This is a genomic window from Lacticaseibacillus mingshuiensis, from assembly GCF_016861785.1.
GTDB lineage: Bacteria > Bacillota > Bacilli > Lactobacillales > Lactobacillaceae > Lacticaseibacillus > Lacticaseibacillus mingshuiensis.
The window spans coordinates 1-55739 of record NZ_BOLS01000014.1; the positions used below are offsets into that span (position 1 = coordinate 1).

A 55739-nucleotide genomic window follows, 5' to 3' on the forward strand; every position below is an offset into this window, starting at 1 on the left:
CGCCACAACTTCTATTTGATAACGGCCTGTTCTGGGATTGCCCTCAACGACTGGCTAACTTGTTCTTGCAATTTACGATTTTATTTAAATGTCGAAAAAGCCTGATCGATCTGTTGATATTCCGCCGGGCTGAGCGTGATCTTGAGTGCCGCGACATTGGCGGTCACCTGTTGTGGCACCCGTGCGCCGGGAATGACGGTCATGATCGCCGGATTTTGCAAATACCACGCGAGAATCACTTGCGCAACGGTGGCGTCATGCGCCTTGGCCACATCCCGGACGTCCGCCAGCCCCGTCATGATCGCCGCGTATTGGCTCGCCGTGAAGCGGGGGAAACGCGCGCCATCCGCCGCACTGTACTTGCCGGTCAAAAGTCCAGACGCCAGCGGGAAGTATGGCACAAAACCGACGCCGGCCTTCTGTAGATACGGCAACAGCGTGCCCTCGGCCTCGCGGTGCACCAAGCTATAATTGTCCTCCACCACATCGACTAACCCATCACGATTGGCTTCCTTCAGTTACGCCAGGGAAAAATTCGAGACGCCGATCGCCCGAATCTTGCCAGCTTGCTTCAACTTGGCCAGCGCCGCGACCGCCTCATCCTTGGGCGTCGTCGCATCCGGAAAATGAATGTAAAACAGATCGATGGTGTCGGTCTTGAGGCGGCGCAACGCGTCATCCACCGCCTGGGTCAAGAACGCCGGCGAGTTATTGGGCCGCCAATCGTTTGCCGGATCTTGGGCAGCCTTGGTCGCGATCAGCACATGCGACCGTGCGCGGGTGCGCTGAAGCACCTCGCCGATGATCTCCTCGGAGCGCCCCTTGCCATATATGTACGCCGTGTCAAACAGCGTGACGCCATCCGCCAGCGCCTGCTCGATCACGGCAAACCCATCCTCATCGTTGAGGTCCTTGAACAAATTGTGTCCGCCGACCTTATTCGTGCCTAGGCCAAACGCAGGAAATTCAACAGTCGTATGCATCTGCCAACCTTCTTTCTGTATGGCCTTATTTTAAGCCATGGCTGGCGAAAATTCGAGGCAAACGCCCTTGATCAGCACAACCCTGAGACGCAAGAGTCACAAAAACTGTCTGAGGGCACAGCAAACAGGCCGAAGCGTGCTCCGGCCTGCCAAATTTTAGGTTGGATCCCTTTCCCTCTTCATTTTCGAGATTCCTCCCGTCGGTGTTAGGGGAACTTATTCAGTTAGAAATTGGGTGGTACATTTTTCCGGTACTTCCCAGTACCGGGTCCGTTTAAGCCCTTTGGGTCACCCAACATGTAACAGGTGACCGTCATTGCGTCGCTCGGGGTAGGTCGCGGGTTGGATCCCGCCGGACTGACCAACGCTGGGAGAAAACTCGTGGCCAGCTCCTCCACGCCTCTCAGTGTCGAAATTAGTATAACACAGGCAAACGCTGCCGTCAACTATTTTGTGAATCTTTTTTCGCCGGTCCAGTTAAATTATTATTCAGAACAAAAAGATGAGTTTCCTCTAGTTTTCCTAATATCATTGCATTCGCCTCATTCGACGGCCTGCGTTCTAGATACATATAAGATTTTTGATCTATAAAAATTTCACAAGCAAATTAAGTGACAAATAACGGAAACCAGTCTAAACTTTTTGGCAAACTTGGAAAGAAGTGACCAAAATGGCGACCCCAAAACAGATCATCACGTTGTATGGCTGGATTCTCGGCATCGTCAAGGCGGACATGATCGACCCTGTGACGAGCCACGTCACAACTGGCGTCTATGTAAAGATTGGCGCCGACTGGATGCAAGCCGGCGCAGAGGAGCCCCGGCTTCCAATCGACTCGATTGTTGTCTATGTCGACGTGACCCCAGCCCTACTTCGACGAGATATCTTCAGGATGGATATCGCCGGGATGAACAGTTTCACCGGCAAAGTCGCGACGGGTTATCTCACGGCATCTGGGTCGCAAACCAAATGGCGATTGATTCATCAATCGACTCTGACTAAAGAAATGGGACGCATTGAAGCAAAGTGGCTGGGTCAGCAAAAACATGACAAGGCCCTCGCCCCGCGTGACCTCACCCGGCTCGATCGTCTCTATCTCCGTTACACGAAATCCGAGCTGACCCTCGACCAACTCTATGACCTTCAAACGAAACTCGTCAAACCATACCGAGGCGGCCTCCCGCATGAGTTGGTCGCAAAGCGGCGGGCCGAGCTCGCCCTCATCGCAGAAGACGATGCCAAAAACGGGGCGCCGGTGCCGCTATTGCTCAATACCAAGCCTGGCGACTGGGTGTATCAGGCGAAACTCGACGGGTGGGTCGATCCAAATTTCATTGAGAAACCAAATCTTGATTATGAGGCCAAGCTCACGCTGCTGATCGAGCGGCTTCAGGGCGAGGCCACTTACCGCGCGCGCAATCATGTGCCATTTTTCGAAAAAGGTGATCTGCCGTCCGATCTGAAACAACACCATTTTCAGCCGCAAAGCTAATTTCGATAGGAGATGCTAATTATGGCCGAAAAAACGTACCAAGCTGACCTTTCAGCGACCATTACCGGTGGCGTCACAGAGTACGTCCAAAATGCGAGCGGTCAGTTCGTTCCGCGAGATTTCGTTCACTTCAAGCTTAGTCTGGTGAAAACGTATGTACAAGATGTCGATCTCGATACCGAAGAGGCGCTGATGCCGTTTTCCACAGACTTCATCGCACGCAACGTCAACGTGGGCGACCAGCTTAGTCCCCAGCACCCGGTCACGCTAGCTCGAATTCAGATCTATTCTGCAGATGCGGTACAAACCTGGAATAAGCAGAAAGCATCCGCGCGCGATCAGCTTGTTCTAGCCGCACAAAACTTTGCCCGTGATCAAAAGAATGGCAAGGCAGTAGTGGAAGCCGCCAAACAATTTGCATCCGGTAAGGGCACGTTCGAGGCAATGCAAGCCAGTGAAGTCCGCGCGGCTGGCCAGTTTGTCAAAAAGCCCACGGGTCCACTTGGCCGATTGCTTTCGCGGCAGCGCCAAGTATGGACGCGGTATCAGGCACAACCCGCACCAAAGCCAAGGGAACGCACGTTGATCATTGGGCTTTCGCTTAATGATGTCGATTCCTCTGAGATCGATGACGATCGGATGCCGTACAACGAATATCGCATCAAAGACCCCGTCTATCGCCACCAGCTGTTTTTGTGGTGGAAGAATCGCGAAGATGGCGTCCCGACTGGTGATAGGAGCGCGATCGGAATGCCGCATAGTCTGTCGTACAAGAGCGAGATCATGCTCGGAGAAGATGATTTCCGGCAACTAGAAGCCGCTAAAGAGCCAGTTGGGTCCGACTCAAAACCAGCGACTGGGGAAGCGCTAACCCCTGCTGACACCAAGCCAACAACTGAGGAAAAGGTGCCTGACTTGGGCCCAAAATCAGAAGCTGGGGACAAGCCCAGTGACCTGGACTCAAAGCCAGAACCCGAGGAAAACCCATCCGCCCCTCACCCACATCAAGCGTCCGATGAATCGCCAACTGTCCCCGACAAGAAGCCAGAGGACAGCCCCGCGGATTCCGCCACACCGCCGCAATAACCCGTACAAAAAAGCCGAGGCCCTCACCCTGCCTCGGTTTTTACATAACTTCTCTCTCTGCCCGCCTACCCGATCCACTTACCCAGCAGCAGGCCGAGCACCAGTGCGCCGCCGCCCAGCGCCACGCTGCCTAGCCAATAGGATAGTGCCGCGCCCCACCGCCGATTTTTCAACAGAATAAAGGTCTCGGTCATGTAGGTGGAAAATGTGGTCAGTCCGCCGCAGAAACCGGCCAACAGGATCACCGACCCGCCCCATGTGGCAAATAACCCGAAAAATGTACCGGCAAGAAAAGCGCCCAGGAGATTGACCAGCAGCGTCGCCAGTGGCAAGTTTGGCCACCGCTTTTTTCCCCAAATCGTCACCTCATAACGCACCACGGCGCCGCAGCCGGCCGCCGCTGCCACCGCGATCACCATATTTTCACCCCGTCATGCGTGATGCGCCGCGCAAGCAGGTACCCCAGCGCGCTGGCCAGTAAGCCGCCGACCAGGTTCACGGCCAGCAAGCCCAGCGCCTGTGCCGGCCGATCCGCCAGCAGATTCGCCACATTCAGCAGCAGCGATGAAAATGTGGTGAAGCCGCCCATCAGGCCCGTGCCAAGCGCCAAGATCAGCGTTTCGGGCAGGTCGAATTGCATGGCGATGCCGTACGTCAATAGCACCAGCAAAAAACTGCCGAGCAGATTGACGCTGGTGGTGCCCAATAAGGTGTCGCTATCATGGAGGCGCTGGCTGACCGCAAAGCGCAGGCCCCCGCCCAGCGCGCCGCCAAGGAAGACGGCCAGATCATTTTTCAGGTGCGTAGACATTTAGATCCCCTTCCCAAAATAAAGACACCTACCCCAATCGACTGGGATAGGTGTCATCAACTCAAACGTTTAGGCGAACACCTTCGCCATTTAGATGCGTTTTAGTATACACAGTGAGCGCGGCGGTGGCAAGGATGGATCAGCCCTCACCAAGCCCACGTTATTGCCAAACCGGCCGTTCCAGCACAGGCCACTCCTGAAAGGTACGCGAGGTCAGATCGGCGGTGCCAGTCGTCAAGAAGCACGCCGCCCACAACACAAGTGGCGAACTGTTTGCCAACGTCAAAGAATCCGGTGGCATCAAAAGCGCGCCCAGCGAATCTTGTCCTTGAAACTGAACGGGATCACTTAGCAGACCACCCGCTGCAGCCGTCAGCGAGTAAAAAACGCACAGGTGCTGATTGAGATTCCAGCGTTTGTAGGCCCAGGGGTAAACAAAACTGACGGCTCCTAACTGGCGGTCGATTCGGCAAGTCAAGCCAGTCTCTTCGCGGACCTCACGCAAAACTGTTTTGTCTAAAGGCTCCGGTCCATCAAGACTGCCGCCTGGAAGGTCATAACGATTTTGATACGGCCCACCGCTTTTTTTCATGACGAGAAGCTGGCCGTCGATCGCAATCACACCATAACAGCCAAAAGCGCGATGTAGTTCAACACTCATTTTGTTTTCCTCCAAGCCTCCAGCCAGTTGAACCCGGAAGGTAACGTCTATTTCCAAATATGCCTTACTTTGATTGTACGCTTTAATGGACGTTCGAACTACCTGATCGGCGATAAGCGCCGTCCGCGTCCCTTTTTCCCTTGCACGGTTTGATTTGAGGGTGTAACCTGTGGATGTACAAACGAATAGGCGATGACGTTCGCCATTAATAATTGACTATCAATTGATGACGTCTACTAGGTCCGCACACGTGCGGGTCTGGTAGGCGTCTTTTCTTTTTGGTAGCGGAAGGAGCTGCATTATGTCAGTAGTCATTGAAAGTGTTAAAGCCCGGGAGATCTTCGATTCACGTGGCAACCCAACCGTTGAGGCCGATGTCATCTTGTCTGATGGCACGCTGGGCCGCGCCGAGGTTCCATCAGGCGCTTCCACCGGTGAAAAAGAGGCCGTTGAGCTCCGCGATGGCGGTGACCGGCTCCAAGGCAAAGGGGTCCTCAAGTCGGTCAACAACGTGAACACCGAGATCAATGCCGCACTCAAAGGCCAAGATCCGTTCAATCAGGGTCACATCGACCAATTGATGATCAATCTCGATGGCACTCCGAACAAGGCACGCCTTGGCGCCAACGCGATCTTGGGTGTTTCCATGGCCACCGCCCGCGCGGCTGCCAACGCGCTGCACACCCCGCTGTATCGTTATCTTGGCGGTACCGATATCGAATTGCCGCAAACGTTCCACAATGTCATCAACGGCGGCGAGCACGCGGACAACGGCATCGACTTCCAGGAATTCATGATCACCCCGGTCGAGCGCACCAGCTTCCGTGATGGTTTTGAAAAAATTGCCAACACCTATCACACCTTGAAGAAGGTCATCGAAAAGGCTGGCTTCACCACAGGCCTGGGCGACGAAGGTGGCTTTGCCCCGGACCTGAACAACTCCGAAGAGGCCTTGAAGATGTTGCACGAAGCGATCATCCAAGCCGGCTATGTGCCTGGCAAAGAGATCGCCATCGCCTTTGATGCCGCGGCTTCTTATTTCTACAACCGCGACACCAAGAACTACGATTTCGAAGGTAAGACTTACACCCCAGATGAAATGAGCGATGTTTACGCTCATCTGCTCGATGAATTCCCAGAGATCATTTCGATCGAGGATCCATTTGGCGAAGAGGACTGGGACAATTTTGCCAAGTTCACCAAGCAATATGGCGACCGCGTTCAGATCGTCGCCGATGATCCGGTCTGCACGAACCCGGCCCTGATCCGCGAGGCGATTCAAAAAGGCATGGCGAACTCTATCCTCATCAAGCTCAACCAAATCGGCACGGTCTCCGAGACGCTTGAGGCGGTGCGCCTGTCCCGCAAGAACGGCTACACGACCATGATCTCCCATCGCTCCGGCGAGACTGGCGATACCTTCGTCGCTGACTTCACCGTTGCCGTCAATGGTGGCCAGCTCAAGTCCGGTGCGCCAGCTCGCTCCGAACGTGTTGAAAAGTATAACCAGTTGCTGCGAATCGAAGAGGAACTCGGCGACGATAGCACCCGTCTGGCCCACTTCCCAGATGACGTGACCCTCGACTAAAAAAGGGTGCGCAGCGCGGCGTTCAGGTCTGGGTAGCTAGTTCGGCTTAGGTACTTGGTGGCGAACTTGGCCACCGAGTGCCTGATCCGACTAGATATCCCAGACCTGCCGCGCGGAGCCCAACTAGGGTGCGCAGGTACGCAACTGAAGCAAATTCAGTGTTCCTGACACACGCGGTGAAAATTTCACCGTTGACGATTCATCAGCGCAACAGTTTCACCTCAGCCTCGCCGCTGGGGCAGTGCCGCCGAGTATGGGCGACGGTACTGCCGGGGCGGCGACGCCCTTTGTGATAATAGGCAGGATGCGGGTCGCGCCAAGTACGCGGCCCCTTTCTTTTGGAGGAGATCAACATGGCAGATACCGGATTAAGTGAACAAGAAGCGGCGGCCCGCCTGAAAGCGGATGGCCCAAACGAGGTCGCCGAGGCGCCTTATTCGTTTTGGCGTGCGGTGGCGACGCGGCTGTGGGAGCCATCCGCCTGGATCTTGGAGGCGGCGCTGGTCGTTGAGCTTCTGTTAGGCAAAACCGTGCAGGCCGGCTTCATCGTCTTGATGCTGCTATTTGCTGCGGTGAATGGCGCGATTCAGGCCGGGCGCGCGCATCGCGTCCTGGCAAGTCTCTCCCAGCAATTGACCCTTTCCGCGACCGTGATGCGCGATGGCAAGTGGGACGTGCGCCCGGCCCGCGAGCTTGTGCGTGGGGACCTCATCCGCCTGCGTCTCGGCGCGATCGTCCCGGCGGATGCCCAGCTCGCGGCAGGTGGTCCGATCCAGCTCGATGAAAGCAGCATCACCGGTGAATCCGAAGCGGTGACCCGGAGCCAACACGACCCTGTTTTCGCGGGCACCGCGGTTCTGACCGGCGATTGCTTGGCCACGGTCACGGCGACGGGCGCCCAGAGTCGCAGTGGGAAAACGCAGACGCTGCTTGCGACAGCCAGCGCGCCTGGGCATCTCCAGCGCCTGCTCGGCCAGGTGATCAAGGATCTGGCGCTCGTCGACAGCGTGCTTGTCGTGATCTTGCTGGTCGCCGCCTTGGTGCGCGGGCAAAATTTGATCAGCCTCCTGCCGTTTTTGGCGATGCTGTTCATCGCGACCATCCCCATTGCGATGCCGTCGAGTTTTGCCGTCGCGAATTCAGTGGAGGCCAACGTCCTGAGCCACCAGCATATTTTGGTGAGCGACCTCGTCGGCATTCAGGAAGCCGCGGCGATGGATGTGCTCGTGGTCGACAAAACTGGGACGCTGACGGCCAACAAGACCGCGGTCCAGCAATTTCTCAACCTCAGCGCGCGGCCGGATGCCCAAGTTCGCCAGGCAGCCGCGCTGGCCTGTGATCCGATCGCGCCGAGCCCGCTTGAACAGGCCGTGCGCGACTTTGCCGGACCGCTGCCGCAAACAGTGACCGATTTTTCCGCGTTTGACGCGACGCGCGGGTATTCCCAGGCGATCACCCCACTTGGCGTCGTCCGGCTCGGCGCCTTCGCCAAGCTTTCGTCGCTTGCGCAAAATACCTTCGAGCCCCCAGTCGCTGCGCTGAAAACAGGCCGCAGCCTCGCCGTGATGATCGACGATACCTTGTGCGGCGTCTTCATTTTGGCCGACACGCTGCGCCCGGATAGCCAAGCGGCGGTGCAGGCGCTGCGAACCCGCGGCGTGCAGGTGATCATGCTGTCCGGCGATCACAAGGCCACCGCCCAGCAGATCGCCGGCGCGGTCGGCCTCGATGGCGCAGTCGCGCGGTTTACCGACCTGTCTGACACCGCCGATGTGACGGCGTTGGCCGGTATCGCCGAGGTGCGGCCGGAAGACAAGCTGACCATCGTCAAGCGGCTTCAAGCGGCCGGCCACATTGTCGGGATGACCGGCGATGGGGTCAATGACGCCCCTGCCCTGCGCCAAGCCGAGGTCGGCGTCGCGGTGGCCAATGCGGTGCCGCTCGCCAAGCGTGCCGCAAAAATCGTCCTGCTCACGCCCGGCCTGACGCCTTTGACCGCGATTCTCGATAGCGGCCACCGGGTGTACCAACGCATGCTGACTTGGACCATCACTAAATTATCGCGGACGGCTGAGCTGACGATTCTCCTAACGCTGGGCGTTCTCCTGTTTGGCCGCGTGCCGCTTGCCCTCAACGCCATGGTGCTGGTCGCGATCTTGAACGACCTGGTCACCTTGGTGCTTGGCACGGATCGCACCACCATCACCCATCGCCCAGAAGTTTGGGGCCAGCGCCGCCTGTTGCGGACGGCCAGCGTGCTCGGCGCCGGCTGGACGGTACTAGGGCTGGCCTTGTTGATCGGGTTGCACCTGGCTGGGGTCTCGGCTGGAGGCATGAGCACCCTGCTGTTCAACTATTTGATCGACAGTGCCATGCTGACGATCTTGATCACCCGCACCGCCCGGCCATTTTGGCGCAGTGCGCCCAGCCTGGCAGTCGGGGTCGCGATCTCGGTGAACGTGATCCTGACAATTGGCCTGTCGCTGCTTGGCCTTGGCGTGACTTCCGTGTCGTGGCAGGCGCTCGGGGCCGTGCTGGCGCTGACCGTGGTGGCGGCCGTGCTTTTGGATGGATTGTATCTGCGCATCAATCAGCGGCATCGCTCGTAGTTCGCCTTGATTGCCCTCACTAGGACGTAAACCGAAAACGATCGGCTTGCGTCCTTTTTTGTGCCCCTGAAACCTCTGACCCGAGTCCTTTTCCCGTGGCCGCATCCCCCTGTTGCCCGTCATCGCCGCTGCATGAGAAGCCCTCTCATCATATTTTTCATTGACGTCAATCTTTGTTTAGGATAGCCTAAGTTCGGTAAAACGTACTCGTTACGTTTTGGAAGGGAGGTGATCTCATTTTAGAAGCTCGTCAACTCAGCGTCAGTTATTCCCGCGGCCAGCCCGTGCTCCAGGCCGTGTCATTCACCCTGCCGGCCGGCTGCCTCGTTGGCATCATTGGTCCCAATGGCGCCGGCAAGTCCACGTTGATCAAAGCGATGCTGTCGCTCATCCCCCATCGCGGCCGCACCCTTTTTGACCAGCAAGACTTGCACGCGGTGGCGCGCCATGTCGCGTATGTCCAGCAGAAAAGTGGCCTGGATCTGACGTTTCCGATCACGGTCCGCGAATGCGTGGCGCTTGGCCGCCAAGCTGACGCAAATGCGTTCGGTCATGTGCGCGGCGCAAAGGAAGCCGTCGCACAGGCTCTGGCGCAGGTCGGGATGGCCGATTTTGCGGCCCGGCCCTTGAGCCAGCTGTCTGGCGGCCAGCTCCAGCGTGTTTTGATCGCCAGGTGCCTCGTGCAAAACGCGCAACTGTTGGTACTCGACGAACCGTTTGTCGGCATCGATGTGCAAAGCGAGGCGGCGATCATGGCCGTGTTGCGCGCACAAAAACGGGCCGGCAAAACGATCTTGATCGTGCACCACGACCTCAAGACCGTCCCCGATTATTTTGACTGGGTCGTGATGCTGAACCGCGCGCTGATCGCTGCCGGGCCGGTCGCGACCACCTTCACCCCTGACAATCTTGCGGCGACATACGGCCTGCCGCACCCCCCCGCGAAAGGAGCGCCCGATGCTTCAGCTATTTTTCACTGACCTGGCAGAATTTCATTTTCTGCAAAACGCTTTGATCACCGCGGTGGCAGTCGGCATTGTCGCCGGGGTGATCGGCAGTTTCATCATCTTGCGCGGGCTGTCCTTGATGGGCGACGCGATCTCGCATGCCGTGTTGCCCGGGGTCGCGCTGTCCTTCATGTTGCACATTCCGATGGTGATCGGCGCGGCCGCGTTCGGCATTTTGGCGGCGACCATCATCACGTTGATCAAGCAATTCAGCGCGATCAAAAGCGACACCGCGATCGGCATCACCTTCAGCACGTTTTTGGCGCTGGGCGTGATCTTGATCGGCCTGGTCCACACCACCACCAATCTCTTTCACATTTTATTTGGCAATGTTCTGGCCGTCCAAGATGGCGACCGCAACCTGACGCTGGGCATTGCCGCCGCGGTCCTGGTGCTGGTGGCCCTCTTTTTCAAGCGCCTGCGCCTGACGTCATTTGACCCCCTGATGGCGCAGGCGATGGGCATTCGCACGAATTTTTACCATTTTCTATTGATGATCATGCTGACGCTGGTGGCCGTTGTGTCCATGCAAAGCGTCGGCACCATTTTGATCGTCGCCCTCTTGATCACGCCGGCCGCGACCTGCTACCTATTTGCGGACCGCCTGGTGGTGATGGTCATCGCCTCGGGCCTGCTCGGCGGCCTGATCTCGCTGGTCGGCTTAGTGTTCGGCTACACCCACAACATTGCAGTTGGTTCTTGTATCGTCATTCTCGGCGCGCTGGTCTTCGTCGTCTGTTTTCCATTTTCCAAAAAACAGCACCTGATCACGCTCCCCCTTGGAGGAAAAAATGTTTAAATCAATGACCCGTCTCTTGCCCCTGACCGCCGCTGTGGCCGCCTTGATCGGCCTTGCCGCATGCGGCCATACCCAACCGAAAACATCTGAGGCCACCAAACCCATGCTGGCCAAGACAGTCTCAGTCGTCGCAACGGATACCATCATCGGCGACATCGCCAAAAATATCGCCAAGGATAAGGCGACAATTCACGTCATCGTCCCAGTGGGCCAAGACCCCCATGAATACGACCCGAAACCAGCCGATGTGTCGGCCACGGGCAAAGCCGACGTGATCTTATACAACGGCATCAACTTGGAAAATGCGCCCGGCGCCTGGTTCACCAAGATGATGGCCAACGAAGGCCCCAAGGCACAAAAGAAGTCCTTTGCCGTCAGCGATGGCGTCGAGGTCATTCACCTGCAGGGCAAGCAGGAAGCCGCCAAGCTCGACCCGCATGCCTGGCTCAGCGTCGGCAACGGCATTATTTACGCGCAGAACATCGCCAAGCACTTAAGCGATGCTGATCCGAAAAACGCGACGTTCTACAACAACAATATGGTGGCCTACACCACCAAGTTGGCAAAACTACATAAAGAGGCCCAGGCTAAATTTGACAAGATCCCGGCCGCGAAAAAACTGATCGTCACCAGTGAAGGCTGCTTCAAGTATTTTGGCAAGGCCTACAATATTCCGTCCGCTTATATCTGGGAGATCAACACGGAGGAAGAAGGCACCCCGGCGCAGATCTCGACTTTGGTCCGCAAGCTTAAAAAGACCAAGACCCCGGCGCTGTTCGTCGAAAGTAGCGTCAATGGCAAGCCAATGGCCACCGTTGCCAAAGACACCGGCATTCCGATTCACGCCACCCTGTTCACTGACTCCATTGCCGCCCCAGGTCAACAAGGCGACAACTACTATGACATGATGAAGTGGAACCTGGATAAGATCGCGGAAGGGCTCTCGAAATGAGAGCTGGCCGCATTTGGAACGATTGGGTGTCGTTTGCGTTGTTCCTGACTCGGGGCCGCTGACCGGGCTGAGGCCCCCACACGACGCACCCTTTTCAGTTGGGCTTCGCGCGGCAGGTCTGAAACAGCTGCCCATCCGCTACGAACCCATACGTTGTCGCATTCCCCCATGCCTCAACGCGTTGGTTCAGCACGCGGCGAAGTCATTGTGCTAGCTCCCCTGTTTTGGAACCAGATATAATAGAAGAAAAGGAGGATCACTATGTCATATTCTCAAACCAAACTTGTTTTGAACCAGCTTGTCGCCGATCTCAGCGCGCTGGCAGTCCACGTGCATCAAGTGCACTGGTACATGCGCGGCCCGAATTTTCTGAAGCTGCATCCCCTGATGGACAAATACATGGATGAGCTCAACGACCAGCTCGACGTCGTTTCCGAACGGCTGATCACGCTGGACGGCTCGCCATATGCCAGCCTCAAGGAATTCGCCGACCACACGACGATGGCCGATGAGCCCGGCGAATGGGGCGTGGCCACACCGGAGCGCCTGCGCGGCTTGGCGACGGCGTACAGCCGGCTGGCGGACACCTACCAGCGCGGCATCGACGTGAGCGGCGACGAACACGACGATGTGAGCCAAGATATCTTTATTGGCTTCAAGGGCGACATCGAAAAAAAGATCTGGATGCTGAAGGCCGAACTGAATGAAGCCCCTGGCATCGATCCAAGCTAACCGAATGCACATAAAGAGGCGGCGAGCGTATGGCTCAGCCGCCTTTTTGGGTGCCTTTCGTGGGGCCGCTCAACGGATCAGCGCGACCCCGCCTGATCGATCAAAGCTCCTCTTGTTTTTCCTTGGCGATCTCCTCTTCAAGTGGCGATGGCGGCCCGATCAAGGTGGACCAGGCGGCCAGGCGTGCGCGCAAACTCGGCGTCGCTTGCGGGCCATTTTCCAGCTCGGCGGCTTCCTTGGCGTCCACCTCGTCGGCAAACACGCGCCGGTATTCCTGCAGCACCCGGCCGAGCTGCTGGACATAACCCCAGTGATGGACGAGTTGCGCCGCGTTCATTTTCGACAGCACAAACAGGCTCAGCGAGGCGTATTTTCGCACCGCGATCGGCGTTAGGGCTGGCTTGGCCTCGGCCACCTGCAGGTACATCGCACCGAGTTGGTGAATCGCCTCGAGGTCACTGCGCTTGAAGCCGGTGTGCACCGTGCTGCCGAGGTTGATGCGGTACTGATAGACCGGCTCGTCGACAAAATTGATGCGGGAGACCCGCGGCAGGAGCTGACCGATCAAAAACGCGTCCTCCATCAGATTAAAATCCGCAACTGGCAGCGGCGGCTCAAACAGGTGGGCGGCAAACAACTTATCCCACAAGTAGCCGCGCATTTCCTTGTCCTCCAGCCACAGCCGGTACATCTCATCGCCGGTCGCCGAGAATGTCGGGGCGTGAAAGGGGCGGCTAAATTTGGCCGCGGGGTTCCAGTACGCGTAATGATTGACCGCCGCGATGTCGGCCTCCCCGATCGCATTTTGCATGGTCGACAGCCAATTGGGCAACACCATGTCGTCGCTATCCATGAAGGTGATGTAGGCGCCGCGGGCCTGGTTCAATCCGACTTGGCGCGCGATCGCCTGACCGCGGTTGGGCACATGACTCACTTGCAGGCGCGCATCGGCCGTCGCGTAGGCATCGAGGATCCCCGGCGTTTCATCCGTCGAGCCATCGTCGATGAGCAGCGCTTCGAAATTGAGATAATCTTGGGCAAGCAAACTGTCCAGCGCCGCCTCAAGGTATTTTTGGGCGTTATAAACGGGCATGATCACCGAAAGCAACGGTTGTGTCATAAGAGCCTCCGCGTTGATTTTAGCATAGCCGAGGGCTTTTCTGGGCCGCGAAGTCTTGGAAAAAGAGATTCTTACTGAACTAGCAAAAGCGCGCACCCCCATTTCAGGGATGCGCGCTTTTGGCGGACTTACGCTGAACTCAATCGACCGACTTCAAAGCGGCCAGCATGTCCACATTTTTCAGGGTGCGACTGACGACCCAGCCGAGCGCCGCGGTGATCATGGCGATCAAGAGTGTCGGCCACAGGAAGCTCGTGCCGACCAGCGCCGGGTTGAACATCACTTCATCGGGCGGCACCACGGCCAGGATGTAGCGGAACAGCACATCCCCGATGCCAAAGCCGACCAGAATGCCGATGCCCGTCAGCAAAATTGTCTCGCGATAAATATACATCGTGACCTCATTATCAAAGAAGCCGAGCACCTTGATCGTGGACAACTCACGGATCCGCTCCGACACGTTGATGTTGGTCAGGTTGTAGAGAATCACGACCCCGAGCAGGCCAGCGACAATGATCAGGACCAGCATGATCTTGTTGAGAGATTTCACGATCGTGTCGATCTGATTGGTCAGCGTCGTATTTTGCACGACACCCGCCGTTGCCGGCAAAGCCATGAACTTGGCTGCCTCTTTTTCAACATTCGCCTGACTGCGATCTTTGAGGATGACCAGCTCGCCATTGGTCGTGTAGTCCGTCGCGAATGCTTTTTCATAGGCGGTGCGGCTCATGATCATGAAGTGGCCCATGTACATTTCGGTAATGCCACTGATGGTCACGTGGCGCGTCACATCGCTGGCGTCCTTGAAGCTGATCGTATCGCCGACTTTGGCGCCGACCAGGTTGGCCAGCCGCTCCGAAATGATGGCGCCGCTTGCCTTGAGTGGCAAAGTCGTTTGCGTTTTGCGGTTGCGGGTCTCGACATATTGATCAAATTTCGCGGTCGTCTGAGGGACGATCAGAGTGATGGCCTGACTGTCATTATTTTTCCCGGCGACCTTGCTGAGGGAGTCGTAGTGAATCGCCTTGGTGGATTTGATGGCGGCACTTTCCGTCTGCTTTGCGAATTCGCGACTGGCGGCCGAAGTCAGGTTGCTATTCTTGGCGACGATCATATCGTAATGGATGATGCCGCCGAATTGCGTCTGGCTCATGCCACCGATCGATGCGCGGACGCTGTAGCCGGTCAGCAGCAGCGCCACCGCGCCGGCCACGCCGAAGATGGTCATCAGCATGCGCTTCTTGTAGCGAAAAATATTGCGCGCCGTCACTTTATGGGTGAAGCTCATATGATTCCACAGCGGCGTGATGCGCTCCAGGAAGATCTTGGACCCGGCGACCGGCGGCTTTGGCAAAAGCAGTTCCGCCGCATTCGCTGCCAGCTCGCCTTTCGCGCTGAGATAGGCTGGCAACACCGCAGATAGCAGGGCCAGCGCGATCGCCGCCAGTGTCACCCAAGGATGAAAGGCCAGCGTGATGCGCGGCAAGGTAAAGCCATCGCTGTAGGCGTTGTATACGATCAGGGGGAGCAGCGTGTGGCCCGCCACCACGCCGATCAGCGTGCCGAGCATACTTGCGGCAAACCCGTACACGGTGAACTTGCGCGTGACGTCTTTTGGCTCGTAGCCCAGCGCCCGCAATGTTCCGGCGTTGATGCGCTCCTCGTCGACAAAACGGCCCATCGTGGTGAAGGTCACCAGCGCTGCCACGAAGTACAGGAAGATCGGGAACACGTTGGCCAGCGCATCGATGATGTCGGAAACCGTGGTGTAGGTCTTGTACCCGATTCCGCCGGGCATCTCGCGGCGACTGTACGCGGTGTATGTCGGCAAAGCCAGCTGCTTGACCTGCTTCTTGGCGGCCGCAAGCTTGGTTTCACCTGATTTGATCTCCGCGCGGGCGGCTGGGGCCTGCTTGGCAAAATCGGCAGCGCCTTTCTTGTACGTCTGCTCTTTGCTTGCCAGCGTCTTTTTGGCGGCCGCCAGCTGGGCTTCGCCGCTTTGTTGTTGGGTGGCCAGCGTGGCCTTGCCCTTGGCCAACTCGGCTGTCTTCGCCTGACAGTCTTTAAGCCCCGCGTTGTACGTGGCCAAGTTCTTCTCATACAGCTGTTGGCTGGCCGCAAGCGTTTCGGCGCCTTGCGTGATCTGTGTTTGGGCAGTGGCCGCTTTGGCTTTGCCTTGCGTATACGCGGTGCGCTGGGTCTGGTAACGCGCCTCGCTGGCCTCGTATTGGTTCTGTTTTTGCGCGAGCTCAGACTTCGCGGCAGCCAGCTGCTTGGTGCCCGCCGCGAGCTGGGCCATGCCAGGGTCATAGGTGCCCGACTGGAAGGTGGCATAGGCCTGCTGGGTGGCGGTCAGTTTGGCTTGGGTCGCCTTGAGTTGCGCGGTCAATTGTGCCTGCTGAGCCGTGCTGAGGCCCGATTGCGCGAGCTGTTTTTCCAGCTGGGCGACGGCCGCCTGCAATTGCGCGAGGCCGGTCTTGTATTGCGTGTTGGCAGCGGTCAGTTGCTGCTTTTTGCTGGTCAGGGTGGCCTGGGTCTTGGCGATCGTCTGCTGGCCGGTAGTTAATTGCTGCTTTGCAGCTTTGAGCTGGGCCGAGGCGTTGGTGAGCTGCTTTTGGGCCGTCGTGAGTTTTGCCTGGGCCGTCGCAAGTTCCGCGCGCTTGGCTGCCAGTTCTTGGGCACCGGCCTTGAGTTTTGTGTCGGCTGCGGCCAGCTGCTGCTTCGCAGCACTCAATTTGGCAGCCGCGGTTTTCAGTTGCGCGGCGCCGTCATCGAGTTTCTTTTGCGCCGCCGTCACCTGCGTGGTCAGCGCTTTTTGCTTGGCCGTCAGCTCCGCCTGGCCTGCATCGAGCTGGCGCCGGGCGGCTTGCAGCTTGGCCTGGGTATCGGTCAACTTTTTCGCCGCGGCATCGAGCTTAGCCTGATTGCTTGCGATCGTCTTATCCGCCTCAGTTTGAAGCTGCGCGAGGCGATTTTTCGGCTGGGTCTTCAGCGCCTTATCGATCGCGGTCTTGTGCGTCTGCAGGCGGCCCTTGTACGTGTTGCCATACGGATCGACGGCCTTCAGATCGGTGAACCGCATCCGCGCCAGCATGTAGACATCCGAGTCAAAGGCGCTCGGCAGAATCACCGCATAGCCGTTCAGCTCGCCGGTACCAGCCGTGGTCTCGCCCATGTTGACCGAGGACAGGATCTCGCCGGAGGACACGAAGCCGACGATCTTGAACTTGGTGCGACGCAGGACTTTGGCGCCAGTCGCATCGGCTTTTTCCGTGACGCGCAGGGTGTCGCCGAGCTTGTATTGGCCCTGATAATCGGCGTCCAAGGCGACTTCATTGACCGCGGTCGGCATCCGCCCGGCTTTGACGTCGTACGTCGAAATGGTGCTGGGCTTGCTGAAAAGACGGAGGCTGGTGGTTTTTCCTTGGATGGTCACATCTTTCAGATAGCCGTATTCGACCTTCGAGGTGCCCTTCACCTCTTTGAGTTTTGTCTGGTCGCTTTGATCAAGGCCGTAATCGCCAATCACCGTCACATCCGCGACATTCAAACGGTTCGCATAGTCGGCGCCGGTCGCCCGCATGTCGGGGCCTGCGACTTTCAGGCCGACGAGCGCAAACGACCCGATCGCCATCAAGCCCGCGATCGACAGAAACCGGCCTTTGGACTTGCCGATCGCCTGCCAAATATCTTTCCATAAAATATGCTTCGTCACGCTCACTCACCTACCATTCAATATTCTCGATCGCCGCCGGATGCGCGTTTTGCGTGATCTGGGAGACCTTGGCGTCGCGCATGTGTATCACGCGATCCCCGATCGGCGCGATTGCCGCGTTATGCGTCACCACGATCACGGTTGAGCCGTGCTTGCGGGCCATGTCCTGAATGATCTGGAGGACCTGCTTGCCCGTCTCATAATCCAGCGCGCCGGTCGGTTCATCGCAAAGCAAGATCTTGGGATTTTTCGCCACGGCCCGGGCGATCGCGACACGCTGTTGTTCGCCGCCAGACAGTTGCACGGGAAAATTGTCGATGCGCTTCGCCAGCCCGACGTCGATCAGCGTCTGCGTCGGGTCCTGGGCGCCTTCCACGATCTCGGAGGCCAGCTCCACATTTTCCTTAGCGGTGAGGTTCGGGACCAGGTTGTAGAACTGGAAGACAAACCCGATGTCCGTACGCCGATATGCCGTCAGTTCACGTGAGGAAAAATGGGAGATATTCTGGCCATCGATAATGACATCCCCACTACTATTGGTGTCCATGCCACCGAGAATATTCAAGATCGTTGACTTGCCAGCGCCGGATGCGCCGAGGATGATCGCCAGCTCCCCTTTTTCGATCTGAAAGCTGACATCGTTGTTGGCAAGAATCTCGGTCTCGCCCATTTGGTAACGTTTGGTGCTGTGCTTGACGTCGATGTAACTCATTTCGCTCACTCCTGTTTTTTAAATAATGAACAACACGTTGATTTGTTGATGGCCCAAGTATATGATTGTCTATGGGCCAGTTGCAATAAACAGATTCACAAAACGTGTTGATTTTCGCCCAAAATGAACGCAAATCGACAATGTGTTGTTTTTAAAAAGGGAGTGATTGCGTGCCAGAAATGCGGCCGCAAACAGAAAGAAAGATCAAGCAGGTCTTTACGCACTTGATGCAGACAAAAGGATTAAATGACCTGACCGTCAGTGACATTGCACGGGGCGCGAACATCAACCGCGGGACGTTTTACCTGCATTTCGTCGACAAATTCGCCTTGCTTGCGTATTTCGAGGACCAAACCATTGACCGCCTGACCGCGATTTTGACGGCCCCCTGTGGCGAAGCGGAAAATGCCTCGCCAATCGATTTTATTTCCCGGGACACGGTCTACCAGGCGCTGGTCTATGTGCAAGGCGACCGCGAGTTTGTGCAGGCGCTGACAAGCGATACTGGCGACCCCAAATTCGTGGCGCGCTTCAAGGGGATCCTCGCGGGATTGCTCGACGCGCAGGCCGCCAAGTCGCCCGAGTTCACCTTCAACAAGGTCGGGTTCCCGGCCGATTACGCCAGTGAGATTCTCTTATCGACGGTGGTGTCGATCATCCTCCTGTGGCTGCATAAAGGCGCGACCGAGGACCCCGCGATGATCGCCGACATGATCGACCGCTGCAAGACACTCGCGCCGGTGGAGCTGTTTCGGTGAGTGAGCTGCACGCAAAAAAATAGCGGTGCCGCCCCCGGTTGGGGTGGCCCGCTATTTTTTGTGGCGAAGTGCTTGGCGTATGGAACCGTAATTGATTGTAGGAGACCGCTAAATAATGTTGGCGACCGCCATTGTTGTGGCGCCCTTTTTCACATGCGGCGGGCTCGGGGACACTAGATCGTAAAAGGCCGTCCACTTAGCGTTTCGCCCAATGTCCAGAGCTGCTTCGCTAGGGCCGGATCGATCGACCATGGCCTGGCGCCGAATTTGGACTGGCTGTCAGCGGCCACCGCCGTGCCGATGTTGCAATCTTCAATAAACACCCCGCCCTTATCCACTAACAACGGACTGGTCGCGGCCCAGAGCACAGAGGCCGCGCCTTGGCTCGTGCTTTTGAAATAATCATACTCGGCCTGGCCGCGTCGTTTGGCCTGCAGGGCATGCCACGCACTGATCAGCCGTGTCCCCTGCAAGTCGTTCATCACCACGCCGGCCGCCCGCTGCAGGTGCGCATTTTGATTAATGAAGCGGCCCAGTCCGGTGCCTGGCACGAGTCCGGGATGCACCGCGAACGCCCGTACATCATCTTGCTTGGCGCGCCGGTCGAGGTCAACGGCAAACAAGATATCCGCCGCCTTGGATTGCGCATACGCCACCCGCGGATCATAGTCGCGCCGCTCGAAATTAGGATCGGTGAAATCGACGCCATTCCAGCTTTGGGCGCGGGAGGACACCACGACGACCCGCGCACCGGGCGTTTTTTTCAAAGCCGGATACAACGCGGCCGTCAGCTGAAAATGGCCGAGGTAATTGGTCGCCAATTGTGATTCGTTACCGCGGGCGTCGCGGTGCAATGGGGCAAACATAATTCCCGCGCATTCGATCAGGAGGTCAAGGCGGTCATGCTGGCGCAAAAAATCAGCCGCAAACGCCGCGATCGACTGCGCATCCATCAGATCCAGCACGCCGACTGTGGTGTGCGGCAACGCTCCCACCGCCGCTTGCGCCTTGGCCAGGGTACGAGCCGGCACCACCACTGTTGCGCCGGCTTTCACCAACGCGCGAGTGATCATCAGCCCGATGCCACTATAGCCGCCTGTGACGATGGCGACCTTTCCCGTCAGATCAACGCCGCGCATCACTTGGCGGGTCGTTGTTGTTTTCGAAAAGGGACTGGCGATCGGTACTTGCTGCGTCAACTGCGTCATTTTTTCCATGCTCCTTTGGCGTGACACTTGTCACATTCATTGGCTCATGATAGGCTCAGGTGACGCAAAAGACAAGGTGATCACGGCCAGCTGTGACAAGTCGGGGGGAATTGTAATGGCAACTTATAGTCAGGAACAACAAGAACTCAGCCGAGAAAGCCTGCAGCTGGCGCTTTTTGACCTCATGCAACACCAGGCTTTCGCCAGCATCACCGTCAGTGCGCTGGCCGCCCGCGCCGGCATCTCGCGCATGGGCTTTTACCGCAATTACGACACCAAGGAGCAGGTGCTCAGCGACTATTTTGATCGGCGCGTCGCCCCCTTTTATGACGCGCTCTCGGCCAGCGTGGCCCAAGGACCGGCCTCGATCAGTCAGGCCTATTTTGCCTACATCGACCGCCACAGCACACTGTTTGAGGTGCTAATTCAAAGCGGCGCGGAAAATGTGCTGATCGACCGGTTCACCTATTACGTTGACCGCTTCTATCGTGACCATGTCAAAACCGTGCCGTTCACGGGCGACTATGCATTTTTTTGGACCAGCTTCGTGGCAGCCGGCCTTTACAAGATGACGATCGACTGGCTGAAAACCGGCAAGCGCGCCTCAGTGGCCACCTTGGCGGCGATCGCAACCAAGCTGGCGGGGTGACGTGACAGATAGCGCACTGGAGATATTTTTCTTAAAACAAATTTTTCCCTCTTCGGCTCTTTGGGGGCAAAAATCACGGGTATATAAAAAGAGCAACTCTTTTAACGAGAGTCGCCCAAACGTTAGCGTAAAGAGGAGCCTGAGTAACAACTCAAAAAAGCCTAGACCAAAGTGAATCAATGTTTAGCGACCAAGCTTTCATAATTGTCATGAACAGACGCGACTCGTCCTGTTGAATCAGCCATAAACCAGAAATGAAACGGTTTTCCCTCATATGAGAACTCAATATTTGACTTCATAGGTGAGGTGCGAAGGCCAAAGTCCACAACTGGACTATTGATCTATCGGGAAGCATCGATTTGCAACCCGCAGTGAGCTCGCAAACCATAATACGACGACTCATTCAACCGGCAGTGTCAGTGTGAACGTACTGCCTTCCTCAAGCTGACTGGCGACAGTGATCGCGCCGCCCAGTTCGTGGGCAACCGCCTGCGCGATGTATAACCCTAATCCATGGCCCCCTGTCTTTGTGCTTCGCGAAGTTTCGGCCCGATAAAGGCGCTTAAAAACATCTTCCAGATCACTCGGTCGAATGCCGATGCCGTGATCGGTCACTGCGATCTGAAGTTGCTGGTCAGCCAGCGTTGCGGAGATCTCCAACGAACTCCCACAAGGTGAATACTTTAACGCATTATTGATCAAGTTGTAGATGATGCGGGCTATTTTATCCCGATCCGAAATAATCTTCGCGTCTGGCGGCAAAATCGACACATGGACTGATCGGGTGTCCCTATCGAGTTCAAACTGGAACTCAGATAGCGTTTCAATCAAAAGTTGGTCAATCAACACCTCTGATCTGACCAACACCGGTGGGTTAGCTTGCGTGTGTAGCGAGATGTAACTGAGCTCTTCAACTAGATTGTTTAAACGGTCGGTTTGGCGGTCGATGGTTTGCAGATAGTCTGGCACCTCTTCGCGGGCGATGACGCCATCCAGGATTCCTTCGACAGTCGAACGAATCGAGGTGATCGGCGTTTTAATGTCGTGGGACAATTGTGCGATCATCATATCCTTTTCATGCTCACTTTCTTTGAGTGAAGCGAAGGACGCCTCAAGGTGGGTCGACATCGTGTTGAAGTCGGCAGATAACTCGCGAAATTCAGACGGACCGATAACATCATGCACCGTATTAAAATGATTCTCAGTGATTGCCTGCGCCTGAGCCTTTAGCCGCTCCAATGACTGAAACGTTGGGCGCAACAGTAATAAGTCAACCACCGCGCCCAGCGAACTGGCAATCAACGTGATCAGTACTAAAAGAAAGCCGCTACTTTGAACAATAAACATTTTGTTGACGGCCCACACCACGGCAACGATCGTGATCAAGATCGACAAAAGGTGCCCCATCATGATCAGATATTTAAGCTTCATTCCCTATACCTCAATTTTGTAGCCTAACCCCCAAACTGTTTTGATGGTGGGCGTCTGTTCGTCACCATAAGAGCAGAGTTGGGCGCGTAACGCGTGAATATGGACATTCAAGGTGTTTGCATCTACCTCAAGATAAGCCTCGCCCCAAACAATTTGATACAGCTCCGTCTTCGAGAAAACATGTCTCGGGTTGCCAGCCAATAGCCACAGGAGTTCAAAATCCTTAGCCGTCAGATCAAGTGTTTGGCCTTTCACGGTCGCTTCGTGCGCAGTGTAGTCGACGCGCAAATTACCCAGTTGGGTCTTATCTTGCTGGCCTCGAGACCCATTGATTCTGCGTAAGATATTTCCAACGCGAAGCACCAATTCCCGAGGACTGAATGGCTTGCTGATAAAGTCGTCTGCACCAAGGTTCAGTGCAAAGATCTTATCTTGATCTGAGGTCTTGGCCGTAATAAACAAGAAAGGTTGATCCGGATTTAACAGCTGGACCTCATCAATCAGATCATAGCCATCCATATTGGGCATCATGATGTCCGTGATCACGAGGTCGACGTGTTGATGTTTAAACACGTTCAACGCCTCGGCCCCGTCTGCTGCAGTGAGCACAACATAGCCCGCGTCCTTCAAATACCGCTGATTAATTTCCATAATGGCAGATTCGTCATCTGCCAGCAAAATTGTCTGCACCACGGTTTTCTCCTTAAAAAAAGAATAGTACTACACATAATGTATAATACTATCCCCCAAATTCAAATTATTTTGCTTATCAATTTCCCGCTGAAGACCCGCTCTAACCAGCCCGCCGCTTGCTATTGATTCCGACCGTGGTCCCAACCACAGCAAGCAACGCGAGCATTGCTGTTCCAAACAGGGTGAGCCCTTCGTTGACCGCGTCGCCAGCCTGAGGTAGCAACTTTTCAGAAGGCATCTGGGAGGACATCTGACTCGATTTGTCAGCAGCTTTCTGCATCATGGCTGGCTTCATAGCCGTATCAGAACCAGTTTTTGTGGTCATGCCACTCTTGGCTGGGGCCGTCATCGCAGCCATCTTGCCGGTTGAAGCGCCATGACCGCTTGGCTTAGACATGGCCGCGCTCTGATCGCCCTTTGATTGACCTGGGGTGGTCATGGCTTTCTCAGGCACATTGATGGTGATCTGAACGCCGGCCTTGGTCGCGACCGGGCTCGTCGTGATTGCTTTGCCATCGCTACCGATCGCATAGATAGTCACGGTTGCACCGTAAGTCTGCGTGCCATTTTTGCGGAGCTGATCAATCAACGCTTGACCTGTTTTCCCGGCAAGATTGCCGCCAAGGACCACCGAATAGGCATATTCCCCCTTAGCTAACCCACTTATTGGCAGAATTGGCTTGTTCATGGCCGTCCCATTGTTCGACCACGCCGCGAGATTTGAACCGCTCAGCAGAAGCCGGGTGAGCATCCCATCCCCACCGAATGCCTCAAATGGAATCACCTGATTAACGCCCGCGGTGAATGGCCCATCGCCCTTGGCCGCCACTAAATAGGCTGCCGGCACATTGATCTGGTTCTTAATGTTGCTCGTCAAGCCTTCAACATTGAGCTGAATACCTGCCTTTGTCGCAATGACCTTCGACGTATCCGCCTGACCGTCAGCACCTGCAGCGTATAGCTTGACTGTTGCGCTGTATGTCTGGGTGCCATTCAGCCGCAACTGATCTAACAAGGCTTGGCCCTGCTTGCCCGCAACATTGCCAGCAAGATCAACTTCATAGAAATACTGACCAGTGGCAAGGCCTGAGATTGGCAATAGCGCGGTGTTCATCGCGGTTCCGTTATCAGACCATGGTGCGGCCACAGAACTGTTTAACAAAAGACGTGTCAGCATGCCATCCCCGCCAAACGCCTCATATGGAATCACTTGGTTGACGCCTGCCGTGAACGGGCCTGATTCCTTCGCATTTGCCAAATACTGTGCAGGCACTGTAATTGCGCTGCTAACCTGGTTTGTCAGGCCGGTGAACGAGATCCGAATTCCCGTCTTTGTCGCCACCACGTTCGTTGTATCAGCCTGGCCATCACTACCCGCGGCATAAACTTTTAGTGTCGCGCTGACTGTTTGCGTTCCATCTTCGCGTAACTGATCCAGCAGGGCCTGGCCTTGCTTTCCTGTTAAGTTACCCCCAAAATCCACTTCATAGAAATACTGACCACTAGCCAGCCCCATAACCGGTGATAACGCGGCATTCGCACCTGTCCCATTGTCAGACCATGGGGCAGAAGCGGCACTGGTCAACAGCAACCGTATCAGCATCCCATCACCACCAAACGCTTCGAACGGAATGACCTGGTTGACCCCGGCGGTGAACGGCCCATCACCAGTTGCATTGGCCAGCGTCTGAGCCGAAACCATCAAAGTCGAAGTCACTTTGGCGGTCAATTCGCTGGCCGAAAGATTTGAACTAACTGCCGGCGTTGACGCAGCGCTGGCGACCTTCTCCAAATCTGCAGGTGTGGAAGTTGAGGTCCCTGATGCCTCACCTGTCGCGGCAGAAGTGGTTGAGGCCACTGGTGTCGTCTCATCAGCCTGTGTTGATTGAGGCGCGGTCTGAGCGTCCGGTGATGACTGAGAAGTCGTCGTCTTATCCATAGTTGCGGATGCTTGAATGGCAATTGGCTCAGTGGCCGCACTCACCGCGGTGATTGTCCCACCCAAACCACCGGCCAAGGTCGCAAGAACGATCGCACTGTACACCCAGAATTTTCCGACCTTATATGCCTTGTAATGAACCCGCATGTCCCGTAATGCAGCCTTTACAGTATGTCGAGAATTACTCATCATCATAGCCTCCAAATAGTGTATAAATTTCAGTCGCCATTACGCGTTCCTGTTTAGGGTCCCAATGTATCATCAGAGGCTTAATTGACTTGTAGTAAATTCTTAACAGACTATTAAATCGGAAGTAAGCGCTGTCTCTTCTCGCGGGCCGCCATCAGTCCACGACCAGAACTATTTATTTTACTTTTACCACTGGTCCAAATCAAAACGAGTCATGAAGAATCTCAGCTTAGGTCCCAACAATCACCGTCCGACTGTTTTTGGGGTGTAAAAAAACGCCTTTCAAAGGCAACCGAATCAGCTGCGCATGAAGGCGTCTTTGACTACTCACCTTTCAATTTATCCCGAACACCGCATTCTCATACAGCCAGTTGGACACCGCATCATTCCCAATCAGATAAAACTTCTGCAGCTGGCTCAAATACCAGTGCATCTTATCATCGGGAATGGCAAGAATACCGGCGCCGGCGTGATAGAGAATCGCATTGGCGGCGACCAGTGCCGTCCGCTTATTGCCATCGTAAAAGAGCTGTGTCTTGGACAAATACAGCATCGTCCGAAGCGCGGTCTCAGTCGCACTTCCGGCATTCTCTTCTAGCCCCTGTAGTGTGGCCGTTGCGATCACTGCATCCGGCAATGGCGGGACATAATCATCGCGACTGAGACTGACCAGCACATTTTCCGTCCGAAGCGTCCCGGGCCGCATCCCCCCACCACCTTGCACGACTGCATTCAGTTGCGCGATTGCGGCCAGATCCATCTGAGGGAGCGTCTTCGCCAATTCCAGCGCATGCTTCAAGTTGAGGATGATCTCAATCGCCTCAGGCTTCACGCCGGCGACGGTGACATTGTTGAGAATCGCCTCCGTGTCCAGCCGAGTGGTTGCAAGCCCCTCGAAATGACCGGCGCTGTAGACGATCCCCGGCAAATTTTTTTCAAACAACATCGCTTCTTGCGAAGGCGTCAGGTGAAACTTGTTTTGCATCTTGCCATTTCCTCTCAGCAATCGGTCTGTCGCGTCGATTTTTTTCAGGATACAAGAAAGCGACCCTCGAAAGGAGGATCGCATCGTTGTCGTAAAAATTGAGAGACGAAAGATTAACGCTTGGAGAACTGGCTCGCTTTGCGGGCTTTCTTCAAACCGTACTTCTTACGTTCCTTCATACGAGGGTCACGTGTGAGCATACCGGCGCGCTTGAGGGGACCGCGGAAATCCGGGCCAACAGTCAAAAGAGCGCGGGAAATGCCGTGACGAACTGCCCCGGCCTGACCGGAGAAGCCACCACCGTTAACGTTGACAAGGACATCGTAGCTGCCCTTTGTCTCGGTGATATCGAATGGCTGGTTGATATCCAAGATCAAGTTCTCATATGGAAGATAGTCATGGACGTCTTTGCCGTTCATCGTGATTTTACCGGAACCTGGGACCAAACGGACCCGGGCAACGGAGTTTTTGCGGCGACCTGTGCCGCTGTAAGATACTTGAGCCACAGTTGTGTCCTCCTTAGATTAGGTTCGTAATGTCGAGTACTTCCGGCTTCTGCGCTTCGTGAGGGTGCTGGTCCCCTGCGTAAACGTGAAGCTTTAGAAATTGCTGATGGCCGAGCGTGTTCTTGGTCGGCAACATTTTCTTAACGGCATATTCGACTAAGCGAGCTGGGTTGTCCTTCAAAAGGTCGCCAGCCACTTCATGCTTCAAACCACCTGGATGTTGACTGTGGTGATAGTAGATCTTATCCGTTGCCTTACGACCGGTCAGCTTAACTTTGCCGGCGTTGATGACGATCACGTTGTCGCCCACATCGGTATGAGGGGTGTAGGTCGGCTTGTTTTTGCCGCGCAAGATGGTTGCAACGACAGAAGCCAAGCGGCCGAGACTGATATCAGTGGCGTCGATCAGGACCCACTTGCGTTCGATTTCACCTGGCTTAGCCATGAATGTTGTACGCACGATTTGTTTCCTCCAATATTCTGTGCTGTTTGACACGCATTAAGTTTCCGGGGCTTATTGTGGGGCAAACAATACCGTCTACTAGAATACAAAAAAAAGGCGCGCGTGTCAATCATTATCAAAAGGGTGCGGAGGCCCGTGGGATGGTCGAGTAGCTAGTTTGGCTCGGGTGCTTGGCGGCGCACTTCGCCACCGAGTGCACGAGACAACTAGATACCTCGACCATGCGGGCCGGAGCCCAACTGAGGGTGGACCAGTAGCGTCAACGCAACGACTGTTCCCCATCATAGTAAACTTCTTTCAAATATAACCCGGAGGCCGGCGCGGTGCCACGGGCCTGCTGGCGGTCTTTTACCTCAAACAGACGCAAAAAGTCGTGCACATCGCGGCGCCCGGTCCCAATTTCCAAAAGCGTCGCGACCAGAATGCGGACCATGTTGTACAAAAATCCATTGCCGTAAAATTCAAAGACCACCTCGTTGGCCGCCACATCCTCGCGCACCGTTGCTTCATAGATCGTGCGCACCTTGTCCGTGATCACGCCACCGCTTGCCGCAAAGCTGGAAAAATCATGCGTCCCGACCAGATCATCGAGCGCGACACGCACCCGATTCAAGTCAAGCTTATAGGGAAAATGCCCTGTGTATAGCCGCTTGAACGGATCCGTGTAGCGTCCGCGCTGAACGCGATACATATAACGCTTGCCAGTCGCCGAATACCGCGCGTGAAAAGTGGCCGGCACGATCTCCGCCTTGAGGATCTCAACATCCAGCGGCATCAAGCTGTTCATCGCACGTAGCATCGCCTCGACCGGAATATTTCCCGGGTAATCAAATGACACGACTTGTCCAAGCGCATGGACCCCGCTATCGGTGCGGCCAGAGCCATCGATATGGAAATGATCCACCTTTGCCATTTTCGCCAGCGCCTTTTGCAACACGCCTTGGACCGTTCGTTGATTGGGTTGGACTTGGTAGCCGGCAAAATGCGTCCCGTCATAGGCCAAGGTCAATTTATAATGCGTCATTGACGGTTCCCTTTCTAGGCGCGGAGCAACAGCAACAACACCGTGAGCACGATCATGCCCGCGGCGGCCGCCCCGTCTCGCCGGTGATACTTCAGAACGCGAAACTTGCTGCGCCCATCGCCGCCTTGGTACCCTCGCGCATCCATCGCGGTGGCGAGGTCCTCGGCGATGCTGAAGCTATCCACAAACAGCGGAATGAGAAGCGGCACGACCGCCTTCATTTGCTGGAAAAGATTGCCCGAGCCAAAATCCACGCCACGCGCGCGCTGCGCATTCATGATCTTCGTCGTCTGATCCATCAGCGTCGGTACGAACCGCAGCGCGATCTGCAAGACCAGCGCCAGCTCGGTCACCGGCACATGCAGCACACGCAGCGGCCGCAGCAGGCTTTCCACCGCATCCGCCAGTGACAAAGGTTGCGTGGTCAAGGTCAGCAGCGTCGAGATGAAAATAATCAGCACAAAGCGCATAAAGATGAACGCCCCGTTGGACAGACCAAACTGCGTGATCGCCAGCCAGCCCCATTGCCAATACACTTTGCCACCTGTCGTGAAAAAGACCTGCAGCAGCACGGTGAACAGAATCAGCCACAACATCGGTCGGACGCCTCGCAGGAAGAAGCCCAGCTTGACTTTAGACAACCAGATCATGAAAAAGGTGGCCAGGGTCATCACTAAATAGCTTTTCCAGTCATTGGCCAGGAAGATGATCCCGATGTAGTAGAAACTCGCCAGCAATTTTGTCCGCGGATCGAGTTGATGAATCCAAGAGTCCCCCGGTATGTAGCGCCCTAAGATCAATTTATTCATGGTGGGCGCCTCCGATCTGTGGCAACAGTTGATCCGCCAGCTCATCCGAGGTCAATGGCAACGGGTCGAACCGAAAGCCCTTGGCCATCAGTTGCTCGGCCATCGCGGTGGCTTTCGGCAGCCCCAGCTGATGCGCACGCAGCCAATCGGGATCCGCGAAGATCTCGCGTGGACTGCCTTCCTTGATCAGCGCCCCTTGATCCATCACCAGCACGTGGTCGGCAAAATCGGCGACATCATCCATTTGATGCGTCACCAGCACGATCGTCAGGCCCTGGGTCTCGTGGAGCCGCTCAAACATCGTCATCATGTCGCGCCGGCCCGCCGGATCCAGGCCCGCAGTCGGTTCATCGAGCACCAACACCTGTGGCTGCATCGCAAGCACGCCAGCGATCGCGACCCGGCGCATTTGCCCACCGGACAGATCAAACGGCGACTGCGTGAGCACCTCCTCGGGCAGGCCCACCAACGTCACCATTTGTTTGGCCAGGGCGGCCGCCTCATCATCGCTGGCCCCGAAGTTTTTCGGGCCAAACGCGATGTCTTTGGCAACAGTCTGCTCAAACAACTGATTTTCCGCGAATTGAAAAACCATCCCGACTTTTTGCCGCAACGGCTTCAGATTTTTATTATTGGTCTCGGCCGTGATCACCCGGTCGCCAATGGTCACAGAGCCACTGGTCGGCTTCAGCAACGCGTTCAGGTGCTGCAAAAGCGTCGACTTGCCGCTGCCGGTGTGGCCAATGATCGCCGTGTAACTGTGATCAGAAATGGTGGTCGAGACATCGCGCAAGCCTTCCCCGGCAAACGGGGTCCCTGCCTGATAGGTGAAGCTTACATGGTCGAATGTAATGTCCACAGGTAGTTCACCAGGCCTTCCTCGTCAAGATAATGTGCGGGCATGTTGACACCGCGGGAAATAAGCGCATGTTTGAGGCGCTCTGCAAATGGCACGTCCAACCCAAGCTCGATCAGCTCAGGCCCTCGGGCGAAGATCTCCGCCGGGGTGCCGCTTTCCTTGATCGCGCCGTCGTTCAAGATGATCACCCGATCCGCGCTAGCCGCCTCGTCGATGTCATGGGTGATCGATAAAACAGTGAGGCTCTGCCGTTCACGCAGCGCCTGAATCAATTGAAGCACTTCCAGGCGGCCAGCCGGGTCAAGCATTGACGTCGCCTCATCCAAGATGATGATGTCCGGCCGCTGGGCAATGATCCCGGCAATTGCGACTCGCTGTTTTTGCCCGCCGGAAAGCCGCGCTGGCTCCCGTGAGGAAAAGGCCGACATGTTGACCTGCTCCAACGCGTCATCGACCCGAACAATCATCTCGTCGCGCGGCATTCCGCGATTTTCCAAGCCAAACGCCACATCATCGGCCACCGTTGCGCCAACGAACTGGTTATCCGGATTTTGAAAAACAATACCGACCTTCGCCCGAATATCCCAGATGTTTTCTTCGGTGAGCGGCAGGCCCGCCACAGTCACCTGCCCACTGGTGGGTGCCAATAGGCCATTGATATTTTTCGCGAGTGTGCTTTTCCCGCTCCCATTGTGGCCGATAATGGCGACCCACTCCCCTTGTGCGATGTCCAAAGAGACATCCGCCAGGGCCGGGTGCGTCGCGTCGGGATACGTATAGCTCAAATGATCGATCTGAATAGCCTCTGTCATGACGCCCCTCCGTTCCAATGCATAACACGAACATAATACCATATTTTAGCCCTAAGCGGAGGCGATGAAAAGGGAGGGTGCGGAGCGCGGCGTCCTGGTCTGGGTAGCTAGTTCGGCTTAGGCGCTTGGTGGCGCACTTGGCCGCCGAGTGCCTGAGTCGGCTAGATATCCCAGACCTGCCGCGCGAAGCCCAACTGGAGGGTGCGGAGCGCGGCGTCCTGGTCTGGGCAGCTAGTTCGGCTTAGGCGCTTGGTGGCGCACTTGGCCGCCGAGTGCCTGAGTCGACTAGATATCCCAGACCTGCCGCGCGAGGCCCAACTGCAGGGTGCGGAGCCGAGCGCTTAGGGGTGGGGCAGCTAACTTGGCTCGGGTGCTTTGCTAATTTCCACACCCATCATTTCACTTGACCTTTGATGAATTCACAGAATTGACGGAAGCGCTCACAAATGCTAACGTTTTGGGGTTGTTTGAACCCACTTCACAATTTCCGGAGGTCATCATGACACTCACTCTTGCCCAAGCGGATACCTATATCCGCGATCATGCCGCCACCGTCTCCCCGCAATTTCGCCCACAAGCACATTTTTCCGCCCCAATCGGGTGGTTGAACGACCCCAACGGCCTGGTCTATTTTGCGGGCCGCTTCCACCTGTTTTACCAGTACAATCCATACAGCGCCGTCTGGGACACAATGCACTGGGGCCACGCAACAAGCCGGGACCTGATCGATTGGCACGACGAGCCGGTCGCCTTGGCCCCGGATCAGGACTACGACCGCAACGGTGTTTTCTCCGGCTCAGCGATTGTCAAGGATGACACCCTGGTTGTGATGTACACCGGCAACGTCCAGCAAGCCGACGGAACGGTCCGGCAAAATCAGAACATCGCCACCTCGACGGACGGCACTCATTTCACAAAATATGCCGGCAACCCGGTATTGACGGCGGCGGACCTGCCCGCCGGCGCTTCGGTACAAAATTTTCGCGACCCGAAACTCACGCTACACGACGGCCATTATTATGTGGTCCTCGCCTCCTCCGACCGCGACGAGGCCGGCCAGATTCTGCTCTACACCTCCGATGACCTCCTGCATTGGCGCTTCGTGTCGATCTTACTTCGCGGGATTCCCGAACTTGGCACGATTGCGGAATGCCCAGACCTCCTCTCGATCGACGGCCAGGACGCGCTGGTCTTCAGTGCGATCGGGGTCGCAGGCGGCGCCAACGTCAACCTTGCGCTCGGCCAGATGGATTGGCAGACGGGCCGCTTTTCGCCGCGCACCATCCAACCGCTCGATCAGGGTCGCGACTTCTATGCCCCGCAATCCTTTGACCATCTTGGCACGCGTTACCTGATTCCCTGGCTCCACTCAGCAGACGCAATGGATTTTCTCCCCTCGCACGATCAGCAGTGGAACGGCCAGATGGGCAGTCCGCGGGTCCTCCACGTAGATAAAAACGGGACGCTGCGCCAAACACCTGTATTGCCAGCTGGCTACGAAACCGCTGCGGTCGCGATAGATCAGCCGATGCCGGTTGCAATCGCAACGGTCCTGACCGCACATGATGGTCTGAAAGCGGGCCAATCACTAGTGCTTGCAGGAAAACATGGCGCCATCCAGCTCGAGCAAACGACGCAGCTACTGACGATCACAGTCCGAGATGCCATCCCGACGCAACAGCTGTCCCTGCCACTCGCACCTTCAACCGCGTTTCAGATCATCCTCGACCGTTCCTCGCTTGAAGTCTTCACCTCGACTGGGCAAGTTGCCAGTCTCATCTATTTTGCCGAGACACCTTTAACTGAACTACGCACCTCAATTGGCCAGGTCCCGCTCACGATCTGGCATGAAACAGCTAACCGCTAACTATCATATGGCGCCCAGACAATCGTCTCGGCGCCTTTTTCTTGCCACGCGTGCAGCCCCGTATCTCGCGAGATCAGCATGTCCGCTTCACTCACTTTACCCCTCCATATATTTAAGCGAGTGTGCGGCAAAAAAAGCGATCTCAATTTTTAAAATACCCGCTTCACACGATACTTAAACTGGTGGCAGCGCGTCAGTACTGACATGCGCATCACGAACGATACACACGTCTACGCGCATCCCAAAACATGAAGCACAGGTCATGAGTCGAGAGGACCCCCTCGCTTTGTCGCCAGGACTTTGAATTTTTCCCTAACCAGGTTCAGTGCCGAAAAGTGGTGGCTTGAAAACAAAATAATCAGTTCAAATGGTCTAGCCCATTTGCACACATTCTAAATCCCTGTCATATCGGCATTCCTGACCAATTTTAAAATCATTTCCGAGTTCTCGATCACATTCTCCGCTCACGACTCGCTTAACTATATGTAAGGGTCAAGAAGGTGGGCTCTTAACGACCCCCTGGGTGAGCGTGTGGCATTCGGATAGTGTCACATGCGGTTCAACCCTATCCGAAGGGGCTGACGAGAAACAACCACACCGACAGAATGCACGCCCGATCAGCAGCGTTCAGCACCACCCGCACCACGGGAGCCCGGGTTCCCACCAGTCTTTCATCCCAATGTCGTGCAGCCCACCTTCGTTTGCAGGAGCTGAATGCGGCCCATCTTGAGAACAACACCCGAATCTTCGGAAGAGGGAAGGTCACCGAAATTCTAAGCCTATATGTCACCCAACTTGCACCAGCGTCCGATATGGCGGCGACTCAAAGATCCACCCAAGATGAAAGACGAACAACTTGCGCAAGCAGGTCGTTACCGATGCCACGTCCCCGGCGGCAACGCCATGTCACGCTCTTTGACAGCCGAATAAGCTCTACCGGCATCCACACAATGTCGTGCAACCCACCTTTGTTTGCAGCACCGGGTATGCGGCCCATCTTGAGAACGACGCCTTCTTCTTCGGAAGCGGGAAGGTCACCGAAATTCTAAGCCTACATGACCTAAGCTTACTGCACCAGCGATCGATATATGGCGGCGGCACGGATGCCACAAAAGGTTTCAAAGAGCAATGCAGTCACCACACACGTTGCGACTGGCGAGGGCCTGCCCTTCGCATCGTGTGTGGCCCCTGGTCCGGTCAACGGCCCGACCGAATCAGGGTACATAAGCCGAGTCGCAAGGCTTCATCCCATTTGTCCAATCGAGCGCCACCGAGCCCCTGAATCAAAAAAGAGCCACGCACCAAGGCGCAGCTCCGCTATGTAAAAAAATCATTTAATGATGGAGACACCGGTTGCCCGGTGCTCGCAAGCTAGACTCGGCGGCGCTGCAAGCAGTGCCGGGCGCAAGACCCATGCCAGAAGTGGCAGCCAACATCGTAACGCTCCATCGATCAAATGATCAAAGTGAATCGACCACGGGGGCCGATTCGTTTTAGAAATTGTCCCGCCGAGGCGGGAGGTCAAACATTACACCAGCTCGATGATGACCATCGGTGCTGCGTCGCCGCGACGAGGTGCAGTCTTCAAGATGCGGGTGTAACCGCCCTTACGATCTGCATAACGTGGTGCGATGTCGGTGAAGAGTTTCTGCAAAGCGTTCTTAACGACCGGCTTGCCGTCAACTTCTTGGACATCAGCGATCTCCTGGCGAACATAGGCAGCTGCCTGACGACGTGCGTGCAGGTCGCCGCGCTTGCCGAGGGTGATCATCTTTTCAACCGTGCCGCGAACTTCTTTGGCGCGAGCTTCGGTGGTGATCAGACGTTCGTGAATGATCAGATCTGTGGTCAAACTGCGCAGCAAAGCTTTACGCTGAGACTTCGTGCGCTGTAATTTCCGGTAACTCATGGAATTGGCCTCCTTTGCGAATTTTGGTTAATCTTCTTTACGCAATCCTAAGCCAAGATCAGAGAGCTTGTTCTTGACTTCCTCAAGCGACTTGCGGCCCAGGTTGCGCACTTTCATCATATCGGCTTCTGTCTTGTTGGTTAATTCTTGAACCGTATTGATGCCGGCGCGCTTCAGGCAGTTGTATGAACGGACGGACAAGTCGAGCTCTTCGATGGTCATCTCGAGCATCTTTTCCTTGTGCGTCTCTTCTTTTTCCACCATGATCTCGGCGTTCTTAGCTTCATCAGTCAGATTAACGAAGATATCGAGATGTTCGGTCAAGATCTTCGCGGCCAAACTGATCGCCTCACGCGGGGAGATCGAGCCATTGGTCCAAACATCCAGGGTCAGCTTGTCGAAATCGTTGCGGCGACCAACACGGGTGCTTTCCACCTGGTAGTTGACGCGACTGATCGGCGTGAAGATCGAATCGACCGGCAGGACACCGATCGGCATGTCGTCGACCTTGTTCTGGTCAGCTGCGACATAACCGCGACCGGTGCGGACCGTCATCCGGATATGGAAATGACCGCCCTCAGCCACCGTGCAGATATACTGCTCCGGATTCAGCACTTCAACGTCGCTATCGGTGACAATGTCGGCCGCGGTGACCGTGGCTGGCCCTGTCACGTCGATTTCAACAGTGCGATCTTCGTCGGTATTCATCTTCAAAGCGAGCTTCTTGATGTTCAAGATGATCTGGGTGACATCTTCCAGTACCCCATCGATCGTGGAGAACTCGTGCAGGACGCCATCGATCTGGATGCTGGCTACCGCAGCCCCTGGCAGTGAGGATAAAAGGATACGCCGAAGGGAATTCCCAAGGGTGGTCCCATAACCGCGTTCCAGCGGTTCAACGACAAACTTGCCATAGTTGGTGCTTTCGTCAACTTTGGTGATGTTTGGCTTTTCAAATTCGATCATCTAGTCTGTACCCCTTTCAAAACGAGAAGTGAAGTTTTGTCTACCCGACACAAACACGATCGCGGGGTAACAATTACACACGACGACGCTTTGGAGGACGAGAACCATTATGCGGAACTGGGGTCACGTCGCGGATCGCCGTAACTTCAAGGCCAGTTGCCTGAAGTGAGCGAATCGCAGCTTCACGACCAGAGCCAGGACCTTTGACCGTCACTTCGACCGTCTTCATGCCATGTTCCATGGATTCCTTGGCTGCTGCTTCGGCCGCCATCTGCGCTGCAAATGGGGTCGACTTACGGGAGCCTTTGAAGCCCAACGCACCAGCTGAAGACCATGCGATCGCGTTGCCGCGCGGGTCGGTGATCATCACGATCGTGTTGTTGAAGGTGGAGTGGATATGAGCCACACCGGTCTCAACGTTTTTACGTACTCGACGCTTACGAGTAGTTTTGCGTGTTGCCATCGAATTTTACCTCCCTTGATTATTTCTTCTTCCCGGCAATGGTAACTTTCTTACCTTTGCGGGTGCGTGCGTTGTTCTTGGTGTTCTGACCGCGAACAGGGAGCCCGCGACGATGACGAATGCCGCGATACGAGCCGATTTCCTGCAGGCGCTTGATGTTCAGGCTGACTTCACGACGCAGGTCGCCTTCAACTTTAACGTTGTCGACAGCTGCACGGATCTTGTCTTCCTGGTCAGGCGTCAGGTCTTCTTCCTTGACGTTTTCAGGAACGCCGGCCTCTGCCAGAATCTTCTGCGCAGTGGTCTTGCCGATCCCGAAGATGTAGGTCAAGGCGATTACGATTTGTTTACCACGTGGTAAGTCAACACCAGCGATACGAGCCATGTAGATGACACCTCCTATTTATTAAGTGAATTAAGACCCTTGGCGTTGCTTATGCTTCGGGTTGGCAGAGCAAATGATCATGACGCGGCCTTTGCGGCGTACGACTTTGCAGTGCTCACACATCTTTTTGACAGATGGACGTACTTTCATGATTAAGCCTCCTCAGGAAACGTCCCAGGCGAACCTGGGCATTCTGGCAATTACTTGAAGCGGTAGGTGATCCGGCCCTTGGTCAGATCATAAGGCGACAGCTCCACGGTCACCCGGTCGCCAGGCAAAATACGGATGTAATGCATCCGAATCTTCCCTGAAACATGGGCGAGAATCGTCGCGCCGTTTTCAAGTTCGACTTTGAACATCGCATTTGGAAGTGTATCCGATACGGTGCCCTGAATTTCAATGACGTCGTCTTTTGCCACTAAATATTCCTCCTAAATGATGGGTTGCAATGTAAAACGCGCTAAAAAGGGCGAGGCCACTGGCACTCACCGCACATACCGCGATATTGTACCATAATTCCTAGACTTTGAAAACAGTCCGCGAGACGGTGCAAAAGACATCAGTCGTCTACTTTGCCACAGTGGCCAGAATTTTGTTGATTTCTGCAAATACCAAGTCGATGTCTTGGTCCCCGTTGACTGAGAAAAGCAGATCGCGCTGCTTGTAAAAGTCGAGAAGCGGGGTGTTCATTTCGATATTGACCTTGAGGCGGTTCTTGACCGTTTCAGGCTTATCGTCTTCACGCTGGAAGAACTCGGTGCCACCGCAGCGGTCGCACACACCCGGCACCTTGGTCGGATTGTACAACTTGTGGTAAGTGGCGCCGCAAGTCTTGCAGATGAAGCGGCCGGACAGGCGATCGACTAGGACGCTTGGTTCAACGTCGATGTTGATCACCGCGTCAAGCGGCTTGTTCAGGTCCTTGGTGATCGTCTCGAGCGCTTCCGCCTGAGCGATCGTCCGGGGAAAACCGTCCAGCATGTAGCCCTGGTCGGTATCTTTTTCCTGGAGACGATCCTTTACGATGCCGTTGGTCACATCGTCAGGAACCAGCTGGCCCTTGTCGATGAACCCTTTTGCTTCAAGGCCAAGCGGGGTCTTTGCAGCCATGGCTGCGCGGAACATATCGCCGGTCGAGATATGGGCGATCGGGTAGGCGTCTTCAATGCGTTCCGCCTGTGTCCCCTTGCCCGCGCCGGGCAGCCCCATTAAGATCAGATTCAATTTTCTTCCTCCTAAAGCGAAGTGGAAAACGCGATCAGTCCTTCGTCAAGTCGCCCTGGATGAAGCCGACATACTCGCGCTTCATCAGCAAGCCGTTCAACTGACGGACAAGCTCGATCGCAGTCATGACCACGATCAAAAGACTGGTACCGCCAAGCCCAATGGACTGCGGCAAGCCCCAGATGTTCGCAGCAAGCTGCGGCATCAGAGCAACCAGACCCAAGAACAGTGCCCCCACCGTGGACAGCCGAATCAGAAGTGCAGAGAGATACTTCTCTGTTTCCTTACCAGGCCATACGCCGATGATGTAACTGCCTTGCTTGGTCAGGTTCTCGGCCACCTTTTCTGGGTTGACCTGAACGAAGGCATAGAAGAAGGTGAATACAACGATCAAGACGGTGTAGATGATCGTGCCGACCGTCGTCTGCATGTTGAAGATGTTGGACAAGGTTTGATACCAACCAGCATCTTGGAACTTGCTTTGCAGGCCCATCAAAATGGTCTGCGGGGTGACGATGAAGGAACTGGCAAAGATCACTGGGATGACCCCAGCCACGTTGATCTTCAGCGGCAGGTAGCTTTCACTGCCAGTCGCCGCAACGCGCCGCGTGTATTGAATCGGAATCTTGTAGTTCGCTTGCTGGACCCAGGTCACGAAGGTCACAACGATCAAAATGAGGACGATCAAGGCAAGCAGGAAAAATGCCCCCTTGATGTGGTCGCTCGTTTCACCGCGCAACAGATTGTCATTGATCAGCGAGTAGAACCCGCTTGGGAGGCGGGCAATAATACCCGCGAAGATGATCATCGACACCCCATTGCCGATGCCTTTGTCTGTGATCTGTTCGCCCATCCAAGTCAGCAGCATGGTGCCGCCGGTCAGGATGATCCCGATCTGGACATAAGTCATTGCTGTCGGGGCGCTTGTCAGCAACCCGTTTTGGCTCAGCGCCTGGAAACCGGCAGTGATGCCGATCGCCTGGAAGAAGCCGAGGAAAATGGTCAGGTAACGGGTCCATTGGTTCAGCTTACGCCGGCCAACTTCGCCTTGCTTGCTCCATTCCACGAACTTCGGCACGATGTCCATTTGCAGCAATTGAACCACGATCTGCGCCGTGATATATGGTGAAACCCCCATAGAGAAAATCGAGTATTGCGCCAGTCCCCCACCACTTACAGTGTCAAACAGGGGAACCAGCCCGCCTTTACTCAGGCCGGCGATCGCACCTGCATTCACACCTGGAACTGAAATCTGAGCACCGAGTCGATAAACCAATAAAACGCCGAGCGTGAAGAGGATCTTATTGCGGATCTCTTTGACTTTGAGCGCATTGATGAGGGTTTTCAGCATTAGATCACCTCGAGAGAACCGCCTGCCGCTTCGACTGCCGCCTTCGCAGCTTCAGAAGCTTTGTTGACTTGGATCGTCAGCTTCTTGTCAAGCGAGCCATTGGCAAGCAACTTGATGCCGTCATACTCTTTCTTGATCAAGCCGCTTTCGACCAAAAGTGTCGGGGTGACTTCAGTTCCTTCATCAAACCGGTTGAGGTCGGCGACGTTGATAACGGCGTAGACTTTGCGGTTGATATTCTTGAACCCGCGTTTTGGCATCCGGCGGAACAGTGGCATCTGGCCACCTTCAAAACCGAGACGCGTCTTACCGCCTTGGCGGGCCAGTTGGCCTTTGGTCCCTTTGCCGGCCGTCTTACCCTGACCGCTAGAAGTACCGCGGCCCAGGCGTTTGCGATCGCGACGAGAGCCTTCGCTTGGCTTTAATTCGTGCAACTTCATACTCTAGGCACCTCCTTGTGGAAAGATTTAGTCCTTGATCTCCTCAACGGAAACCAGGTGGGAAATTTGGAAGATCGCACCGCGAATTGCGGCATTGTCAGGCTTAACGACGGTGCTGTTCACACGGCCAAGGCCCAGCTCTTTAACGATCTTGCGCTGTTTCGGCAGGCGATGAACTGCACTGCGAGTCAGCGTGATTTTTAATTGTGCCATGGTTCGCCCTCCTAATCTTGTTGCAACTGCGATACGGACAAGCCCCGCAGCTCCGCAACTTGTTCGACGGTCTTCAATTGCTTGAGGCCTTCCATGGTCGCGCGGATCATGTTGATCGGGGTGTTACGGCCCAGCGACTTGCTGGTGACATCAGAGATGCCGGCAAGTTCCATGACGGAACGGACGGCGCCGCCAGCAGCGACCCCGGAACCTTCAACGGCCGGCTTGAGCAGAACTTCGCCAGCGCCAAAGTGGCCGATCACTTCATGAGGGATTGTGGTGCCAACGATCGGCACTTCGATCAAGCTCTTCTTAGCGTCTTCGACCGCTTTGCGAATCGCTTCTGGCACTTCTTGCGCCTTGCCGGTACCGAAACCGACATGGCCGTGCTTATCGCCAACGATGGCGATCGCTGCAAAACGCAGACGGCGGCCACCTTTGACAACTTTGGTGACGCGGTTGATCGCAACAACGTTGTCTTCGAGGTCCAGTTGGTTTGGATCGATATATGTTGCCATGTATTGGTGTTCCTCCTTATTAGAATTCAAGGCCGTTTTCACGTGCTGCTTCAGCTAAAGCCTGCACGCGACCATGATAGAGGTAACCACCACGGTCAAAGACGACAACTTTTTTACCAGCGGCGACAGCACGCTCCGCGACCAGCTTGCCAACTGCGACAGCTTGGTCGGTCTTGTTGTCATCGGCTGAAACTTCTTTATCAAGAGTGGAGGCACTTGCTAGCGTCACACCCGCTACGTCATCAATTACTTGCGCGTAGATGTTTTTATTTGAACGGAAAATGTTCAAGCGTGGGCGCTCGCTCGTACCAGAGATCTTACCCCGGACACGCGCGTGACGACGTTGCCGAGTTTTGTTCTTATCTGGCTTGGAAATCACAATGTTCACTCCTTTGAATGGGTTGCATTTGACAATGCGCCTGACAGGTCAGGCCAGCCAGGTCACGCGGCCAAATGCGCGGCGCGATCCAATAGATGACGCCGCAATAGTTTAAATGTGAGGCGAAGGTGAGAATTACTTCCCAGTCTTCCCTTCCTTACGACGAACAACTTCATCCGTATAACGGATCCCTTTGCCCTTGTAAGGTTCTGGTGAGCGAACGGCGCGAATCTCGGCCGCAAACTGACCAACTTTTTGTTTTGAAATGCCGTGCAGCAAAATGTTGGTTGTCGCAGGCACTTCAATTGTGATGCCTTTTGGCGCTTCCATCTCAACGGGATGGGAGTAGCCAACGGCAAGGACCAGCTTATCACCCTGCATTTGTGCACGATAGCCGACCCCGACCAGGGTCAACGATACGGTGTAACCGTCTGTTACGCCGATGACCATGTTGTTCAGGTTCGCGCGGGTCGTGCCGTGCAGTGCCTTGAAGCTGTCATCAGGGCGTGTGAAAGTAATTTCACTGCCGTCTTGATGCATTTCGATTTCAGGGGCAAAGGCGCGAGTCAACTCGCCCTTCGGCCCTTTAACGGTGACGTTATTACCATCCTTGGTGACCGTAACACCGGCCGGGATGGTGATCACTTTATTCCCAATACGACTCACTGGTGGGCACCTCCTTTAATGATTTAGCGTTTTACCAGATGTAGGCGAGCACTTCGCCGCCAACGTTCTTTGCCCGTGCTTCCTTATCGGTCAAAACACCGTTGGAAGTGGAGATGATCGCGATGCCCAGGCCATTGAGGACCTTCGGCACAGCGTCAGCTTTAACATAAGAGCGCAAGCCTGGCTTGGAGATACGCTTCAAACCGGAGATGACACGTTCGTTGTTCTTCCCATATTTAAGGAAGATCCGGATCATGCCTTGCTTGTCATCTTCAATGACTTCGTAGTCACGGATGAAGCCTTCCCGCTTGAGGATCTCAGAGATATCTTTTTTCATCTTTGATGCAGGTACGACGAGTGATTCGTGACGAACCATGTTGGCGTTACGAATCCGGGTCAAATAATCTGCGATTGGATCGGTCAGGACCATTGATTTAACCTCCTTTGACTTGGTAGTGATTTACCAGCTAGCTTTACGCATGCCAGGAATCTGGCCGGCATGTGCTAATTCACGAAGGCAAATCCGGCAGAGTTTAAACTTACGATAAACGGAATGCGGACGGCCGCAACGCTGGCAGCGAGTGTATTCTTGCACTGCGAACTTTGCAGGCCGGCTGTTCTTAACGATCATGGACTTCTTAGCCAAGTAGCGGACCCCCTTATTTCGCGAAAGGCATGCCGATTTGCGTGAGCAATTCGAGCGCCTCTTCGTCAGTATTAGCAGTGGTTACGATAACAACGTCGAGGCCGCGAACGCGGTTGACCTTGTCATAATCAATTTCAGGGAAGATCAGTTGCTCCTTGACGCCCAGGGTGTAGTTCCCACGGCCGTCGAAGGACTTGGCAGAGATCCCATGGAAGTCACGAACACGTGGCAAAGACACGTTGATCAGCTTGTCGAGGAAGTCATACATCCGCTCGCCGCGCAAGGTGACCTTGGCGCCGATGGACATGCCTTCACGCAGGCGGAAGTTCGCGATGCTCTTCTTGGCCTTGGTGATCAGTGGCTGCTGGCCTGAGATCTCACGGAGCTCTTCAACAGCTTCGTCCAAGTTCTTGGCATTTTGCGTCGCATCACCGACACCCATGTTCAGAACGATCTTTTCGACCTTAGGTGCCTGCATCGAGCTCTTGTAGTTAAACTTCTTGATCATAGCCGGTGCGATCTCTTTGGTGTAGCGTTCCTGTAAACGGTTAGTCATGCTAGTTTAGTCCTCCCTTCCTCTTATTTTGCATCCTTGTCGCTGTCGTCTTTGGCTTTTTTGTCGTCCTTAGACGGCTTTGCCCCTTCGATCACAGCGCCGGACTTCTTTGCGACCCGGACCTTCTTGCCATCCTTCACATCAGAGCCGATGCGGCTAGGCTTGTTGGTCTCTGGATCAAGCAGCATCACGTTGGACACGTGAATCGCCGCTTCTTTGTCAACGATACCGCCCTGTGGGTTGGTATTGCTTGGCTTTTGGTGTTTCTTGATCATGTTGACGCCTTCGACAATGACCTTGTCTGTGTTGAACAGCACTTTGATCACTTTGCCTTCTTTGCCAGCGTCTTTACCGCGCATGACCCGAACGGTATCACCAGTTTTGATTTTCATGAGTTGCACCTCCTATTTGCTCAGAATGATTACAGGACTTCGGGCGCTAAGGAAACGATCTTCATGAAATCGCCGTCACGCAGTTCACGTGCCACTGGTCCAAAGATACGAGTTCCCCGTGGGCTCTTGTCAGCATTGATGATGACTGCGGCATTTTCGTCGAACTTGATGTACGACCCGTCTGCGCGGCGGGCACCAGACTTCGTGCGAACGATGACCGCTTTGACGACATCATGCGCTTTGACAACGCCACCTGGTGTAGCCTGTTTTACAGTTGCAACAACGATGTCACCGATGTTACCGGTCTTGCGGTAAGAACCGCCAAGCACCTTGATCACCAGCAACTCGCGAGCGCCGGAATTATCCGCCACTTTAAGACGACTTTCTTGTTGAATCACGGGTTGGTCCTCCTTTCATCACGATAATAAAATCAGATCTGAACTGCCTTTTCGACAACTTCCAATAAACGGAAACGCTTATTGCGAGACAGCGGACGAGTTTCCATGATCCGAACGACGTCGCCGACCTTAGCGGTATTGTCTTCGTCATGTGCGTAGTACTTCTTAGAATACTTCACACGCTTGCCGTATACCGGGTGCGTCTTGGTCGTGTTGACTTCGACAGTGATCGTCTTGTCCATTTTGTCCGAGACCACGAGGCCTTGATAAACCTTACGATGATTACGTTCCAAGGTAAATGTCTCCTTTCCGATTATTTATTGAGTTCTTGCTGCCGAAGGACCGTCTTGATCCGCGCGATGTTCTTGCGGACCTGCTTCAACCGGGCAGTGTTTTCCAGCGAGCCGGTCGCTTGCTGGAAGCGGAGGTTGAACAGTTCTTCCTTATATTGCTTCTCTTTGTCGAGCATTTCAGCAGTCGACAATGCAGTGATCTCTTTAGCCTTCATTAGATTGCCCACCTACTTCCTCGCGTTTAACGATCTTTGTGCGAATTGGGAGCTTGGTAGAGGCCAAACGCAATGCTTCATGTGCAACTTCGGCTGGCACGCCAGCGACTTCGAACATGATCTTTTCGCGCTTAACAACTGCGACCCAACCGGACGGGGCGCCTTTACCATTACCCATACGAACGCCGACACCTTTGCTGGTGTAGGACTTTTGAGGGAAAATACGGATCCAAACTTTCCCGCCACGCTTCATGTAACGAGTCATCGCAACACGGGCGGCTTCGATCTGACGGTTAGAGATCCAATGCGATTCAAGGGCTTCAAGGCCATATTCCCCAAAGCTGACTTCCTTGCCGCCTTTAGCGGCACCGCGCATCTTCCCACGGAATTCGCGACGGTGTTTTACACGCTTAGGTACTAACATGGATTATTTGCCTCCCTTCGCATTTTTTGGCTGACGATTTGGCTTGTCAGGCAAAACTTCACCGCGGTAGATCCAGGTCTTGACCCCGATCTGGCCATAGGTGGTGCGAGCTTCCTGCCAGGAGTAATCGATATCCGCACGCAGGGTGTGCAGCGGAACGGTCCCGTCGGCATAGTGCTCACGACGCGCCAGGTCCGCACCGTTCAAACGGCCGGAAGCCTGGGTCTTGATCCCTTTGGCGCCGGCACGCATGGTACGCTGCATCGCCTGCTTCATCGCACGGCGGAATGCAACACGCTGCTCGAGCTGTTGGGCGATGCTTTCGCCGACCAGCTTGGCGTCAAGGTCTGGTTTCTTGATCTCGACAATGTTGATGTGAACTTTACGGCCAGTCAGGTCGTTCAGTTCTTTGCGCAAACTCTCAACTTGCACGCCGCCCTTGCCGATGACCATACCCGGCTTAGCAGTGTGGATGGAGATGTTGACGCGGTTAGCAGCACGCTCGATCTCGATGGTCGAAACAGAGGCGTCTGCAAGCTTCTTGTTAATGAATTCCCGGATCTTGATATCTTCGTGAAGGAAGGAAGCAAAGTCTTTTTCTGCGTACCACTTTGCGTCCCAGTCACGGATCACACCGACACGGAAACCGATTGGATTGATTTTCTGACCCACGCGTTATCCCTCCTTACGCTTCTTTTTCGGAGACGACCACTGTGATGTGGCTTGTCCGTTTGTTGATCGGAGATGCAGAGCCCTTTGCTCGCGGACGGAACCGCTTGAGGGTCGGCCCCTCGTCAACATAAGCTTCGCTGACGAAAAGGTTTTGTGCATCTAAGTCGTAGTTGTGTTCTGCGTTCGCGATCGCGGACTTCAGAACTTTTTCGATGATCGGAGAACCCGCACGTGGTGTGAACTCCAGAATCGCGATCGCCTCAGCGACGTCGTGACCACGGATCAGGTCAATGACGAGGCGCGCCTTGCGAGCTGCGATTCGAACGGTTTTAGCCGTTGCTTTAGCAGATTGAATTTCTTCAGCCATGAATCATTTGCTCCTTTCTAGCGTGCTTTGGACTTCTTGTCGTCAGTGGCATGTCCACGGAATGTCCGAGTCGGGACGAATTCGCCAAGCTTGTGCCCAACCATGTCTTCAGAGACATAAACTGGTACGTGCTTGCGACCATCATAAACGGCGATGGTGTAACCGATAAAACTCGGGAAAATAGTCGAGCGACGAGACCAAGTCTTGATGACTTGCTTCTTTTCGCTGTCCGCCTGCGCTTCGATCTTCTTCATCAGATGAGCGTCGGCGAAAGGTCCCTTTTTAAGACTGCGACCCATTGTGTGACCTCCTTTATTCGATGTGATTCAGAAATGATCACTTGTTCTTGCGATGACGTACGATGAACTTCTCGGACTTGGCCTTGTGGTTCCGGGTCTTCTTGCCCAAGGTCTTCTTGCCCCATGGGGACAGAGGAGATGGACGGCCGATCGGTGCTTTACCTTCACCACCACCATGAGGGTGATCGTTCGGGTTCATAACAGAACCACGGACTGTCGGGCGGAAGCCGAGCCAGCGTTTACGACCCGCCTTACCAATGCTGATCAGTTCGTGCTGTTCGTTGCCGACAGCGCCGATGGTCGCACGGTTAACGGCGAGGATCATCCGTACTTCACCAGAGGACAGACGCACGGTGACATACTTGCCATCATCGTTTTTACCCAGAAGCTGTGCATAGGTGCCAGCGGAGCGTGCCAACTGACCGCCCTTGCCAGGTTTGAGCTCAACGTTGTGGATCGTCGTGCCATCAGGGATGTTCTTCAGCGGCAGGGTGTTGCCGACCTTGATATCAGCATCTGCGCCAGAAACGATCTTGTCGCCGACCTTCAATCCCTTAGGTGCCAGGATGTAACTCTTGACCCCATCGTCATAGTGCAGCAAAGCGATGTTCGCGGTACGGTTTGGATCGTATTCGATCGCCTTGACCGTTGCCGTCACGCCGTCTTTTTGCCGCTTGAAATCGATCACCCGATAGAATTGCTTGTTGCCGCCGCCACGATGACGGACCGTGATGTGACCATGCGCATTACGGCCAGCAGTGTGACTCTGGCTTTCAAGCAAGCTCTTCTCAGGGCGCTTGTTGGTGATCTCAGCGAAGTCGGAACCGGACATGTTACGCCGGCCGTTGCTCGTTGGTTTGTATTTAATAATCGCCACGTTTTTTCCCTCCTAGTCGTAAATTTTGATGCTAGTTTTCGAAGATCTTGATTTCTTTTGAATCGGCGGTCAAGGTCACGATGGCCTTGCGCCGCTTGCGGGTCAGACCAACAAAGTTGCCCTGACGCTTCTTTTTGCCGCGAACGTTCGCGATGTTGACCTTGGCCACCTGGACGTCGAAGATCTCTTCAACGGCGCGGCGAACCTGAGTCTTGTCAGCGTCACGCGCAACTTCGAACGTATACTTACGATCGTCCATCTGGTTGCTCGTCTGTTCGGTCACGATCGGGCGCAAAATGATGTCGCGTGCTTCCATTATGCGAGCACCTCCTCGATCTGCTTGAGCGCGGATTGGGTCAGGATCAGTTTGTTGTAGTTCACAACATCCAATACGTTGATCCCATCTGCTGGGATGACTTTGACGTTTGCCAGGTTGCGAGCGGCAAGAACGGTGTTGTCATTGCCGGCTTCAAGAACGACCAGCGCCTTTTCATTGACGTTCAATGCGTTCAAGCTGGCTGCGAAATCTTTGGTCTTCGGTGTGTCGAAGCTGAATGCATCGACAACGACCAGTTCTTTGTCCAACACCTTCTGGGAAAGCGCCGACTTGATCGCCAAGCGACGGACCTTCTTGTTGATGCTGTAGGCATAAGAACGTGGGGTCGGGCCAAAGACGATCCCACCGCCACGCCACTGTGGGCTACGGATGGAGCCCTGACGTGCACGGCCGGTCCCCTTCTGGCGCCACGGCTTCTTACCGCCGCCGGAAACAGCGGAACGGTTCTTAACAGAATGCGTCCCTTGACGAAGGGAAGCGCGCTGCATCACGACTGCGTCAAACAAAACGCTGTCGTTCGGTTCGATCGCCCAGATGGTATCGTTAAGATCAACGGTGCCGTTTTCTGAGCCATCTTGCTTGAATAAAGTAATGTTAGCCATTGGTTATGTCCTCCCTTCGAATTATTTAGCAGCCTTAACGGCACTGCGAATCGTCACGAAGGACTTATTCGCACCTGGGACATTGCCCTTGATCAAGATCACATTGTGCTCAAGATCGGTGGAAACAACGCTCAAGTTCTGCATGGTGCGGGTATGGTTGCCCATCCGCCCTGGCAGCTTCTTGCCTTTGAAGACTTTGTTGATGATCGCCCCGAGCGAACCAGGACGACGGTGGTAACGTGAGCCGTGAGCCATAGGGCCGCGGGACTGACCATCTTTTTTGATGTTCCCCTGGAAACCGTGACCTTTAGAGATCCCGGTGACATCCACGATATCGCCAGCTGCAAATTCATCAGCCTTAACTTCCGCGCCGACCTTATAATCATCAAGCGCTACATCGCGGATCTCCTTAATGAAGCGCTTAGGGGTCGTGTCCGCCTTTTTGGCGTGACCGACGCTTGGCTTATTGCTAAGCACTTCACGTTTGTCGCCGTAACCGAGCTGAACTGCTTCATAGCCGTCGCTTTCAACGGTCTTGACTTGCAGGACGATGTTCGGGGTGACGTCGATAACGGTAACTGGGACCAGTTCGCCGTTGTCTGTGAAGACTTGCGTCATGCCAATTTTCTTACCTAAGATTCCTTTACGTGCCATGGGTACACCTCCTATTTCTGTTGGATTTTAGAGTTTGATCTCAATATCTACGCCGCTTGGCAAGTCGAGCTTCATCAAAGCGTCAACTGTCTTCGGTGTTGGGTTAACGATATCGATGAGTCGCTTGTGCGTACGCATCTCGAACTGTTCCCGAGAATCCTTGTACTTATGCGGCGAACGCAGCACCGTGTAGATGGTACGTTCTGTCGGCAACGGGATCGGACCCGAGATCTCAGCGCCTGTGCGCTTCGCGGTGTCGACGATCTTGTCTGCTGACTGATCAAGAATCCGGTGTTCGTAAGCCTTGAGCCGGATGCGAATCTTCTGTTTTGCCATTGTGTGACCTCCTTCGTCTATTATCATTTAGTAGACTAGCTCCGTGAGAATTATCCGACGCGCTGCCGTGGCAAAGCGGCCGGGCGTGTCGCAACCTCTCACATCCACGCTACCTGGCCCATTCTTGGGCCAAAAGTGCATAGTAACCCAGCTAGATTACACAGCACTCTTGACAGTATACAGAAAAGGTCCCGGCGATACAAGGTTTTTCGTGCGTTCTCACGGTTTTTTTCACGCGGCGAGGTTGTGGGTCGCACCTGCCCGGCGGATCCGGGCAGGCGCCTAGAGAAAATTGGCGAGTCGTGCGTGAAAATTCCAAGGCCTCTGTCTTGACACCGTCTCGCCTACTCGCTAGCATCAATCTAAAAGGAGCTGATTCAGTTGTCTGAAGCCTTATTGATCATCGATTACACTAATGATTTCGTCGCCCCAACCGGCGCGCTCACGGCCGGCCCAGCCGCGCAGGCAATTGCCCCACGCATCGTCGAGCTCGCTGAGACCTTTGCCGCACGCGGCGACTTTGTCTTTTTGCCAACCGATCTGCATGAGCCTGGCGATCCGTATCATCCAGAGACCGCGCTGTTTCCGCCGCATAACGTGGCCGGCAGTTGGGGCCGCGAGTACTACGGCCCGCTTGCGCCATGGGTGGCCGCCCATGCGACCGCCGCCAACGTGCGACCGTTTGCAAAAACGCGCTACTCAAGTTTTGCCGGCACGCCACTTGATCTGTGGCTCCGGGAACGCGGCGTCGAGCGGCTCCATTTGACCGGGGTGTGCACGGATATCTGTGTGCTGCACACGGCGGTGGATGCGTATGACCTGAATTACCCGCTGATCATTCACCAAGACGCCGTGGCGACCTTCAAGCCAGGCGGGCAGGAATGGGCACTGGATCACTTGAAAACAGTCTTGAATGCCGCGCTTGAATGAACACGCTCTGTATATAGGAAGAAATGGCATCCGCGGCAAAAAAGTCCGTCAGCTGCGCGAGGGGGATCGCGTGCTGACGGGCTTTTGCGTACCGTAAACGGATGGTAGTGACTGCGGTTAGGGAGCCGCAGTCAGAGGGTCAGGGTTGTTGTAATTTGCGGCGGATGCCGTAAGCCGCGCCGATCAGCCCCGCATCATTGCGTAGCTTGGCGGTCTTCACGCGACCCAGCGCGGTGTCTTTGATGCGATCAAGGCTTTCGTGGCGAGCCAGGTACTCGTTGATCGTGGCCTGGAGCTCCTTCATGAAGCGGTCGTTGGCAGAGATGCCGCCACCAATCAAAATCAATTCTGGATCGAAATCGGCAAACAGGTTCAACAGCATGATGGTGACATCCTGCTTGAACTCATTGACGATCCGTTCGGCGAGCGTGTCGCCGTTCCAAGCGCGGTCTAGGATCACGCGTGCATCACCGATCAGCTCGGCATCTGCATTGACCTGCTGGCAGGCCAAGTTATAGCGCCGCACCAGGCCCGCCTGAACCGCCCCGCGCTGATTGATCGACTGCGCCTCAAGCGGCAAAGTTAGATCGATGTCATGCGTGATGTTCCAGCCAAACTCGCCGGCCATGCCATGTGCACCGCGGTAGACATCCCCATTGATGATGATGCCACCGCCGACGCCTGTGCCCAGGACAATGGTCAGATAATCGTCGACATTTTGGGCATTGCCCAGCCACTGCTCCGCAATGGCGGCCGCATTGGCATCATTTTCCACCGTGACAGGAAGGCCCGTCGCGGATTCAAGGGTCGCTGCCAGCGGAAAGGCGTTGAATGCTTGAATCGCGCCACCGGTGACCATGAACCCATCACGGCGGACGATGCCAGGCGCGGAGATGCCGATGCCGGCAATGTCGGCTTGGCCGCGAAACTGGGTGACCACTGCCACGAGTTTGTCGATCATCGCCTCGGCGTCATGCTGATCGGTGTCGAAGGCGGCCTTGTCTGTGATGGTCCCTTCGTCATCGACGATCGCATATTTGACGGTCGTCCCGCCGATATCAAAGCTTACATATTTACTCATACTTACCATCCATTTCTGTTTAATACTGCGCAAAGACACGCTCCAGCATCGCGCACTGCAGGTACCCAGTCAGCGAAAAACCGAAGAAGACCCAGAGAAACAGCAATTTCCACTGAAAGATCGGCACATAGATCGTGATGATCACCGTGAGCATGAAGATCACGATCGACTCGATCACGTTTTGAAGGCTCAACGTGAACGCATTTTTCAGCGTCTGACCAATGCCGGCTTCATATCTCGCCGACAAGGGAAAAAGATACCCGCTCATCAGCAAGATCATGGCTAACACCAGCAGCAGTGGCACCATGACCAGGATGCTGGCCTTCACCTGCACCGCGATCCACCAGATGGCTAAAAACAATGCGGCGAGGCTGGCCGCCAGTAGCAGCCATAACCCGATCGTTTTTTTCCACTCCTGGCGATACGCCTGCCAAAAAGTCGTCCACAAGCCGCCGAGTTCATGACTGCGTAATTTGAACAACACGGTGTACATCGCGGTCAGACTTGCGCCAACTGTGACCAGTGGCAAGCTGCCCAGCAGCACCAGCAAGTTGAGCTCGAGCAGAATCGTGCCGGTGTTGAGAATCTTGTAAAGCCGGCTATCTGTTGAAAATAGTTGTTTCATCGGAGGCGCTCCTTTCTGGTGACTTGGCGCAGTATTGAAGGCCGTCTTTCACAACAAAAGGCCATGACCATGTTGCCGTCACAGCCTCTTGTGTCACAAAGATCAGTTTTCGCCTAACTTCTTCTGGTTCTCTTTGATCTTCTCGTTACGTGTCTTGTTGATCTGGTCGATGTTGTTGTCCTTCTGGAATTGCTTGTACTTGTTCAGGACACTATCAAATTCGGCCTTATCCTTGGCACGAATCAAGGAGACCATGGTCGTGCTCCAGTTCGTCTGAATCGCGGAGTAAGCACGAGACTCTTGGGTCCCAGGATCCGGGGCAATGTTTTCGATGTCAAACTGCGGTGTCAGATACTTTTGACCCCACTTTTGCATCTGCCAAACAGCCTGAACATAGGAATCCTTGTTCAATGCCTTCCACTTATCATGGCTCATCAGGAAGAACTCACCAATGCGGTACTGGTTCTGCCAAGCAGAGGCATCTTCAGACTGAACCTTGGCAGCCTTGGCCGTCCACTTGACTTCGCCATTGGCATCCTGGGTATAAGTGTCACCCTCGATCCCGTAGTTCGTCAACATCTGACCCTTCTTGCTCAACAGATATTCGAGCACTTGGGTGGCCTTGGATGGGTTCTTGGTCTTGTTGGAAACATAGGTGATCGTGAAACCGGAGATGCCGGCCTGGCTCAAAGTCCGTTCGCGGCCTTCAGTGGAGCTGATCCCTTCGATCGCTTCATAGGCTTTGTTCTTATCCTTGGACATCCAGGTCTGCAGGTTGGTCCCGTGGTTAACATCGGAGCCAAGCATCATCGTCGCGTACTTACCAGCGTTGATCTTTTCGTTGAAGGCGTTGGAGTCATCAGTGAAGGAGTCATCGGAGATGTTGCCATCAGCGTGGACTTCACGGAAGGCTTCGAGCCACTTCAAGTAGTCTGGATCCAGATCGCGGTCATAGAACTTGCCGTCTTTGGTGATCGGCACACCGAGCATATCCTGGACAACGTTTTCCAGCGAGCTGTTGGCCCCGGAAAAATCGTTGAAGCCAAATGGAATGAGCTTCGGGAACTTCTCCTTGATGGCTTGCATCCCCTTGACGAAGCCTTCAGGAGTGGTGAAGTCCTGATCGCCAATGGCTGCCAGCACGTCTTTGCGAATGACAAACGCATCACGCGGTGCGATATCGCCAGACTTGTAATCGGCGGCCGTGTTGGAGTAACTCGGATAGCCATAAGTCTTGCCATCGCTGAGCTTGTACCAGTTCAAGGTATCCTTGGCGGCATCCTTCATGAAGGCCGGGTCATAAGCCTTGGACAGGTCCTGCAGGGAATACGCCCACTGGTTGGCCGTCCGTGCCACTTTTGAGTTCGGATCAAAGATCGTGATCAGATCCGGCATGCTGCCAGAAGCAAAGTAGGTGTTGAGTTTGGTGTCATCCCCGGTCACGAACTTGATGTCCACGTTCAGATCCTTTTTGATCTGCTTGGTGACCATATCCTTGCCGAATGACTTGTTCCACCAATCCGCGTTCACATACCAGGTCAACTTTTGGTTCTTACGCGTGTCTTTTTTCCAGGCAGGCGTGCTTGCAGTTGGCACCTTATATGGCGCTTTCGGCATGTTCGTGCTGCCTTTCGATGAAGACGAGTTTGAAGAGCCGCCGCCACATGCTGTGAGCGCAACGGCCGCTAGAGCGACTACCCCTAATCCTGCTAGCTTCTTGTGCCAATTCAACTTCATTAAAAACATCTCCCTTAACTCCAATAATGAGTTCTCTAACGCATCTGCCACTGACATGAGCCAGCGCTTATCACTCTTTGACAGCCCCTAACATCGTACCGCTGACAAAGTAACGTTGAACGAATGGATACAAGATCAAAATAGGAACGATCGTGATCATGATTGTCGCAAGCTGCACCCCCCTTGAAGTTGTATTGATCGCGACGGCGGCTTTTAGGCCTGTGGTTGATGCCGCTTGTGATTGAACGATGAGGTTGTACAGACGCATCTGAAGTGGATACAGGCTTTCATTGGTGACATAAAGCTTTGTCGTCATGAAGTCGTTCCACTGCCACACGCCATGGAACAAGGCAATCGTGGCAAGCGATGGTTTGGACAGTGGCAAGATGATCGAGAAGAACACGCGCCAATCAGACGCACCGTCGATCCGAGCTGATTCTTCCAGCGACTCTGGCACCTGGCGGAAGAAGTTCATCAAGATGACCACATCGTAATAGGAAAACAGGGCGGGAATGATGTAGACCCAGAAGCTGTCAAGCAGCCCCAAGGACTTGATCAATAAGTAAGTCGGGATCATCCCACCGGAGAAGAACATCGTCACGATGCCCATGGCCGAGTATAACTTGCGACCTTTGAGGTACCGCTTCGACAGTGGATACGCGACGATCGCACAGAACAAGGTATGTGCAACGACGCCGACCGCCGTTTTCAAAACAGAGATGAAAAACGACTGCCAAATACCGGAATCTTGGAAAACCGCGCGGTAATTATCAAGCGACAGGGACTTCGGCCAGAAGATGAAATTCCCGTTGCTCAGCGCATCGGATGTCGCAAATGAGGAGATCAAGATGTTCCACATCGGGACAATGATGATCACAGTGAAGATCAAGAGAATCGTCGCGTTGATGATGTTGAAGGTGCGCGAACCATGTTTGACGCGGCTCTGCTTTGGTGCTGCTTTTTTGCTTGTCATTTCCATGCTGCACCCTCCTTACAAGACCGACTGGTTGTCGTTGAGTTTCTTCGTCGCTGTGTTGGTAATGATCAACAAAATGACGGAGATGATCGACACCCCGAGGCCAACAGCTGTCGCATAGGAGAAATCCCCCTGCGTCAGCCCAACGCGATAAACATAGGAATTGATAACTTCCGCTTTTGGCTGGTTCTGCGAGTTCATCAAGACCAAGGTCTGATCCAGGTTCGAGTTGAACAGCCCGGAAACAGACAAGATCAGGTTCAACGCGATAATGTTGGTGATCTCGGGAATGGTGATGCTCCAGATCTGACGAATCTTGGAGGCACCATCCATTTCGGCCGCCTCGTAATACGTCGGATCAATGCCAGCCATGGTGGCGAGATACAAGATTGTCCCCCAGCCGGCTTCCTTCCAGACATCCGACCAAGCCGCGATGTTCCAGTATTTCCCCGCATCCAGCAGGTAGTTGCCGTGTGCGTTGATGCCGATGAACTTGAGCACCTCGTTGATCAGGCCGTTGGTGGACAGCCAGTTGATCAACATCCCGCCCAAGATGATCCAGGACAGAAAATGCGGCAGATAGGTGAACGTCTGCACGATCTTCTTGAACGGCGCCCACGGAATCTCATAGATCATGACGGCCAAGATGATCGGTAAGAAGAATTCGACCGTCAGCTTGATTGCCGAGATGCCGACCGTGTTCCAAACGCTTTCCCAGAAATACTTGTCGGCCATGATCGCCTTGAAGTTATCCAGGCCGATCCACTGCGCGCCGCCGATTGTATCGGTGACGGAGTATTGCTTGAACGCTAAAGACAGACCATAGATCGGAATGAAATTGAAGATGATCATGAAGATGACACCCGGCAGGATCATGGACTGCAGCTGCCACTGCTTGCCAAATCCGCGGAACCACCGCTTCGTCTTCTCACCGAGCCCTGGTTTAACGACTTTCTCCCTTGTTTCCACCAGAAACACCCCTTTTAGTAGCATAAAAACGTTTTTATTTTAAAGCCTAAAAAATTTCGCCTAACGTTTTGCAAAGCCGGTTGAGTCGCGAATCACAAGCTCGCCATCCAACACTTGTTCCGTGCCACCGACGCGGCCATTGATCATTGCCAGCAGTTCGTCGACCGCCAGGATGCCTTGACGCGCGATCGGGTTGCGGACTGTGGTCAAGGCAGGCCGGAAATACTGTGAGATCTCGATGTCATCAAACCCCATGACTGAGAAATCTTCTGCCACTTTATACCCCAAGCTGACGATCGCCTTCATCGCCCCAATGGCGGACAGGTCATTCCCGGCGAGAAATGCGGTCGCGGGTTCATCCGCATAATGCAAGTAGGACTTCACCGCGTTGTAGGACGCCTCCTCTTCAAACAACCCAGACAAAACGGGCATCTCATCGCTGTTGAGACCTGCCTCTTCGATGGCCTGCTTGAACCCTGCGTAACGCAAATGGCTATCGTGGTTGTTCTCGTAGCCGGCCAGGAAGCCGAGGCGCCGATGACCGAGGTTGAGGAGGTACTTTGTCGCTTCATACCCTTCCGCCTGAGAGTTGAAGATAAAGCTGCTCATCTTAGGCCCATGTGCCGGTCGGTCCAGCAACACGGTCGGAACCGAATGCATCAGGATCTGCTGGATGTCGTCATCGTTGATCATGTGTTCAAAGATGATCGCCCCATCGACGACATTGCCTAAGATGTTGTTCATCAACGTTTTGTGGTCGCTTGGCACAATGACCTGCATGCCATAGCCAAGTTTGGCAACGGCCCGCGAGATCGCCTCGACCAATACATAGAAATAAGGACCGGACACACTGTCTGTGAAGAAGCCGAGCATCTTCGTCTCCCCGGAGCGCAGCTGCTTGCCCATGAGGTTTGGCACATAATTCAGTTCTGCGGCCGCTTTGAGCACGCGCTGCTTGGTTTCCGGAGTCACCACGTTCACGCCATTCAAGGCATTGGACACGGTTGAGATCGAGACGTTGGCCAATTCAGCCACGTCTTTGATGGTTTTTTTCTTCACGACAGTCACCACACATAAAAACGTTTTTATTTATATTCTTAAGATACCACGGGCCGTTTGCTTTGGCAAGCGCTTTCACGAAACTTTTTTAAAAAGTCACGGTGAGCAAGCTCGCTTCCCCTGCGTTGACGGCGATCGTCAGCACTTCATCCGCTGAATTTGCGGGCATGGTGGCCGTTGCGGTAGTGCCGCTGACGGCAAAAGTGACGGTCTCCCCATTGAGCTGGGCGGTGAGCACGGCATCTTTTGCCTCATGTAAGGCGATCGTTAGCTGCCATGGTGCCTTGTGTGCCGGCGTCAGGTAGGTCACGGATTCGCCAG

The 55739-nt window shown here is 54.9% G+C and carries 63 protein-coding genes, 3 pseudogenes and 1 riboswitch (1 of these 67 running past the window's edge); of the genes and pseudogenes, 12 read left to right on the forward strand and 54 right to left on the reverse strand.

The window, feature by feature from the left end; all coding sequences use genetic code 11:
• Positions 1-80 precede the first annotated feature (80 nt).
• Positions 81-983, reverse strand: a pseudogene (locus JUE67_RS09175) (aldo/keto reductase).
• 670 nt (positions 984-1653) lie between these two features.
• Here JUE67_RS09175 and JUE67_RS09180 point away from each other — a divergent pair.
• Both JUE67_RS09180 and JUE67_RS09185 read left to right on the forward strand, forming a co-directional pair.
• On the forward strand, positions 1654-2475 hold the full coding sequence (locus tag JUE67_RS09180; protein WP_203628017.1) for a hypothetical protein: 822 nt from the start codon (positions 1654-1656) through the stop codon (positions 2473-2475).
• Positions 2476-2496: 21 nt separating this feature from the next.
• Entirely contained in the window at positions 2497-3561 is a 1065-nt protein-coding gene (locus JUE67_RS09185) for a hypothetical protein (RefSeq protein WP_203628015.1), read from the forward strand.
• A gap of 65 nt (positions 3562-3626) precedes the next feature.
• Here JUE67_RS09185 and JUE67_RS09190 read toward each other — a convergent pair whose 3' ends face one another.
• The 3 genes from JUE67_RS09190 to JUE67_RS09200 all read right to left on the reverse strand — a co-directional run bounded on the left by JUE67_RS09190 (position 3627) and on the right by JUE67_RS09200 (position 5033).
• A complete protein-coding gene (locus JUE67_RS09190) occupies positions 3627-3980 on the reverse strand; it encodes a FluC/FEX family fluoride channel (protein WP_203628013.1) in 354 nt (117 codons plus the stop codon).
• On the reverse strand, positions 3974-4372 hold the full coding sequence (locus JUE67_RS09195; RefSeq protein ID WP_203628008.1) for a fluoride efflux transporter FluC: 399 nt from the start codon (positions 4370-4372) through the stop codon (positions 3974-3976). The genes JUE67_RS09190 and JUE67_RS09195 overlap by 7 nt, the downstream gene beginning before the upstream one ends.
• A 160-nt stretch (positions 4373-4532) precedes the next feature.
• Positions 4533-5033 carry an NUDIX hydrolase gene (locus JUE67_RS09200; RefSeq protein WP_203628000.1) on the reverse strand — a complete coding sequence of 167 codons (501 nt, stop codon included), beginning with the start codon at positions 5031-5033 and terminating at the stop codon, positions 4533-4535.
• Positions 5034-5212: 179 nt separating this feature from the next.
• Positions 5213-5276, forward strand: a riboswitch (Fluoride riboswitch).
• A gap of 58 nt (positions 5277-5334) precedes the next feature.
• Here JUE67_RS09200 and eno point away from each other — a divergent pair.
• The 6 genes from eno (at position 5335) to JUE67_RS09230 (ending at position 12720) form a co-directional block, all read left to right on the forward strand.
• A complete protein-coding gene (eno, locus tag JUE67_RS09205) occupies positions 5335-6621 on the forward strand; it encodes a phosphopyruvate hydratase (RefSeq protein ID WP_203627998.1) in 1287 nt (428 codons plus the stop codon).
• Between the two features lie 353 nt (positions 6622-6974).
• Entirely contained in the window at positions 6975-9230 is a 2256-nt protein-coding gene (locus tag JUE67_RS09210) for an HAD-IC family P-type ATPase (protein ID WP_203627996.1), read from the forward strand.
• 236 nt (positions 9231-9466) lie between these two features.
• A complete protein-coding gene (locus tag JUE67_RS09215) occupies positions 9467-10210 on the forward strand; it encodes a metal ABC transporter ATP-binding protein (protein WP_203628047.1) in 744 nt (247 codons plus the stop codon).
• The gene (locus tag JUE67_RS09220; RefSeq protein ID WP_203627993.1) at positions 10188-11036 is read left to right on the forward strand and encodes a metal ABC transporter permease; all 849 of its coding nucleotides are present in this window, start codon (positions 10188-10190) and stop codon (positions 11034-11036) included. The genes JUE67_RS09215 and JUE67_RS09220 overlap by 23 nt, the downstream gene beginning before the upstream one ends.
• Before the next feature lie 4 nt (positions 11037-11040).
• A complete protein-coding gene (locus JUE67_RS09225) occupies positions 11041-11988 on the forward strand; it encodes a metal ABC transporter substrate-binding protein (protein ID WP_203628046.1) in 948 nt (315 codons plus the stop codon).
• Positions 11989-12249: 261 nt separating this feature from the next.
• Positions 12250-12720 carry a Dps family protein gene (locus tag JUE67_RS09230; RefSeq protein WP_203627992.1) on the forward strand — a complete coding sequence of 157 codons (471 nt, stop codon included), beginning with the start codon at positions 12250-12252 and terminating at the stop codon, positions 12718-12720.
• A 100-nt stretch (positions 12721-12820) separates the two neighbouring features.
• On the opposite strand, the gene JUE67_RS09235 is transcribed toward JUE67_RS09230, so the two are convergent.
• The 3 genes from JUE67_RS09235 to JUE67_RS09245 all read right to left on the reverse strand — a co-directional run bounded on the left by JUE67_RS09235 (position 12821) and on the right by JUE67_RS09245 (position 18267).
• Positions 12821-13840, reverse strand: a complete 1020-nt coding sequence (locus tag JUE67_RS09235; RefSeq protein WP_203627991.1) for a glycosyltransferase family 2 protein — start codon at positions 13838-13840, stop codon at positions 12821-12823.
• 139 nt (positions 13841-13979) lie between these two features.
• Positions 13980-17555, reverse strand: coding sequence for an ABC transporter permease (locus JUE67_RS09240; RefSeq protein WP_203627990.1), 3576 nt, complete (start codon positions 17553-17555; stop codon positions 13980-13982).
• A gap of 10 nt (positions 17556-17565) precedes the next feature.
• On the reverse strand, positions 17566-18267 hold the full coding sequence (locus tag JUE67_RS09245) for an ABC transporter ATP-binding protein (RefSeq protein ID WP_203627989.1): 702 nt from the start codon (positions 18265-18267) through the stop codon (positions 17566-17568).
• Positions 18268-18446: 179 nt separating this feature from the next.
• Here JUE67_RS09245 and JUE67_RS09250 point away from each other — a divergent pair, with 179 nt between their 5' ends.
• Positions 18447-19025 carry a TetR/AcrR family transcriptional regulator gene (locus JUE67_RS09250; protein WP_203637131.1) on the forward strand — a complete coding sequence of 193 codons (579 nt, stop codon included), beginning with the start codon at positions 18447-18449 and terminating at the stop codon, positions 19023-19025.
• Positions 19026-19198: 173 nt separating this feature from the next.
• Here JUE67_RS09250 and JUE67_RS09255 read toward each other — a convergent pair whose 3' ends face one another.
• Positions 19199-20233, reverse strand: coding sequence for an SDR family NAD(P)-dependent oxidoreductase (locus tag JUE67_RS09255; RefSeq protein WP_203627987.1), 1035 nt, complete (start codon positions 20231-20233; stop codon positions 19199-19201).
• 115 nt (positions 20234-20348) lie between these two features.
• On the opposite strand from JUE67_RS09255, the gene JUE67_RS09260 reads away from it, so the two are divergent.
• Positions 20349-20882 (forward strand): TetR/AcrR family transcriptional regulator, encoded by a 534-nt coding sequence (locus JUE67_RS09260; RefSeq protein ID WP_203627982.1) that lies wholly within the window; start codon positions 20349-20351, stop codon positions 20880-20882.
• Between the two features lie 399 nt (positions 20883-21281).
• Here JUE67_RS09260 and JUE67_RS09265 read toward each other — a convergent pair whose 3' ends face one another.
• The 10 genes and pseudogenes from JUE67_RS09265 to JUE67_RS09310 all read right to left on the reverse strand — a co-directional run bounded on the left by JUE67_RS09265 (position 21282) and on the right by JUE67_RS09310 (position 30592).
• Positions 21282-22313 carry a sensor histidine kinase gene (locus JUE67_RS09265; RefSeq protein ID WP_203627981.1) on the reverse strand — a complete coding sequence of 344 codons (1032 nt, stop codon included), beginning with the start codon at positions 22311-22313 and terminating at the stop codon, positions 21282-21284.
• 3 nt (positions 22314-22316) lie between these two features.
• A complete protein-coding gene (locus JUE67_RS09270; RefSeq protein WP_203627979.1) occupies positions 22317-23006 on the reverse strand; it encodes a response regulator transcription factor in 690 nt (229 codons plus the stop codon).
• Between the two features lie 100 nt (positions 23007-23106).
• Positions 23107-25080, reverse strand: a pseudogene (locus JUE67_RS09275) (SSURE domain-containing protein); the annotation flags it as partial.
• A 388-nt stretch (positions 25081-25468) separates the two neighbouring features.
• The gene (locus JUE67_RS09280; RefSeq protein WP_203627975.1) at positions 25469-26119 is read right to left on the reverse strand and encodes a Fic family protein; all 651 of its coding nucleotides are present in this window, start codon (positions 26117-26119) and stop codon (positions 25469-25471) included.
• Between the two features lie 113 nt (positions 26120-26232).
• Positions 26233-26625, reverse strand: coding sequence for a 30S ribosomal protein S9 (rpsI, locus tag JUE67_RS09285; RefSeq protein WP_203637133.1), 393 nt, complete (start codon positions 26623-26625; stop codon positions 26233-26235).
• 13 nt (positions 26626-26638) lie between these two features.
• Complete coding sequence (gene rplM, locus JUE67_RS09290; protein ID WP_125695913.1) at positions 26639-27085, reverse strand: 50S ribosomal protein L13; 447 nt, start codon at positions 27083-27085, stop codon at positions 26639-26641.
• Positions 27086-27347: 262 nt separating this feature from the next.
• Positions 27348-28112, reverse strand: coding sequence for a tRNA pseudouridine(38-40) synthase TruA (truA, locus tag JUE67_RS09295; RefSeq protein WP_203627973.1), 765 nt, complete (start codon positions 28110-28112; stop codon positions 27348-27350).
• A 14-nt stretch (positions 28113-28126) separates the two neighbouring features.
• The gene (locus JUE67_RS09300) at positions 28127-28921 is read right to left on the reverse strand and encodes an energy-coupling factor transporter transmembrane component T family protein (RefSeq protein ID WP_203627971.1); all 795 of its coding nucleotides are present in this window, start codon (positions 28919-28921) and stop codon (positions 28127-28129) included.
• Positions 28914-29780, reverse strand: a complete 867-nt coding sequence (locus tag JUE67_RS09305; protein WP_203627969.1) for an energy-coupling factor ABC transporter ATP-binding protein — start codon at positions 29778-29780, stop codon at positions 28914-28916. Before JUE67_RS09305 ends, JUE67_RS09300 begins: the two co-directional genes overlap by 8 nt.
• On the reverse strand, positions 29756-30592 hold the full coding sequence (locus JUE67_RS09310; protein WP_203627967.1) for an energy-coupling factor ABC transporter ATP-binding protein: 837 nt from the start codon (positions 30590-30592) through the stop codon (positions 29756-29758). Before JUE67_RS09310 ends, JUE67_RS09305 begins: the two co-directional genes overlap by 25 nt.
• A gap of 499 nt (positions 30593-31091) precedes the next feature.
• Between JUE67_RS09310 and JUE67_RS09315 the strand changes: the two genes are divergently transcribed.
• Positions 31092-32459 carry a glycoside hydrolase family 32 protein gene (locus JUE67_RS09315; RefSeq protein ID WP_203627965.1) on the forward strand — a complete coding sequence of 456 codons (1368 nt, stop codon included), beginning with the start codon at positions 31092-31094 and terminating at the stop codon, positions 32457-32459.
• Positions 32460-33987: 1528 nt separating this feature from the next.
• Here the strand turns inward: JUE67_RS09315 and rplQ are convergent.
• The 29 genes and pseudogenes from rplQ to rpsJ all read right to left on the reverse strand — a co-directional run bounded on the left by rplQ (position 33988) and on the right by rpsJ (position 48041).
• Positions 33988-34368: a 50S ribosomal protein L17 gene (rplQ, locus tag JUE67_RS09320; protein ID WP_125695919.1), complete on the reverse strand. Its 381-nt coding sequence runs from the start codon at positions 34366-34368 to the stop codon at positions 33988-33990.
• A gap of 27 nt (positions 34369-34395) precedes the next feature.
• A complete protein-coding gene (locus JUE67_RS09325) occupies positions 34396-35334 on the reverse strand; it encodes a DNA-directed RNA polymerase subunit alpha (protein ID WP_125695920.1) in 939 nt (312 codons plus the stop codon).
• A 73-nt stretch (positions 35335-35407) separates the two neighbouring features.
• Positions 35408-35797, reverse strand: coding sequence for a 30S ribosomal protein S11 (gene rpsK, locus JUE67_RS09330; protein ID WP_125695921.1), 390 nt, complete (start codon positions 35795-35797; stop codon positions 35408-35410).
• Between the two features lie 19 nt (positions 35798-35816).
• Positions 35817-36182 (reverse strand): 30S ribosomal protein S13, encoded by a 366-nt coding sequence (gene rpsM / locus JUE67_RS09335; RefSeq protein ID WP_125695922.1) that lies wholly within the window; start codon positions 36180-36182, stop codon positions 35817-35819.
• A 30-nt stretch (positions 36183-36212) separates the two neighbouring features.
• On the reverse strand, positions 36213-36332 hold the full coding sequence (rpmJ, locus tag JUE67_RS09340; protein WP_125570994.1) for a 50S ribosomal protein L36: 120 nt from the start codon (positions 36330-36332) through the stop codon (positions 36213-36215).
• 50 nt (positions 36333-36382) lie between these two features.
• Positions 36383-36601 (reverse strand): translation initiation factor IF-1, encoded by a 219-nt coding sequence (gene infA / locus JUE67_RS09345; RefSeq protein ID WP_125695923.1) that lies wholly within the window; start codon positions 36599-36601, stop codon positions 36383-36385.
• A 148-nt stretch (positions 36602-36749) separates the two neighbouring features.
• A complete protein-coding gene (locus JUE67_RS09350) occupies positions 36750-37406 on the reverse strand; it encodes an adenylate kinase (RefSeq protein ID WP_203627964.1) in 657 nt (218 codons plus the stop codon).
• A gap of 34 nt (positions 37407-37440) precedes the next feature.
• Positions 37441-38757 carry a preprotein translocase subunit SecY gene (secY, locus tag JUE67_RS09355; protein ID WP_203627962.1) on the reverse strand — a complete coding sequence of 439 codons (1317 nt, stop codon included), beginning with the start codon at positions 38755-38757 and terminating at the stop codon, positions 37441-37443.
• On the reverse strand, positions 38757-39197 hold the full coding sequence (gene rplO, locus JUE67_RS09360) for a 50S ribosomal protein L15 (RefSeq protein WP_125695926.1): 441 nt from the start codon (positions 39195-39197) through the stop codon (positions 38757-38759). The genes secY and rplO overlap by 1 nt, the downstream gene beginning before the upstream one ends.
• Before the next feature lie 27 nt (positions 39198-39224).
• The gene (gene rpmD / locus JUE67_RS09365; protein ID WP_125695927.1) at positions 39225-39410 is read right to left on the reverse strand and encodes a 50S ribosomal protein L30; all 186 of its coding nucleotides are present in this window, start codon (positions 39408-39410) and stop codon (positions 39225-39227) included.
• Between the two features lie 11 nt (positions 39411-39421).
• Positions 39422-39928, reverse strand: a complete 507-nt coding sequence (gene rpsE / locus JUE67_RS09370) for a 30S ribosomal protein S5 (protein WP_125695928.1) — start codon at positions 39926-39928, stop codon at positions 39422-39424.
• 19 nt (positions 39929-39947) lie between these two features.
• The gene (rplR, locus tag JUE67_RS09375; protein WP_164510034.1) at positions 39948-40316 is read right to left on the reverse strand and encodes a 50S ribosomal protein L18; all 369 of its coding nucleotides are present in this window, start codon (positions 40314-40316) and stop codon (positions 39948-39950) included.
• A gap of 126 nt (positions 40317-40442) precedes the next feature.
• A complete protein-coding gene (gene rplF / locus JUE67_RS09380) occupies positions 40443-40973 on the reverse strand; it encodes a 50S ribosomal protein L6 (protein ID WP_203627960.1) in 531 nt (176 codons plus the stop codon).
• Between the two features lie 31 nt (positions 40974-41004).
• Positions 41005-41403 (reverse strand): 30S ribosomal protein S8, encoded by a 399-nt coding sequence (rpsH, locus tag JUE67_RS09385; protein WP_125695931.1) that lies wholly within the window; start codon positions 41401-41403, stop codon positions 41005-41007.
• A gap of 30 nt (positions 41404-41433) precedes the next feature.
• Complete coding sequence (locus JUE67_RS09390) at positions 41434-41619, reverse strand: type Z 30S ribosomal protein S14 (RefSeq protein ID WP_125695932.1); 186 nt, start codon at positions 41617-41619, stop codon at positions 41434-41436.
• Positions 41620-41632: 13 nt separating this feature from the next.
• Complete coding sequence (gene rplE / locus JUE67_RS09395) at positions 41633-42175, reverse strand: 50S ribosomal protein L5 (protein WP_125695933.1); 543 nt, start codon at positions 42173-42175, stop codon at positions 41633-41635.
• An 89-nt stretch (positions 42176-42264) separates the two neighbouring features.
• Positions 42265-42567, reverse strand: a pseudogene (rplX, locus tag JUE67_RS09400) (50S ribosomal protein L24); the annotation flags it as partial.
• Between the two features lie 29 nt (positions 42568-42596).
• Positions 42597-42965, reverse strand: coding sequence for a 50S ribosomal protein L14 (gene rplN, locus JUE67_RS09405; RefSeq protein ID WP_125695935.1), 369 nt, complete (start codon positions 42963-42965; stop codon positions 42597-42599).
• 32 nt (positions 42966-42997) lie between these two features.
• Positions 42998-43258: a 30S ribosomal protein S17 gene (gene rpsQ, locus JUE67_RS09410; RefSeq protein ID WP_308440101.1), complete on the reverse strand. Its 261-nt coding sequence runs from the start codon at positions 43256-43258 to the stop codon at positions 42998-43000.
• Between the two features lie 20 nt (positions 43259-43278).
• Entirely contained in the window at positions 43279-43473 is a 195-nt protein-coding gene (gene rpmC / locus JUE67_RS09415; protein WP_125695937.1) for a 50S ribosomal protein L29, read from the reverse strand.
• Positions 43463-43897, reverse strand: coding sequence for a 50S ribosomal protein L16 (gene rplP, locus JUE67_RS09420; RefSeq protein ID WP_203627956.1), 435 nt, complete (start codon positions 43895-43897; stop codon positions 43463-43465). Before rplP ends, rpmC begins: the two co-directional genes overlap by 11 nt.
• Before the next feature lie 3 nt (positions 43898-43900).
• The gene (rpsC, locus tag JUE67_RS09425; protein ID WP_125695939.1) at positions 43901-44569 is read right to left on the reverse strand and encodes a 30S ribosomal protein S3; all 669 of its coding nucleotides are present in this window, start codon (positions 44567-44569) and stop codon (positions 43901-43903) included.
• Positions 44570-44582: 13 nt separating this feature from the next.
• The gene (rplV, locus tag JUE67_RS09430; RefSeq protein WP_125695940.1) at positions 44583-44936 is read right to left on the reverse strand and encodes a 50S ribosomal protein L22; all 354 of its coding nucleotides are present in this window, start codon (positions 44934-44936) and stop codon (positions 44583-44585) included.
• Between the two features lie 17 nt (positions 44937-44953).
• Complete coding sequence (rpsS, locus tag JUE67_RS09435) at positions 44954-45235, reverse strand: 30S ribosomal protein S19 (protein ID WP_125695941.1); 282 nt, start codon at positions 45233-45235, stop codon at positions 44954-44956.
• A 37-nt stretch (positions 45236-45272) separates the two neighbouring features.
• A complete protein-coding gene (rplB, locus tag JUE67_RS09440; RefSeq protein WP_125695942.1) occupies positions 45273-46112 on the reverse strand; it encodes a 50S ribosomal protein L2 in 840 nt (279 codons plus the stop codon).
• Between the two features lie 31 nt (positions 46113-46143).
• Entirely contained in the window at positions 46144-46428 is a 285-nt protein-coding gene (gene rplW, locus JUE67_RS09445; RefSeq protein ID WP_125695943.1) for a 50S ribosomal protein L23, read from the reverse strand.
• A complete protein-coding gene (gene rplD, locus JUE67_RS09450; protein WP_125695944.1) occupies positions 46428-47051 on the reverse strand; it encodes a 50S ribosomal protein L4 in 624 nt (207 codons plus the stop codon). Before rplD ends, rplW begins: the two co-directional genes overlap by 1 nt.
• 21 nt (positions 47052-47072) lie before the next feature.
• The gene (rplC, locus tag JUE67_RS09455; protein WP_125695945.1) at positions 47073-47705 is read right to left on the reverse strand and encodes a 50S ribosomal protein L3; all 633 of its coding nucleotides are present in this window, start codon (positions 47703-47705) and stop codon (positions 47073-47075) included.
• Positions 47706-47732: 27 nt separating this feature from the next.
• On the reverse strand, positions 47733-48041 hold the full coding sequence (gene rpsJ / locus JUE67_RS09460) for a 30S ribosomal protein S10 (protein WP_125695946.1): 309 nt from the start codon (positions 48039-48041) through the stop codon (positions 47733-47735).
• Positions 48042-48413: 372 nt separating this feature from the next.
• On the opposite strand from rpsJ, the gene JUE67_RS09465 reads away from it, so the two are divergent.
• Complete coding sequence (locus JUE67_RS09465; RefSeq protein ID WP_203628044.1) at positions 48414-48971, forward strand: cysteine hydrolase family protein; 558 nt, start codon at positions 48414-48416, stop codon at positions 48969-48971.
• 139 nt (positions 48972-49110) lie between these two features.
• Here the strand turns inward: JUE67_RS09465 and JUE67_RS09470 are convergent, their stop codons facing one another.
• The 7 genes from JUE67_RS09470 to JUE67_RS09500 form a co-directional block, all read right to left on the reverse strand.
• Positions 49111-50052, reverse strand: a complete 942-nt coding sequence (locus JUE67_RS09470; protein WP_125695948.1) for an ROK family protein — start codon at positions 50050-50052, stop codon at positions 49111-49113.
• A 19-nt stretch (positions 50053-50071) separates the two neighbouring features.
• Positions 50072-50677 carry a DUF624 domain-containing protein gene (locus JUE67_RS09475; RefSeq protein WP_203627947.1) on the reverse strand — a complete coding sequence of 202 codons (606 nt, stop codon included), beginning with the start codon at positions 50675-50677 and terminating at the stop codon, positions 50072-50074.
• A gap of 102 nt (positions 50678-50779) precedes the next feature.
• Complete coding sequence (locus JUE67_RS09480; protein ID WP_225877942.1) at positions 50780-52294, reverse strand: type 2 periplasmic-binding domain-containing protein; 1515 nt, start codon at positions 52292-52294, stop codon at positions 50780-50782.
• Positions 52295-52484: 190 nt separating this feature from the next.
• Positions 52485-53387, reverse strand: a complete 903-nt coding sequence (locus JUE67_RS09485; RefSeq protein ID WP_203628042.1) for a carbohydrate ABC transporter permease — start codon at positions 53385-53387, stop codon at positions 52485-52487.
• Between the two features lie 18 nt (positions 53388-53405).
• On the reverse strand, positions 53406-54266 hold the full coding sequence (locus tag JUE67_RS09490; RefSeq protein ID WP_225423102.1) for an ABC transporter permease: 861 nt from the start codon (positions 54264-54266) through the stop codon (positions 53406-53408).
• A gap of 153 nt (positions 54267-54419) precedes the next feature.
• Positions 54420-55418, reverse strand: a complete 999-nt coding sequence (locus tag JUE67_RS09495) for a LacI family DNA-binding transcriptional regulator (protein ID WP_203627941.1) — start codon at positions 55416-55418, stop codon at positions 54420-54422.
• Positions 55419-55506: 88 nt separating this feature from the next.
• Positions 55507-55739 carry the 3' portion of a glycoside hydrolase family 5 protein gene (locus JUE67_RS09500; protein ID WP_203627938.1) on the reverse strand. It continues 1336 nt past the right edge of the window, so 233 of the gene's 1569 nt are visible here — the last part of the coding sequence; its start codon lies off the right edge, out of view — the gene reads right to left on this strand; the stop codon is at positions 55507-55509.

What these genes read in the sequence shown, in the direction of transcription:
- JUE67_RS09180 (WP_203628017.1), top strand. Translation starts at nt 1,654, where the DNA reads ATGGCGACCCCAAAACAGATCATCACGTTGTATGGCTGGATTCTCGGC.
- JUE67_RS09185 (WP_203628015.1), top strand. Translation starts at nt 2,497, where the DNA reads ATGGCCGAAAAAACGTACCAAGCTGACCTTTCAGCGACCATTACCGGT.
- JUE67_RS09190 (WP_203628013.1), bottom strand. Translation starts at nt 3,980, where the DNA reads ATGGTGATCGCGGTGGCAGCGGCGGCCGGCTGCGGCGCCGTGGTGCGT.
- JUE67_RS09195 (WP_203628008.1), bottom strand. Translation starts at nt 4,372, where the DNA reads ATGTCTACGCACCTGAAAAATGATCTGGCCGTCTTCCTTGGCGGCGCG.
- JUE67_RS09200 (WP_203628000.1), bottom strand. Translation starts at nt 5,033, where the DNA reads ATGAGTGTTGAACTACATCGCGCTTTTGGCTGTTATGGTGTGATTGCG.
- eno (WP_203627998.1), top strand. Translation starts at nt 5,335, where the DNA reads ATGTCAGTAGTCATTGAAAGTGTTAAAGCCCGGGAGATCTTCGATTCA.
- JUE67_RS09210 (WP_203627996.1), top strand. Translation starts at nt 6,975, where the DNA reads ATGGCAGATACCGGATTAAGTGAACAAGAAGCGGCGGCCCGCCTGAAA.
- JUE67_RS09220 (WP_203627993.1), top strand. Translation starts at nt 10,188, where the DNA reads ATGCTTCAGCTATTTTTCACTGACCTGGCAGAATTTCATTTTCTGCAA.
- JUE67_RS09225 (WP_203628046.1), top strand. Translation starts at nt 11,041, where the DNA reads ATGACCCGTCTCTTGCCCCTGACCGCCGCTGTGGCCGCCTTGATCGGC.
- JUE67_RS09230 (WP_203627992.1), top strand. Translation starts at nt 12,250, where the DNA reads ATGTCATATTCTCAAACCAAACTTGTTTTGAACCAGCTTGTCGCCGAT.
- JUE67_RS09235 (WP_203627991.1), bottom strand. Translation starts at nt 13,840, where the DNA reads ATGACACAACCGTTGCTTTCGGTGATCATGCCCGTTTATAACGCCCAA.
- JUE67_RS09245 (WP_203627989.1), bottom strand. Translation starts at nt 18,267, where the DNA reads ATGAGTTACATCGACGTCAAGCACAGCACCAAACGTTACCAAATGGGC.
- JUE67_RS09250 (WP_203637131.1), top strand. Translation starts at nt 18,447, where the DNA reads ATGCGGCCGCAAACAGAAAGAAAGATCAAGCAGGTCTTTACGCACTTG.
- JUE67_RS09255 (WP_203627987.1), bottom strand. Translation starts at nt 20,233, where the DNA reads ATGACGCAGTTGACGCAGCAAGTACCGATCGCCAGTCCCTTTTCGAAA.
- JUE67_RS09260 (WP_203627982.1), top strand. Translation starts at nt 20,349, where the DNA reads ATGGCAACTTATAGTCAGGAACAACAAGAACTCAGCCGAGAAAGCCTG.
- JUE67_RS09265 (WP_203627981.1), bottom strand. Translation starts at nt 22,313, where the DNA reads ATGAAGCTTAAATATCTGATCATGATGGGGCACCTTTTGTCGATCTTG.
- JUE67_RS09280 (WP_203627975.1), bottom strand. Translation starts at nt 26,119, where the DNA reads ATGCAAAACAAGTTTCACCTGACGCCTTCGCAAGAAGCGATGTTGTTT.
- truA (WP_203627973.1), bottom strand. Translation starts at nt 28,112, where the DNA reads ATGACGCATTATAAATTGACCTTGGCCTATGACGGGACGCATTTTGCC.
- JUE67_RS09300 (WP_203627971.1), bottom strand. Translation starts at nt 28,921, where the DNA reads ATGAATAAATTGATCTTAGGGCGCTACATACCGGGGGACTCTTGGATT.
- JUE67_RS09310 (WP_203627967.1), bottom strand. Translation starts at nt 30,592, where the DNA reads ATGACAGAGGCTATTCAGATCGATCATTTGAGCTATACGTATCCCGAC.
- JUE67_RS09315 (WP_203627965.1), top strand. Translation starts at nt 31,092, where the DNA reads ATGACACTCACTCTTGCCCAAGCGGATACCTATATCCGCGATCATGCC.
- rplQ (WP_125695919.1), bottom strand. Translation starts at nt 34,368, where the DNA reads ATGAGTTACCGGAAATTACAGCGCACGAAGTCTCAGCGTAAAGCTTTG.
- JUE67_RS09325 (WP_125695920.1), bottom strand. Translation starts at nt 35,334, where the DNA reads ATGATCGAATTTGAAAAGCCAAACATCACCAAAGTTGACGAAAGCACC.
- rpsK (WP_125695921.1), bottom strand. Translation starts at nt 35,797, where the DNA reads ATGGCAACACGCAAAACTACTCGTAAGCGTCGAGTACGTAAAAACGTT.
- rpsM (WP_125695922.1), bottom strand. Translation starts at nt 36,182, where the DNA reads ATGGCTCGTATCGCTGGTGTTGACTTACCACGTGGTAAACAAATCGTA.
- rpmJ (WP_125570994.1), bottom strand. Translation starts at nt 36,332, where the DNA reads ATGAAAGTACGTCCATCTGTCAAAAAGATGTGTGAGCACTGCAAAGTC.
- secY (WP_203627962.1), bottom strand. Translation starts at nt 38,757, where the DNA reads ATGCTGAAAACCCTCATCAATGCGCTCAAAGTCAAAGAGATCCGCAAT.
- rplO (WP_125695926.1), bottom strand. Translation starts at nt 39,197, where the DNA reads ATGAAGTTGCACGAATTAAAGCCAAGCGAAGGCTCTCGTCGCGATCGC.
- rpmD (WP_125695927.1), bottom strand. Translation starts at nt 39,410, where the DNA reads ATGGCACAATTAAAAATCACGCTGACTCGCAGTGCAGTTCATCGCCTG.
- rpsE (WP_125695928.1), bottom strand. Translation starts at nt 39,928, where the DNA reads ATGGCAACATATATCGATCCAAACCAACTGGACCTCGAAGACAACGTT.
- rpsH (WP_125695931.1), bottom strand. Translation starts at nt 41,403, where the DNA reads ATGGTCCTGACCGATCCAATCGCAGATTATTTGACCCGGATTCGTAAC.
- rplE (WP_125695933.1), bottom strand. Translation starts at nt 42,175, where the DNA reads ATGACTAACCGTTTACAGGAACGCTACACCAAAGAGATCGCACCGGCT.
- rpmC (WP_125695937.1), bottom strand. Translation starts at nt 43,473, where the DNA reads ATGAAGGCTAAAGAGATCACTGCATTGTCGACTGCTGAAATGCTCGAC.
- rplP (WP_203627956.1), bottom strand. Translation starts at nt 43,897, where the DNA reads ATGTTAGTACCTAAGCGTGTAAAACACCGTCGCGAATTCCGTGGGAAG.
- rplV (WP_125695940.1), bottom strand. Translation starts at nt 44,936, where the DNA reads ATGGCTGAAGAAATTCAATCTGCTAAAGCAACGGCTAAAACCGTTCGA.
- rpsS (WP_125695941.1), bottom strand. Translation starts at nt 45,235, where the DNA reads ATGGGTCGCAGTCTTAAAAAGGGACCTTTCGCCGACGCTCATCTGATG.
- rplW (WP_125695943.1), bottom strand. Translation starts at nt 46,428, where the DNA reads ATGGAAGCACGCGACATCATTTTGCGCCCGATCGTGACCGAACAGACG.
- rplD (WP_125695944.1), bottom strand. Translation starts at nt 47,051, where the DNA reads ATGGCTAACATTACTTTATTCAAGCAAGATGGCTCAGAAAACGGCACC.
- rplC (WP_125695945.1), bottom strand. Translation starts at nt 47,705, where the DNA reads ATGGCACGTAAAGGAATCTTAGGTAAGAAAATTGGCATGACGCAAGTC.
- rpsJ (WP_125695946.1), bottom strand. Translation starts at nt 48,041, where the DNA reads ATGGCAAAACAGAAGATTCGCATCCGGCTCAAGGCTTACGAACACCGG.
- JUE67_RS09470 (WP_125695948.1), bottom strand. Translation starts at nt 50,052, where the DNA reads ATGAGTAAATATGTAAGCTTTGATATCGGCGGGACGACCGTCAAATAT.
- JUE67_RS09475 (WP_203627947.1), bottom strand. Translation starts at nt 50,677, where the DNA reads ATGAAACAACTATTTTCAACAGATAGCCGGCTTTACAAGATTCTCAAC.
- JUE67_RS09480 (WP_225877942.1), bottom strand. Translation starts at nt 52,294, where the DNA reads ATGCCGAAAGCGCCATATAAGGTGCCAACTGCAAGCACGCCTGCCTGG.
- JUE67_RS09485 (WP_203628042.1), bottom strand. Translation starts at nt 53,387, where the DNA reads ATGACAAGCAAAAAAGCAGCACCAAAGCAGAGCCGCGTCAAACATGGT.
- JUE67_RS09490 (WP_225423102.1), bottom strand. Translation starts at nt 54,266, where the DNA reads ATGATCCTGCCGGGTGTCATCTTCATGATCATCTTCAATTTCATTCCG.